Annotated in this window: 51 protein-coding genes and 1 pseudogene (1 of these 52 cut by a window edge); 26 read left to right on the forward strand and 26 right to left on the reverse strand. The window is 71.9% G+C overall.

From position 1 onward, the window contains the following. The first annotated feature begins 82 nt into the window (after nucleotides 1–82). From RWE79_RS20200 to RWE79_RS20210, 3 genes are all read left to right on the forward strand, one after another. Nucleotides 83–763 carry a DUF5819 family protein gene (locus tag RWE79_RS20200; protein ID WP_475941465.1) on the forward strand — a complete coding sequence of 227 codons (681 nt, stop codon included), beginning with the start codon at nucleotides 83–85 and terminating at the stop codon, nucleotides 761–763. Between the two features lie 71 nt (nucleotides 764–834). Further along, nucleotides 835–2,034, forward strand: coding sequence for an HTTM domain-containing protein (locus RWE79_RS20205; RefSeq protein WP_475945958.1), 1,200 nt, complete (start codon nucleotides 835–837; stop codon nucleotides 2,032–2,034). Beyond that, entirely contained in the window at nucleotides 2,031–2,780 is a 750-nt protein-coding gene (locus tag RWE79_RS20210) for a TrmH family RNA methyltransferase (protein ID WP_475941466.1), read from the forward strand. The genes RWE79_RS20205 and RWE79_RS20210 overlap by 4 nt, the downstream gene beginning before the upstream one ends. Here RWE79_RS20210 and paaN read toward each other — a convergent pair. Beyond that, nucleotides 2,743–4,407: a phenylacetic acid degradation protein PaaN gene (gene paaN / locus RWE79_RS20215; RefSeq protein WP_475941467.1), complete on the reverse strand. Its 1,665-nt coding sequence runs from the start codon at nucleotides 4,405–4,407 to the stop codon at nucleotides 2,743–2,745. The genes RWE79_RS20210 and paaN overlap by 38 nt on opposite strands. Nucleotides 4,408–4,574: 167 nt before the next feature. Between paaN and RWE79_RS20220 the strand changes: the two genes are divergently transcribed. Further along, entirely contained in the window at nucleotides 4,575–6,092 is a 1,518-nt protein-coding gene (locus tag RWE79_RS20220) for a 3-hydroxyacyl-CoA dehydrogenase (protein ID WP_475941468.1), read from the forward strand. Between the two features lie 2 nt (nucleotides 6,093–6,094). Further along, nucleotides 6,095–6,688: a TetR/AcrR family transcriptional regulator gene (locus tag RWE79_RS20225; protein ID WP_475941469.1), complete on the forward strand. Its 594-nt coding sequence runs from the start codon at nucleotides 6,095–6,097 to the stop codon at nucleotides 6,686–6,688. 3 nt (nucleotides 6,689–6,691) lie between these two features. On the opposite strand, the gene RWE79_RS20230 is transcribed toward RWE79_RS20225, so the two are convergent. Continuing rightward, nucleotides 6,692–7,156 (reverse strand): Lrp/AsnC family transcriptional regulator, encoded by a 465-nt coding sequence (locus tag RWE79_RS20230; RefSeq protein WP_475945960.1) that lies wholly within the window; start codon nucleotides 7,154–7,156, stop codon nucleotides 6,692–6,694. 202 nt (nucleotides 7,157–7,358) lie between these two features. On the opposite strand from RWE79_RS20230, the gene pdhA (RWE79_RS20235) reads away from it, so the two are divergent. From pdhA (RWE79_RS20235) to RWE79_RS20245, 3 genes are read left to right on the forward strand one after another with little or no spacing between them, the layout of a single operon-like run. Then, nucleotides 7,359–8,459 (forward strand): pyruvate dehydrogenase (acetyl-transferring) E1 component subunit alpha, encoded by a 1,101-nt coding sequence (gene pdhA / locus RWE79_RS20235; protein ID WP_475941470.1) that lies wholly within the window; start codon nucleotides 7,359–7,361, stop codon nucleotides 8,457–8,459. Beyond that, nucleotides 8,456–9,499 (forward strand): alpha-ketoacid dehydrogenase subunit beta, encoded by a 1,044-nt coding sequence (locus RWE79_RS20240; RefSeq protein WP_475941471.1) that lies wholly within the window; start codon nucleotides 8,456–8,458, stop codon nucleotides 9,497–9,499. Before pdhA (RWE79_RS20235) ends, RWE79_RS20240 begins: the two co-directional genes overlap by 4 nt. Then, nucleotides 9,499–10,806: a dihydrolipoamide acetyltransferase family protein gene (locus RWE79_RS20245; protein WP_475941472.1), complete on the forward strand. Its 1,308-nt coding sequence runs from the start codon at nucleotides 9,499–9,501 to the stop codon at nucleotides 10,804–10,806. The genes RWE79_RS20240 and RWE79_RS20245 overlap by 1 nt, the downstream gene beginning before the upstream one ends. Before the next feature lie 73 nt (nucleotides 10,807–10,879). On the opposite strand, the gene RWE79_RS20250 is transcribed toward RWE79_RS20245, so the two are convergent. From RWE79_RS20250 to RWE79_RS20265, 4 genes and pseudogenes are all read right to left on the reverse strand, one after another. After that, nucleotides 10,880–11,851, reverse strand: a complete 972-nt coding sequence (locus RWE79_RS20250; RefSeq protein ID WP_475941473.1) for an NAD(P)H-quinone oxidoreductase — start codon at nucleotides 11,849–11,851, stop codon at nucleotides 10,880–10,882. A 10-nt stretch (nucleotides 11,852–11,861) separates the two neighbouring features. Then, nucleotides 11,862–12,881: pseudogene (locus RWE79_RS20255) on the reverse strand (potassium channel family protein). Next, the gene (locus tag RWE79_RS20260) at nucleotides 12,872–14,215 is read right to left on the reverse strand and encodes a molybdopterin molybdotransferase MoeA (protein WP_475941474.1); all 1,344 of its coding nucleotides are present in this window, start codon (nucleotides 14,213–14,215) and stop codon (nucleotides 12,872–12,874) included. The pseudogene RWE79_RS20255 and the gene RWE79_RS20260 overlap by 10 nt, the downstream one beginning before the upstream one ends. Beyond that, nucleotides 14,212–15,063, reverse strand: a complete 852-nt coding sequence (locus RWE79_RS20265; RefSeq protein WP_475941475.1) for an NTP transferase domain-containing protein — start codon at nucleotides 15,061–15,063, stop codon at nucleotides 14,212–14,214. Before RWE79_RS20265 ends, RWE79_RS20260 begins: the two co-directional genes overlap by 4 nt. A gap of 62 nt (nucleotides 15,064–15,125) precedes the next feature. Here RWE79_RS20265 and RWE79_RS20270 point away from each other — a divergent pair, with 62 nt between their 5' ends. The 5 genes from RWE79_RS20270 (at nucleotide 15,126) to RWE79_RS20290 (ending at nucleotide 20,672) form a co-directional block, all read left to right on the forward strand. Continuing rightward, nucleotides 15,126–15,554, forward strand: coding sequence for a hypothetical protein (locus RWE79_RS20270; protein ID WP_475941476.1), 429 nt, complete (start codon nucleotides 15,126–15,128; stop codon nucleotides 15,552–15,554). A 169-nt stretch (nucleotides 15,555–15,723) separates the two neighbouring features. Beyond that, nucleotides 15,724–16,344 (forward strand): PadR family transcriptional regulator, encoded by a 621-nt coding sequence (locus RWE79_RS20275; protein WP_475941477.1) that lies wholly within the window; start codon nucleotides 15,724–15,726, stop codon nucleotides 16,342–16,344. A 46-nt stretch (nucleotides 16,345–16,390) separates the two neighbouring features. Then, on the forward strand, nucleotides 16,391–17,176 hold the full coding sequence (locus RWE79_RS20280) for an ABC transporter ATP-binding protein (protein ID WP_475941478.1): 786 nt from the start codon (nucleotides 16,391–16,393) through the stop codon (nucleotides 17,174–17,176). Then, a complete protein-coding gene (locus RWE79_RS20285) occupies nucleotides 17,173–20,007 on the forward strand; it encodes an FtsX-like permease family protein (protein WP_475941479.1) in 2,835 nt (944 codons plus the stop codon). The genes RWE79_RS20280 and RWE79_RS20285 overlap by 4 nt, the downstream gene beginning before the upstream one ends. Before the next feature lie 101 nt (nucleotides 20,008–20,108). Continuing rightward, nucleotides 20,109–20,672, forward strand: coding sequence for a bacterial proteasome activator family protein (locus RWE79_RS20290; protein ID WP_475941480.1), 564 nt, complete (start codon nucleotides 20,109–20,111; stop codon nucleotides 20,670–20,672). 87 nt (nucleotides 20,673–20,759) lie between these two features. On the opposite strand, the gene RWE79_RS20295 is transcribed toward RWE79_RS20290, so the two are convergent. Further along, complete coding sequence (locus tag RWE79_RS20295) at nucleotides 20,760–22,625, reverse strand: Stk1 family PASTA domain-containing Ser/Thr kinase (protein ID WP_475941481.1); 1,866 nt, start codon at nucleotides 22,623–22,625, stop codon at nucleotides 20,760–20,762. 192 nt (nucleotides 22,626–22,817) lie between these two features. Here RWE79_RS20295 and RWE79_RS20300 point away from each other — a divergent pair, with 192 nt between their 5' ends. Then, the gene (locus RWE79_RS20300; RefSeq protein WP_475941482.1) at nucleotides 22,818–24,449 is read left to right on the forward strand and encodes a protein kinase domain-containing protein; all 1,632 of its coding nucleotides are present in this window, start codon (nucleotides 22,818–22,820) and stop codon (nucleotides 24,447–24,449) included. A gap of 68 nt (nucleotides 24,450–24,517) precedes the next feature. On the opposite strand, the gene RWE79_RS20305 is transcribed toward RWE79_RS20300, so the two are convergent. The 3 genes from RWE79_RS20305 to RWE79_RS20315 form a co-directional block, all read right to left on the reverse strand. After that, nucleotides 24,518–25,549, reverse strand: a complete 1,032-nt coding sequence (locus RWE79_RS20305) for a phosphotransferase (protein ID WP_475941483.1) — start codon at nucleotides 25,547–25,549, stop codon at nucleotides 24,518–24,520. Between the two features lie 15 nt (nucleotides 25,550–25,564). Further along, nucleotides 25,565–25,981, reverse strand: a complete 417-nt coding sequence (locus RWE79_RS20310) for a pyridoxamine 5'-phosphate oxidase family protein (protein ID WP_475941484.1) — start codon at nucleotides 25,979–25,981, stop codon at nucleotides 25,565–25,567. Between the two features lie 75 nt (nucleotides 25,982–26,056). After that, the gene (locus RWE79_RS20315) at nucleotides 26,057–26,722 is read right to left on the reverse strand and encodes a response regulator (protein WP_475941485.1); all 666 of its coding nucleotides are present in this window, start codon (nucleotides 26,720–26,722) and stop codon (nucleotides 26,057–26,059) included. 333 nt (nucleotides 26,723–27,055) lie between these two features. Here RWE79_RS20315 and pdhA (RWE79_RS20320) point away from each other — a divergent pair, with 333 nt between their 5' ends. From pdhA (RWE79_RS20320) to RWE79_RS20340, 5 genes are all read left to right on the forward strand, one after another. Further along, entirely contained in the window at nucleotides 27,056–28,210 is a 1,155-nt protein-coding gene (gene pdhA / locus RWE79_RS20320; RefSeq protein ID WP_475941486.1) for a pyruvate dehydrogenase (acetyl-transferring) E1 component subunit alpha, read from the forward strand. Nucleotide 28,211: 1 nt separating this feature from the next. Beyond that, nucleotides 28,212–29,192, forward strand: a complete 981-nt coding sequence (locus tag RWE79_RS20325; RefSeq protein WP_475941487.1) for an alpha-ketoacid dehydrogenase subunit beta — start codon at nucleotides 28,212–28,214, stop codon at nucleotides 29,190–29,192. Nucleotides 29,193–29,201: 9 nt separating this feature from the next. Further along, complete coding sequence (locus tag RWE79_RS20330) at nucleotides 29,202–30,584, forward strand: dihydrolipoamide acetyltransferase family protein (RefSeq protein ID WP_475941488.1); 1,383 nt, start codon at nucleotides 29,202–29,204, stop codon at nucleotides 30,582–30,584. Between the two features lie 125 nt (nucleotides 30,585–30,709). Beyond that, a complete protein-coding gene (locus RWE79_RS20335; protein ID WP_475941489.1) occupies nucleotides 30,710–31,792 on the forward strand; it encodes a DNA polymerase III subunit beta family protein in 1,083 nt (360 codons plus the stop codon). 71 nt (nucleotides 31,793–31,863) lie between these two features. Further along, on the forward strand, nucleotides 31,864–32,085 hold the full coding sequence (locus RWE79_RS20340) for a hypothetical protein (protein ID WP_475941490.1): 222 nt from the start codon (nucleotides 31,864–31,866) through the stop codon (nucleotides 32,083–32,085). Nucleotides 32,086–32,137: 52 nt separating this feature from the next. Here RWE79_RS20340 and RWE79_RS20345 read toward each other — a convergent pair whose 3' ends face one another. Beyond that, nucleotides 32,138–33,940 carry an NHL domain-containing thioredoxin family protein gene (locus tag RWE79_RS20345; RefSeq protein ID WP_475941491.1) on the reverse strand — a complete coding sequence of 601 codons (1,803 nt, stop codon included), beginning with the start codon at nucleotides 33,938–33,940 and terminating at the stop codon, nucleotides 32,138–32,140. A 40-nt stretch (nucleotides 33,941–33,980) separates the two neighbouring features. On the opposite strand from RWE79_RS20345, the gene RWE79_RS20350 reads away from it, so the two are divergent. Continuing rightward, the gene (locus RWE79_RS20350) at nucleotides 33,981–34,487 is read left to right on the forward strand and encodes an LURP-one-related/scramblase family protein (protein WP_475941492.1); all 507 of its coding nucleotides are present in this window, start codon (nucleotides 33,981–33,983) and stop codon (nucleotides 34,485–34,487) included. Here RWE79_RS20350 and RWE79_RS20355 read toward each other — a convergent pair. After that, the gene (locus tag RWE79_RS20355) at nucleotides 34,450–35,274 is read right to left on the reverse strand and encodes a carbon-nitrogen family hydrolase (RefSeq protein ID WP_475941493.1); all 825 of its coding nucleotides are present in this window, start codon (nucleotides 35,272–35,274) and stop codon (nucleotides 34,450–34,452) included. The genes RWE79_RS20350 and RWE79_RS20355 overlap by 38 nt on opposite strands. Before the next feature lie 133 nt (nucleotides 35,275–35,407). On the opposite strand from RWE79_RS20355, the gene RWE79_RS20360 reads away from it, so the two are divergent. Next, nucleotides 35,408–36,229: a maleylpyruvate isomerase family mycothiol-dependent enzyme gene (locus tag RWE79_RS20360; protein ID WP_475941494.1), complete on the forward strand. Its 822-nt coding sequence runs from the start codon at nucleotides 35,408–35,410 to the stop codon at nucleotides 36,227–36,229. A 63-nt stretch (nucleotides 36,230–36,292) separates the two neighbouring features. Here the strand turns inward: RWE79_RS20360 and RWE79_RS20365 are convergent, their stop codons facing one another. From RWE79_RS20365 to RWE79_RS20405, 9 genes are all read right to left on the reverse strand, one after another. Next, a complete protein-coding gene (locus tag RWE79_RS20365) occupies nucleotides 36,293–37,597 on the reverse strand; it encodes an MFS transporter (protein WP_475941495.1) in 1,305 nt (434 codons plus the stop codon). Further along, complete coding sequence (locus tag RWE79_RS20370) at nucleotides 37,594–38,271, reverse strand: GntR family transcriptional regulator (protein WP_475941496.1); 678 nt, start codon at nucleotides 38,269–38,271, stop codon at nucleotides 37,594–37,596. Before RWE79_RS20370 ends, RWE79_RS20365 begins: the two co-directional genes overlap by 4 nt. An 82-nt stretch (nucleotides 38,272–38,353) precedes the next feature. Then, on the reverse strand, nucleotides 38,354–40,000 hold the full coding sequence (locus RWE79_RS20375; protein ID WP_475941497.1) for a hypothetical protein: 1,647 nt from the start codon (nucleotides 39,998–40,000) through the stop codon (nucleotides 38,354–38,356). A 158-nt stretch (nucleotides 40,001–40,158) separates the two neighbouring features. Next, nucleotides 40,159–40,815 carry a DUF4232 domain-containing protein gene (locus tag RWE79_RS20380; protein WP_475941498.1) on the reverse strand — a complete coding sequence of 219 codons (657 nt, stop codon included), beginning with the start codon at nucleotides 40,813–40,815 and terminating at the stop codon, nucleotides 40,159–40,161. A 129-nt stretch (nucleotides 40,816–40,944) separates the two neighbouring features. Then, a complete protein-coding gene (locus RWE79_RS20385; protein ID WP_475941499.1) occupies nucleotides 40,945–42,240 on the reverse strand; it encodes a M18 family aminopeptidase in 1,296 nt (431 codons plus the stop codon). 161 nt (nucleotides 42,241–42,401) lie between these two features. After that, entirely contained in the window at nucleotides 42,402–44,231 is a 1,830-nt protein-coding gene (locus tag RWE79_RS20390) for an acyl-CoA dehydrogenase (protein WP_475941500.1), read from the reverse strand. Between the two features lie 169 nt (nucleotides 44,232–44,400). Next, the gene (locus RWE79_RS20395) at nucleotides 44,401–45,351 is read right to left on the reverse strand and encodes a pirin family protein (RefSeq protein ID WP_475941501.1); all 951 of its coding nucleotides are present in this window, start codon (nucleotides 45,349–45,351) and stop codon (nucleotides 44,401–44,403) included. 177 nt (nucleotides 45,352–45,528) lie between these two features. Then, the gene (locus RWE79_RS20400) at nucleotides 45,529–45,975 is read right to left on the reverse strand and encodes an SseB family protein (RefSeq protein WP_475941502.1); all 447 of its coding nucleotides are present in this window, start codon (nucleotides 45,973–45,975) and stop codon (nucleotides 45,529–45,531) included. Between the two features lie 19 nt (nucleotides 45,976–45,994). After that, nucleotides 45,995–48,058, reverse strand: coding sequence for an ATP-binding SpoIIE family protein phosphatase (locus tag RWE79_RS20405; RefSeq protein WP_475941503.1), 2,064 nt, complete (start codon nucleotides 48,056–48,058; stop codon nucleotides 45,995–45,997). A gap of 146 nt (nucleotides 48,059–48,204) precedes the next feature. On the opposite strand from RWE79_RS20405, the gene aspS reads away from it, so the two are divergent. Further along, a complete protein-coding gene (gene aspS, locus RWE79_RS20410) occupies nucleotides 48,205–49,980 on the forward strand; it encodes an aspartate--tRNA ligase (protein ID WP_475941504.1) in 1,776 nt (591 codons plus the stop codon). A 121-nt stretch (nucleotides 49,981–50,101) separates the two neighbouring features. Further along, nucleotides 50,102–50,989, forward strand: a complete 888-nt coding sequence (locus tag RWE79_RS20415) for an intradiol ring-cleavage dioxygenase (protein WP_475941505.1) — start codon at nucleotides 50,102–50,104, stop codon at nucleotides 50,987–50,989. A 23-nt stretch (nucleotides 50,990–51,012) separates the two neighbouring features. Here RWE79_RS20415 and RWE79_RS20420 read toward each other — a convergent pair whose 3' ends face one another. Further along, a complete protein-coding gene (locus RWE79_RS20420) occupies nucleotides 51,013–51,282 on the reverse strand; it encodes a DUF1876 domain-containing protein (RefSeq protein WP_475941506.1) in 270 nt (89 codons plus the stop codon). A gap of 147 nt (nucleotides 51,283–51,429) precedes the next feature. On the opposite strand from RWE79_RS20420, the gene RWE79_RS20425 reads away from it, so the two are divergent. Further along, on the forward strand, nucleotides 51,430–51,894 hold the full coding sequence (locus RWE79_RS20425; protein ID WP_475941507.1) for a CBS domain-containing protein: 465 nt from the start codon (nucleotides 51,430–51,432) through the stop codon (nucleotides 51,892–51,894). Here the strand turns inward: RWE79_RS20425 and RWE79_RS20430 are convergent. From RWE79_RS20430 to RWE79_RS20440, 3 genes are all read right to left on the reverse strand, one after another. Next, a complete protein-coding gene (locus RWE79_RS20430; RefSeq protein ID WP_475941508.1) occupies nucleotides 51,882–52,262 on the reverse strand; it encodes an anti-sigma factor antagonist in 381 nt (126 codons plus the stop codon). The two genes, RWE79_RS20425 and RWE79_RS20430, sit on opposite strands and share 13 nt — an antisense overlap. A 95-nt stretch (nucleotides 52,263–52,357) precedes the next feature. Next, nucleotides 52,358–53,779, reverse strand: a complete 1,422-nt coding sequence (locus tag RWE79_RS20435; RefSeq protein ID WP_475945962.1) for an aldehyde dehydrogenase family protein — start codon at nucleotides 53,777–53,779, stop codon at nucleotides 52,358–52,360. 205 nt (nucleotides 53,780–53,984) lie between these two features. After that, nucleotides 53,985–54,854, reverse strand: a complete 870-nt coding sequence (locus RWE79_RS20440; RefSeq protein WP_475941509.1) for a helix-turn-helix domain-containing protein — start codon at nucleotides 54,852–54,854, stop codon at nucleotides 53,985–53,987. A gap of 191 nt (nucleotides 54,855–55,045) precedes the next feature. On the opposite strand from RWE79_RS20440, the gene RWE79_RS20445 reads away from it, so the two are divergent. Next, nucleotides 55,046–55,528 (forward strand): ATP-binding protein, encoded by a 483-nt coding sequence (locus RWE79_RS20445; protein ID WP_475941510.1) that lies wholly within the window; start codon nucleotides 55,046–55,048, stop codon nucleotides 55,526–55,528. Here RWE79_RS20445 and RWE79_RS20450 read toward each other — a convergent pair. Continuing rightward, nucleotides 55,520–55,753: a DUF397 domain-containing protein gene (locus tag RWE79_RS20450; protein WP_475941511.1), complete on the reverse strand. Its 234-nt coding sequence runs from the start codon at nucleotides 55,751–55,753 to the stop codon at nucleotides 55,520–55,522. The genes RWE79_RS20445 and RWE79_RS20450 overlap by 9 nt on opposite strands. 283 nt (nucleotides 55,754–56,036) lie before the next feature. On the opposite strand from RWE79_RS20450, the gene metG reads away from it, so the two are divergent. After that, nucleotides 56,037–56,380, forward strand: partial view of a methionine--tRNA ligase gene (gene metG / locus RWE79_RS20455; RefSeq protein ID WP_475941512.1) — the 5' portion only. The gene runs 1,381 nt beyond the window's last position; the window shows 344 of its 1,725 coding nt (coding positions 1–344); the start codon lies at nucleotides 56,037–56,039; its stop codon lies beyond the right edge, outside the window.

A 56,380-nucleotide genomic window follows, 5' to 3' on the forward strand; every position in this document is an offset into this window, starting at 1 on the left:
GGGGGATGCCTGTACCGCGGCTGTGTGGCATGAGTACCGTTCCGTGCGGAGAGCAACGCGGGGAACGAGGAGTGCTTAGACCATGGAGTCACCCGAGGACGTTCAGCCACGACCGGGTGGTGACGACGGCGGAACAGCCGGCCTGTCGCTTCCCTCCCGGGTGGCGGTGGCGCTGGGCGTCGCCACGGTTGCCGTGATGGTCGCCGTCCACCTCCTCGCCGTCTTCCTGCACATCGCGCCGGAGAACACGGTCACCCGGCAGCACGGCGACCTGGTGGCCGAGTACATCTATCCCGAGTTCGAACAGAACTGGAAGCTCTTCGCCCCGAATCCGGTCCAGCAGAACACCCATGTCTGGGCTCGCGCCGACGTCCGCAAGGACAACGGCAGTACCGAGACCACCGGCTGGGTCGACCTCACCGCCATGGACATCGCCCTCATCCGGCACAACCCGGCGCCCAGCCACTCCCAGCAGAACGAGCTGCGCCGCGCCTGGTCCTTCTACACCAGCACGCACGGCGAGAAGAACCGGCCGATCGGCATGCGCGGCGAGCTGAGCAGGGCATACGTCCAGCGCATCGTCGAGGACCGGTTCGGGCCGCGTCTCAACGGCGGAACGGTCCAGCGGGTCCAGGTCCGGGCCGGCACGACAGCGGTCGTCGCGCCCGCGTGGAGCAGCGAGAAGACCGACACCTCGACCAGCTTCCAGGTGCTGCCCTGGTGGCCCGTGGACACCGACGACTCGCAGGAGGACGGCTCGTGAGTGAGCGCAGCGGGGTCCCGTCCCCCTTCGCCGATCTGCCGGAGGCCCTCGGCAGGGGGATCTCCCGGGGCATGGCGCGGCTCACCGGCACGGTCATAGGCCGCTATCAGACGGCGGTCGTCCGGATCGGTTTCTCGCTGACCTGGCTGCTGTTCCTTTTGCGCGAGTGGCCGTACCGCCAGGAGCTGTACGGGCCCGACGGTGTGTGGAGCTGGGACATGGCCCACCAGCTCATCGCCGAGAACCACGCCTTCTCGGTGCTGATGTGGACCCGCAGCCAGCTGTGGTTCGACGTGGTCTACGCGGGCGCCGTGGTCGCCGCGGCCATGCTGCTGCTCGGCTGGCGGACCCGCACCGCGTCACTGCTGTTCATGATCGGTGTGCTGTCGCTGCAGAACCGCAGTGTCTTCCTCGGCGACGGCGGCGACAACGTCATGCACCTCATGGCGATCTACCTCGTCCTCACCCGTTGCGGCCGGGTCTGGTCCCTCGACGCGCGCCGCCGGGCCAGGACCGACCAGGACCGCCCGGACCAGGACCGCCCGGCGCGGGACGCCGTCGGTGTGGTGCTGTGGGCGCTGCTGGGTGCCGCGCTGGCGCTCGTCACCGTGCTGGGGCTGCTCAGCTGGGGCTGGGCCGTCGTCTTCTGGGGATTCTGGCTCGCGCAGGCCGCCTGGTGGGCGGTGAACCGTCACGCGCCCGGCGGTGAGCCCCGCGCCGTGCTGGACATCTTCGCCAACCTCGCGCACAACGGCACCCTGCTGGTGATCATCGTCGAGGTCTGCCTGATCTACTCCACGGCCGGCTGGTACAAGATCCAGGGCAGCCGGTGGCAGGACGGCACGGCGCTGTACTACCCGCTGCACCTCGACGACTTCAGCCCGTGGCCCGGGCTGTCCCACGCCATGGCGAGCAGCGGCATCATGGTCATGGCGATCACCTACGGCACGGTGATCGTGCAGGTCGCCTTCCCGTTCACGCTGTTCAACCGCCGGGTGAAGAACGTGCTGCTGGCGGTCATGATGCTCGAACACGCGTCGATCGCGGTCGTGCTGGGCCTGCCGTTCTTCTCGCTCGCGATGATCACCGCCGACGCGGTGTTCCTGCCGACCGGCTTCCTGGTCTGGGTCGGCGACCGCGTCTCACGTCGGGTGCGCGGGCTCGGCCGCCGTACGGAGACGGAGCCGCAGTCGCGGTCGCAGTCGGAGACTCAGCCGGAGGCCGAGGCGGAGCCGTCGGGTGATCCGGCGCCGTCTAACCTCGTGGGGTGACCAGCAGCGACAATCCGGCCCGGCAGTGGCGTGAGAACGCCCCGGGGGCCGTTCTCCTCGACGGCTTCCACGCGTTGAAGCACGCGCTGCGCTTCGGCGCCGACGTACGGCTGGTGGTCGCCGCCGACAAGGCCGCGGTGCTCGCCCTGGCCGCCGAGCTGGCGGACGACCTCACCGGCGTGCTGGCCACGTCCGTGGTCGAGGTGCCGCCGGCCGTGCTGCGGGAACTGGTGCCCCGGGTGCATCCCACCGGCGTTGCCGCGCTGGCGGTCCGGCCCGGGGAGCGGCAGAACCGGGAGACCCTGGCGCGGCGTCCCCGGCAGGCGCCGGTCGTGGTCCTGGACAACCCGCGCAACCTCGGCAACGTCGGCGCCGTGGTGCGGCTGGCCGCCGGGTTCGGCGCCACGGGCGTGGTGACCACCGGTGATCTGGACCCCTGGCACTCCAATGTCGTACGGGCCGGGGCCGGGCTGCACTACGCCACCGCCGTGGAACGACTCGGCCCCGACGAGCTGCCGCCCGGGCCGCTGTACGCGCTGGACCCCGAGGGCGAGGACATCAAGACCCTCACCGTCCCCGACGACGCGCTGATCGTCTTCGGTTCGGAGCGGCACGGTATCTCGCCGGAGCTGCGCGGCCGGGCCGACCGCCTCGTCTCACTGCCCATGCGCCCCCAGGTGTCCAGTTACAACCTCGCCACCAGCGTGGCTATGACGCTGTTCCACTGGGACGCCGGACCTCGATGACCCGGAAGCGGCCGGCCACGAACGCGCCGTCGCACAGCGCCGCGTTCGCCGCCGGGTTGCCTCCGGAGCCGTGGAAGTCGGAGAAGGCGGCTGTCTGGTTGACGTAGACCCCGCCCGTCAGATTCAGCGACAGCTGTGCCGACTCGTCCAGGCAGGCCTCCTCGATGAGCCGTTCCACCTCGGGGGAGGTCGTGTAGGCGCCGACCGTCATGGCGCCCTTGTCGCGCACCGTGCGGCGCAGCAGTTCGACCGCGGCCTCGGCCGAGTCCACCGCGACCGCGAAGGACACCGGGCCGAAGCACTCGGTCATGTACGCCGCTTCGGCGTCGGGTTTGGCACCGTCGAGCTTGACGATCACCGGGGTGCGGACGGTGGCGTCGGGGAAGTCGGCGTTGGGCACGGACCGTGAGGCCAGGGCGACTTCGCCGATCGACGGGGCGGCCTCCAGACGGGCCGTCACCTCCGGGTTGACCAGGGCGCCGAGGAGGGCGTTGGCCCGGGCGTCGTCGCCCAGGAGCCCGCCGACGGCCGAGGCGAGGTCGCCGACCACCTGGTCGTAGGACTTGTGGCCGGTGTCGGTGGTGATGCCGTCCCGGGGGATCAGCAGATTCTGCGGGGTGGTGCACATCTGGCCGCTGTAGAGCGACAGGGAGAAGGCGAGGTTGGAGAGCAGGCCCCGGTAGTCGTCGGTGGATTCGATGATCACCGTGTTGACGCCGGCCTTCTCCGTGAAGACCTGTGCCTGGCGGGCGTTGGTCTCCAGCCAGTCGCCGAAGGAGGTCGAGCCGGTGTAGTCGATGATCCGGATCTCGGGGCGCAGGGCCAGTGTCGCGGCCAGGCCCTCGCCGGGCCGTTCGGCGGCCAGGGCCACCAGGTTGGGGTCGAAGCCGGTCTCGGCCAGCACCTCGCGGGCCACCCTGACGGTGAGCGCGAGCGGGAGCACGGCCCGCGGATGCGGCTTGACCAGTACGGGATTGCCGGTGGCCAGGGAGGCGAACAGGCCGGGATAGCCGTTCCAGGTCGGGAAGGTGTTGCAGCCGACGACCAGGGCGATGCCGCGCGGTGCGGCCTTGAACTCCTTGCGCAGGCTCAGGGGTTCCCGCTTGCCCTGCGGCTTGACCCACTCCGCGGTGCCCGGGGTGCGGACCTGTTCCGCGTACGCGTAGGTGACCGCTTCGAGGCCGCGGTCCTGTGCGTGGGGGCCGCCTGCCTGGAAGGCCATCATGAAGGCCTGGCCGGAGGTGTGCATGACCGCGTGCGCGAACTCGTTGGTCCGGGCGTTGATCCGGGACAGGATCTCCAGGCAGACCGCGGCCCGCATGCCGGGGCCCGCGTCCCGCCAGGCGGGCAGGGCGGCGCGCATGGCGGGGAGCAGCACATCGGGATCCGGGTGCGGGTACTCCACGCCGAGCTCGATGCCGTACGGCGACACCTCGCCGCCCGTCCAGCCGTCGGTGCCGGGCTGGTCGAGCTCGAAGCGGCCGTGCAGCAGGCCGTCGAAGGCGGCCTTGCCGGTCTCGGCGTCTCCGTACGCCTTGGGGTGTTCGGGGTACGGGGACCAGTACTCGCGAGTACGGATCGCTTCGAGGGCCTTGTCCAGGGTCTCGCGATGCCGTTCGATCAACATGTGCCAACTCCTCGTCGAGCTGGTGCGGGCGGATGGGCCGCGCGGACGGCATGGGCGGTCCGCCGGCGACACCGCTAGATTAACCGAATGTTCGGTCGGGGCAAGAGGGCCCGGCCGGGCCTGTGGACAACTCGTTCGCACCACTCTCGCCGAGGAGCAGGACGCTCATGACCGCACTTGACCTGGGCAGCACCGTCGCCGTCGTCGGCACCGGCACCATGGGGCAGGGGATCGCCCAGGTCGCACTGGCCGCAGGGCACCATGTGCGGCTCTTCGACGCCGCTCCCGGGCGGGCCGAGCAGGCCGAGCGGGCCATACTCGAACGGTTCGACCGGCTGGTGGCCAAGGGCCGGCTGGACGCCGCAGAGCGGGACGGCGCCCGCGCCCGGCTGGCCCCGGCCGACGGGCTCGGCGACCTCGCCGGCGCGGCGCTGGTGATCGAGGCGATCCTTGAGGACCTGGGGGCCAAGCAGCAGCTCTTCGGCGCCCTGGAGACCGTCGTCGCCGACGACTGCCTGCTCGCCACCAACACCTCGTCCCTGTCCGTCACCGCCGTCGCCGGCGCCCTGCGCGTACCGGGCCGGTTCCTCGGCCTGCACTTCTTCAATCCCGCGCCGCTGCTCCCGCTGGTGGAGGTGGTCTCCGGCGCCGCCACCGACGAGGCGGCCGCCGCGGCCGCGTACGCGACGGCCGCGGCCTGGGGCAAGACGCCGGTGCGCAGCACCGACACCCCGGGCTTCATCGTCAACCGTGTCGCCCGCCCGTTCTACGCGGAGGGGTTCCGCCTCCATGAGGAGGGCGCGGCCGACCCCGCCACCATCGACGCCGTGCTGCGCGAGTGCGGCGGCTTCCGGATGGGGCCGTTCGAGCTGACCGATCTGATCGGCCAGGACGTCAACGAGGCCGTGACCCGGTCGGTGTGGGAGTCCTTCTTCCACGACCCGAAGTTCACGCCCTCGCTCGCGCAGCGGCGGCTGGTGGAGTCCGGGCGGCTCGGCCGCAAGACGGGGCGGGGCTGGTACGTCCATGGGGAGGGCCAGGAGCGCCCGGCACCGCACACGGCCGCCGCCTGCGAGCCGCCGGCGGCGGTGGCGGTGCACGCCGATCTGGGACCGGCGGCGGCGTTGTGCGAGCTGATCGAGGAGGCCGGTATCAAGGTCGCGCGGGACCGGACAGCGGGGGTGGGGCAGGGGTTCGTCGCGCTGCCCGACGGCACGAGGCTGACGCTGACGGACGGCACGGTCGGCGCCACCGATCCCGGTGACGCCTCCGTCCGCTTCGATCTGGCGCTGGACTACCGCAGCGCGACCCGGATCGCCCTGGCCGCGCCGGACGGGGTGGCCGAGGGCTCGCTGCGCACCGCGATCGGCCTCTTCCAGGCGCTGGGCAAGCAGGTCAGTGTCGTCGACGACACCCCGGGCCTGATCGTCGCGCGCACCGTCGCCATGCTCGTGGACCTTGCCGTGGACGCCGTCGCCAAGGGGGTGGCCTCGCCGCAGGACGTGGACACCGCGATGAGGCTCGGCGTGAACTATCCGCTCGGCCCGGTGGAATGGGGCGACCGGCTGGGCGCGGTCTGGGTGCGCGACCTGCTGTGGAACCTCGGGAAGAGCTACCCGGCCGGACGGTACGCACCCTCGCTTCCGCTACTCCGCCGCGCAGCCTCCGGCGGGAGGCTGCTGTAATCATGACCATGGCCCAGCGCGACACGTACACCCCCGAGACCCTCCTCGCCGTCGCCGTCGAGGTGTTCATCGAGCGCGGCTACGACGGCACCTCCATGGAGCACCTGTCCCGGGCGGCCGGGATCTCCAAGTCGTCGATCTACCACCATGTGCGGGGCAAGGAGGAGCTGCTGCAGCGCGCCGTGGGCCGGGCCCTGGACGGGCTGTTCGGCATCCTGGAGGAGCCCGGCGCGCAGGGCGGACGGGCGGTGGAGCGGCTTGAGTACGTCACGCGGCGAACGGCCGAGGTGCTGATGGCGGAGCTGCCGTACGTCACGCTGCTGCTGCGCGTGCGGGGGAACACCCGGACCGAGCGATGGGCCATGGAGCGGCGCAGGGAGTTCGACCACCGGGTGACGGAGCTGCTGAGGGCCGCGGCGGCGGAGGGCGACCTGCGCGAGGACGTCGACCTGCGGCTGGCCACCCGGCTGCTCTTCGGGATGATCAACTCCATAGCCGAGTGGTACCGCCCCAAGGACGACGGCGGCGGGCTCGGTATCGACCAGGTCGCGGACGCCGTGGTGCGGCTGGCCTTCGAAGGGCTGCGCAGGGCCTGAGGCTCAGCCGAGCACCTGGTCGGTCTCCTCGAAGACCAGCAGGGTGCGGCTGCTCAGCACCTCGGGGACGGCCTGGATGCGGGTGAGGACCAGCTCGCGCAGGCTGCGGTTGTCGGGGGTGTGGACCAGCATCAGAACATCGAAGTCGCCGCTCACCAGCGCGATGTGCGCGACCCCGGGAAGCGCGAGCAGCTTCTCGCGGACGGTGCGCCAGGAGTTCTGCACGATCTTGAGAGTGATATAGGCGGAAGCGCCCTGACCTGCGCGTTCGTGGTCGACGCGGGCGGTGAAGCCCCGTATCACGCCGTCGTCGAGAAGCCGGTTGATACGGGCGTAGGCATTGGCCCGCGACACATGGACGCGTTCGGCGACGGAGCGTATGGAGGCACGTCCGTCCTCCTGGAGGTAGCGCAGGATCGCTCGGTCGATCGCGTCCAGGGGGCGCCCCCCGGGCGCGCTGTCGGCCATCTGTTCATCGGTCACGCCCCCGAGCCTCCCAACGATGGACGTACTGGCTCCATCACAAGCTGTGGAGAACCGTTTGTCCACAGGCAGAACTCACCTGTAGCCAAAATGCCTCCGACGACCGAACAATCGGTAGGGGAGCGATACCCGCTCCTCCGACCGGTAGACCCGGTCATTCGAACACGCCCACGAGGAGGTGCTCGCGATGACAGTCCTGGACCAGCCCGTCTGGCACCCCCGCACCGAGCCCGCGCCGCTGCTGCCCGACGCGGAGCCGTACCGCGTGCTCGGGACCCCGCAGGCCCGGGAGACCGACGCCGGACTACTGACCGGGCTGTACGGACAACTGGTGCGCGGACGCCGCTACAACCGGCAGGCCACCGCCCTGACCAAACAGGGCCGGCTCGCCGTCTACCCGTCCAGCACCGGCCAGGAGGCCTGCCAGATCGGCGCCGCACTCGCGCTCCGCCCGCAGGACTGGCTCTTTCCCAGTTACCGCGACACCCTCGCCGTGATCGCCCGGGGCGTCGACCCGGTCCAGACCCTCACCCTGCTCCGCGGTGACTGGCACAGCGGCTACGACTGCGCCGAGCACCACGTCGCGCCGCTCAGCACCCCGCTCGCCACCCAGCTGCCGCACGCCGTCGGACTGGCGCACGCCGCCCGGCTCAAGGGTGACGACGTGGTCGCCCTCGCCATGGTCGGCGACGGCGGCACGAGCGAGGGCGACTTCCACGAGGCCCTGAACTTCGCGGCGGTCTGGCGGGCCCCGGTCGTGTTCTTCGTACAGAACAACGGCTTCGCCATCTCCGTGCCGCTGGCCAAGCAGACCGCCGCGCCCTCCCTCGCCCACAAGGCCGTCGGCTACGGCATGCCGGGCCGGCTGGTCGACGGCAACGACGCCCTCGCGGTGCACGCGGTGCTCACCGAAGCCGTGCGGCGGGCCGCGGCGGGCGGCGGACCCACGCTGGTCGAGGCCGTCACCTACCGGATGGACGCCCACACCAACGCCGACGACGCCGGCCGCTACCGGGACGACGCCGAGGTCGAGGCATGGCGCGAACGCGACCCGATCACCCTGCTCGAAAGAGAGCTGCGGGCGCGCGGGCTCCTCGACGAGACCCTGATCAGCGCCACCGAGGCCGAAGCCGAACGGATGGCCTCGGATCTGCGCGACGGGATGAACACCGACCCGGTCCTGGACCCGATGGACCTGTTCGCCCATGTCTACGCCGAACCCACCGCCCAACTGCGGGACCAGGCCGCGATGCTGCGCGCCGAGCTGGAAGCCGAGGACCCGTCATGACCACGGTGGTGGCGACCGGCGCGAGGCCCGCCACCATGGCGCAGGCACTCAACCGCGCCCTGCGCGACGCCCTCGCCGACGACCCGTCCGTGCACCTGCTCGGCGAGGACATCGGCACCCTGGGCGGGGTCTTCCGCATCACCGACGGCCTGGCGAAGGAGTTCGGCGACAGCCGCTGCACGGACACCCCGCTGGCGGAGGCCGGCATCCTCGGCGCGGCCGTCGGCATGGCGATGTACGGCCTGAGGCCCGTCGTCGAGATGCAGTTCGACGCCTTCGCCTATCCCGCCTTCGAGCAACTGGTCAGCCATGTCTCGCGGATGCGCAACCGCACCCGCGGCAAGCTCCCGCTGCCGCTCACCATCCGCGTCCCGTACGGAGGCGGGATCGGCGGCGTCGAGCACCACAGCGACTCCTCGGAGGCGTACTACCTCCACACACCAGGGCTGCATGTCGTCACCCCGGCGACGGTCGCGGACGCCTACGGGCTGCTGCGCGCCGCCATCGCCTCCGACGACCCGGTGATCTTCCTGGAGCCCAAGCGGCTCTACTGGTCCAAGGCCGCATGGTCCGCGGACGAGCCGGACGAGGTCCCCGGAGCCGGCCGCGCGGTGGTCCGGCGCGCGGGCCGCTCCGCGACGCTCATCACCTACGGACCGTCCCTGCCGGTGTGCCTGGAAGCGGCGGAGGCGGCCGTGACGGAGGGCTGGGACCTGGAGGTGCTGGACCTGCGCAGCCTCGTTCCCTTCGACGAGGACACCGTCGCCCGGTCGGTACGGCGGACCGGGCGGGCGGTCGTCGTCCACGAGTCGGCCGGCTTCGGCGGGGCCGGGGCGGAGATCGCGGCCCGGGTGACCGAACGCTGCTTCCACCACCTGGAGGCACCGGTGCTCCGGGTCACCGGCTTCGACATCCCCTATCCGCCGCCCATGCTCGAACGGCACCATCTGCCGAGCGTCGACCGGATCCTGGACGCGGTCGGACGGCTGCAGTGGGACGAGAACGAGAACACCACCGGTACCGCCGGAGGTGGTGCGTGATGGCCGGCGTCCGTGAATTCCTCCTCCCCGACCTGGGAGAAGGGCTGACCGAGGCCGAGGTCGTGCGCTGGCTCGTGCAGGTCGGCGACGTCGTCGGCGTCGACCAGCCCGTCGTCGAGGTCGAGACGGCCAAGGCGGTGGTGGAGGTGCCCTGCCCCTACCGGGGCGTGGTGACGGCGCGTTTCGGGGAGGAGGGCGAGTTCCTCGATGTCGGGCGGCCGCTGCTCACGATCGCCACCGGCGACGCCCCCGGTGCGGGTGCCGCCGCTCCTTCGGGCGAGGCCTCCGGGGACGGCTCAGGCAATGTGCTGGTCGGCTACGGCACGGCGTCACCGGCCGCGCGACGCCGGCGGGTGCGGGTACGGGCCACGGCGCCGGACGGAGGAGGAGCGGGCGGGGCCCGTTCCAACGGCGGTCCCGTGGCGGTCATCTCGCCGCTCGTACGGCGTATCGCACGCGAGCACGGGGTGGATCTGCGGGCACTGGCCGGGAGCGGTCCCGAGGGGCTGATCCTGCGGGCCGATGTCGAGCGGGCCATCGCGCCGGCCGCGCCGCACGCCCCCGCTCCCGCCCCCGCGCCCGTGGCGGTCCACGCGGCCGCGCCGGCCGCCGACGGAAGCCGTATACCGCTGCGCGGCATGCGGGGCGCCGTCGCGGACAAGCTCGGCCGCAGCCGGCGGGAGATCCCGGACGCCACCTGCTGGGTGGACGCCGACGCCACCGAACTGCTCGCGATGCGGGCCGCGATGAACACCGGGGCGGCGTCCTCCTCGAAGGTGTCGCTGCTCGCGCTGCTGGCGAGGATCTGCGCCGCGGCCCTGGCCCGCCACCCCGAGCTCAACTCGACCGTGGACACCGGGCGGAACGAGATCGTACAACTGCCTGCGGTCCACCTGGGCTTCGCGGCGCAGACCGAACGGGGGCTGGTCGTGCCCGTGGTCCGGGACGCCCAGAACCGGACGGTCGAGGGGCTGTCGGAGGAGATCGGCCGGCTCACCGAGGCCGCCCGGGCGGGCCGGATCACCCCGGCGGAGCTGACCGGCGGGACGTTCACCCTCAACAACTACGGGGTGTTCGGGGTCGACGGATCCACGCCGATCATCAACCATCCCGAGGCGGCGATGCTGGGAGTCGGCCGTATAGCGCCGAAGCCCTGGGTGCACGAAGGGGAGTTGGCGGTGCGGCAGGTGGTGCAGCTGTCCTTCACCTTCGACCACCGGGTCTGTGACGGGGGCGTGGCCGGGGGCTTTTTGCGGTTCGTCGCGGACTGCGTGGAGCGGCCGGCGCTGCTGCTGAGGGGCGTGTAGCGGACGGACCGGTGGCGTGCCGTCGCGCCCGGCCCCGGGACCGGACCGACGGCGCACCACCACACGGGCGCTGTCACACCGTCAGCAACACCTTGCCGACGTGGTCGCTCGCCTCGACCACGCGGTGGGCCTGCGCGGCCTCGGGCATCGGGAGGGCCCGGTCCACGACCGGGCGGACGGTGCCGGCCTCCAGAAGGGGCCACACGTGTTCGCGGACGGCGGCGACGATGGCCGTCTTCTCCTCCAGGGGGCGGCCGCGCAGCGAGGTCGCGGCGACCGCGGCACGCTTGGCGAGGAGCTTGCCGAGGTTGAGCTCCGCCTTGACTCCGCCCTGGAGGCCGATGACGACCAGGCGGCCGTTGGTGGCGAGGGCGTCGACATTACGGTCGAGGTACTTGGCGCCCATGATGTCGAGGATCACGTTGGCGCCGCCGTAGGCATCGCGCACGGCGGTCAGGAAGTCGTCCTCGCGGTAGTTGACCGTCAGGTCGGCTCCCAGTTCGCGGCAGCGGGCGAGCTTGGCCTCGGAGCCGGCGGTGACGGCGACCCGGGCGCCGACGGCCTTGGCGAGCTGGATGGCCATGGTGCCGATGCCGCTGGATCCGCCGTGCACCAGCAGCGTCTCGCCGGGGCGCAGATGGGCCAGCATGAAGACATTGGACCAGACGGTGCAGACGACCTCGGGCAGGGCGGCCGCCGTCACCAGGCCGACGCCCCCGGGGACGGGGAGCAGCTGGCCGACGGGGACGGCGACGCGCTGCGCGTAGCCGCCGCCCGTGAGCAGGGCGCAGACCTCGTCGCCGACGGCCCAGCCGGTCACACCCGGGCCCAGCGCCGCCACCCGCCCCGAGCACTCCAGGCCGGGGTAGGGCGAGGCGCCGGGCGGCGGGTCGTAGAAGCCCTGGCGCTGGAGCAGGTCGGCGCGGTTGACGGCGGTCGCGGCGACGTCGACGAGGACCTCGCCCTCGGCGGCCACCGGGTCGGGGACCTCGGCCCACACGAGTGCTTCGGGGCCGCCGGGCTGGGGGATGGTGATCGCATGCATGGCACCGACGCTATGCGCTCGCGCGGCGGATCGCGATGACGCGGTCCGTGAGCTGCAGCGGTGCCGCCTCGGGGTGGTCGTGGTCGAGCAGCCGGTGGCCGCGCTTGACCGACACCACCAGGTCCCCCAGGTCGCGCGGGGCGCGGCCGGCCTCGGCCTTGGTGACGGGACGTTCCGAGGTCCAGGCCGGAGCCGTAGGTGATCAGGTCCTCCATCACCTCGCCCGCGCTGGGGCTGAGCATCGACATGCCCAGGATGCGGCCGGCCGCGCTGGAGCTGGTGACGACGGAGTCGGCGCCGGACTGGCGCAGCAGGGGGGCGTTCTCCTCCTCGCGTACGGAGGCGACGACACCGTGGCGTGCTTGTTGAGCTGGCGGGCGGTCAGGGCCACCAGCACGGCGGTGTCGTCGCGCTGGGTGGCGATGACGATGTCCTTGGCGCGCTGTGTCTCGGCCCGGAGCAGGACGTCGTTGCGGGTCGCGTCGCCCGTCACGCCCGCGAAGCCGGCGGTGACGGCGGCCTCGACGGCCTTGGGGTCGGGGTCGACGACCACGATCTGCGTGGCCCTGATGCCGTGGGCGAGCAGGGTCCGCGCGGCGGAGCGCCCCTTCGTGCCGTATCCGATGATGACGACGTGGTCGCGCACGGTGGTCCTCCAGCGCTGCTGCCGGTACTGCTCGCGGGTGTGTTCGGTGAGCGCTTCGAGGGTGGTGCCGACCGCGATGATCAGGAAGAGCACCCGCAGCGGCGTCACGAGCAGCACATTGCTGAGCCGGGCGCCGGAGCTGTACGGGACGATGTCGCCGTAGCCGGTGGTGGAGAGGGTGACGGTGGCGTAGTAGACGCTGTCGAGCAGCGAGACGGAGCCGTCCGCGTTGTCGTGGTAGCCGTCCCGGTCGGCGTAGACGATCAGGACGGTCGCGACCAGGCAGAGCAGGGCGTAGGCCAGCCGGCGCGCGACCTGGCGGCCCGGCGGTCCGGCGGCGCGCCGGGGAAGCCGCACCTGCGCGGAGTGGAGGCTCAACGCCAGGCCCCCCAGGCGGTGTCGAGCACGGCGGTGCGGGCGCCCCGCGCGGCGCCGCCGGGCGGGACGACGGCCATGCCGTCGGCGGCGGCGATGCCGCGCAGCATGGCGGGGCCGTTGAAGTGCAGGGCGGTGACGCGCGACTCCTCGTCGAAGATCACCGGGACGAGGCGGGTGTCCGTCGGGTGGCCGGGGACGGCGCCGGTGAGCCGGGCGGCGTACGGGACGGTGCCGGGGCGGCCGCCGAGGACGGTGAGCAGCGGCGCGGCCAGGGTCAGGACGCCGGAGACGGCGGCGAGGGGGTTGCCGGGCAGGCCCACCAGGTGCCGGCCGGCGGGCAGTTCGGCGAGCAGCATGGGGTGGCCGGGGCGTACGGCGACACCGTCGACCAGCAGCCTGGCGCCGATGCGTCGCAGCACGGGGTGGACGAAGTCGACGGGGCCGCCGGCGGTGCCGCCGGTGGTGACGATCACGTCGGCGGTGGAGCCGGTGATGGCGTCGTACAGGACGTCGGCGTCGTCGACCAGGCGGCGGGGCGCGCCCACTTCGGCGCCGAGCGAGCGCAGCCAGGCCGGCAGCAGCGGGCCGAGCGCGTCCCGTACGCGACCGCCGTGCGGCAGGCCACGGTCCAGCAACTCGTCGCCCAGGACGAGGATGTCGACCCGGGGCCGGGCGGTCACCGCCAGCAGGTCGTAGCCGGCGGCGGCCGCCAGCCCGAGGACGGCGGGGGTGATCCGGGCGCCGGTGGCGAGGAGTTCGTCGCCGGCGCGGCATTCCTGGCCGCGCGGGCGTACGTCCTGGCCGGGCTGCGGGGTGCCCCGGCCCCGGTCGGCGTGCAGGATCCCGCCCGCGTCGCCGCCGGCCGTCGGGTCCCCGGCGCCGCTGTGCGGGACCGTACGGCCGTGTTCGTGCCGCAGTACGGCGGTGGCGCCGGGCGGCAGGGCGGCGCCGGTCGCGATGCCGACCGCGTGGCCGTCCGGCAGGGGGTCGCCCGGCCGCTGGCCGGCCAGCAGCCGGCCGGTGAGGCGCCACGGTCCGGGGCCGGCCACCGCCCAGCCGTCCATGGCCGAGGTGTCGAAGGACGGCAGGTCGGTCAGCGCGGTCAGGGGCTCGGCCAGGGCGTGCCCGAGTGCGTCGGCGAGCGGCAGGGTGGTGCGGGCGAGGGGTGATGCGGCGCCGCGGGCGATCCGGCGGGCCTCGGGCCAGGGGGTGGCGGCGGGGTGCTTCGGGGGTGCGGCCGGCGGCTGCTTGCCGTTGGCGACGGCCAGCGCTTCGTCCAGCGCGCGAAGTTCGTCCAGCGCCCGCAGTTCGGCCTCGTCCGCGCCCTGGGTGCCGTTCATCCGGCCGGGTTCTCCTTGGCCCAGCGGTCGGCCAGTGCGACGGCCTTGCGAGTGGCCTCGGCCACCGCCTCCGGGCCGCCGCCGGCCTGGGCTGCCGCGTAGCCGACCAGGAAGGTGGTCAGCGGGGCCGCGGGGCGGGCGACGCCGTGCGCGGCGTCGCGGGCCAGGTCGAGCAGGAGGGAGATGTCGACGTCGAGTTCGATCCCGAGGTCGGCCTTGGCAGCGTTGATCCATTCGTCCAGCACATGACCATGCTCCCTGATGCGCGCCCGTGCTGTGGAGAGGTCTTCCCAGGTGTCGCAGTCGAAGGACGTGTCGCCGGTCGGGTCCGGGAGCCGGTGCAGGGCCAGTTCGTGGGTCAGCAGCCGCAGCGGCAGCCCGGCGACGGTCCCGTGCTCGGTGGCGATCAGGGCCAGTTCGCGGCGCAGCGCTTCGGTGCGGTAGGCGGCGGCGAGCGGCTGGTCCCGGCCGCCGGGGTCGGTGAGGACGACGCCCTCGCGGCCGGGGCCGGCGGTGAGGGCGCCGAGCAGCGCGGCGGCCGTCGTACGGGTCAGGAAGGGCAGGTCGGCGGCGAACAGCAGCAGGTGCTCGGCGGTGACCTGGCGCAGTCCGGCCGCCAGTGCCGCGAGCGGGCCGCCGCCGGGCGGGTCCTCGCGTGCCCAGGTCACCGGTCGCGCGGTGGCCCGGCGCGGGCCCACCACGACCGTGGTCCCGGCGCCGGAGCAGGCGTCCAGGACGCGGTCGACCAGGGCCCGGCCCGCCACGGACAGGCCCGGCTTGTCGGCCCCGTCCAGGCGCCGGGCGGCGCCGCCGGCGAGGACGACGGCGTCGTACGTTGCGCGCTTCATGCCGTGAGTGTGCCTGGCGCCGCCGTGGGGCGGGAACGCCGGGGGTGTGTGAGGCTGCCGCCATGAACTGGTGCATACCGGTCTATGTCGTACGCGGGGCCGTGGCGGGGCTGGCCGTGGCGGCGGTGCTGGCCGCCGGGCCGTGGAGCAGGGCCCAGGGCACCACGCGCGCCGCCTTCCCGGCCGCCGTTCCGCCGGGCGTGGCCCGGGCCCTCGTGCCCGGTGGCCCGGGCGGGACTGCGGGGAGCCGGGCCGGGGTGGGGCGGCGTCATCCGGGCCGGGGCTGGGACGGCACGGTGCCGGTGCTGGTCACGCCCGGGGTGTCGGTTCCGGTGCTGGTCACCCCGGACGCCGGAGCGGCCGTCGGCGGGCGGGCGGAGACGGCGTCGGGCAGCGAGGCGGTGCTTGAGGTGCTGCCGATGGGGCTGGGGCTCACCCTGATGGGCGCGGGGCTGGGGTACATCGGCTGGCGGCTGAGGTGCGGCGCCTGAGGTGCGGCGCCTGAGGTGCGGCGCCTGAGGTGCGGCGCCTGAGCGGCAGCCGCTGAGTCGGCGGCTGAGTCGCGGCGGCTGAGTCGCGACGGCCGCGCCGCTCCGCCGCGCGCCCGCCTCGGCCTGCGGTGCTTGCCGATGCCTTGCATACTCGGTATACATACGCGGTATGTCGATCCGTCACGGGCTGCTGGCCCTCCTAGACCGAGGTCCGCGCTACGGCTATCAGCTGCGGACCGAGTTCGAGTCGCGCACCGGCGCGACCTGGCCGCTGAACGTCGGGCAGGTCTACACCACGCTGGGCCGGCTGGAGCGGGACGGCCTGGTGGTGCCGGCCGGAGAGGACGACGGCGGCCACGCGCTCTACGCGATCACCGACGAGGGCCGTGGCGAGCTGCGGGAGTGGTTCGCGAGGCCGGTGGACCGCAAGAGCCCGCCGCGCGACGAGCTGGCGATCAAGCTGGCGATGGCGGTGGGGTCGCCGGGGGTGGACATCCGGGCGGTGATCCAGGCGCAGCGGCTGCACACCATCCGGGCGATGCAGGACTACACGCGGCTGAAGGCCCAGGCCGTCGAGTCGGGGCCGGCCACCCGCGACGAGGTCGCGTGGCTGCTGGTCCTGGAGCAGCTGATCTTCTCCGCCGAGGCGGAGGCCCGTTGGCTGGACCACTGCGAGGCGCGGCTCGTACGGCTCGCCGAGTCGCTCGGCGACGCCACCGGGCCCACCGCCTCCGCCCCCGCCCCCGCCACCGCCCGTACCGCCAAGACCAGCCGCCAGGCACGCCGGTGACACCGGCCGCCCAGGTGGCAAGCACACTTCTGTAGGGGGAAAGACCATGCACGAGGCCACACAAGAGGCCAGGCACGAGGCCGGCCCGGTTCTGCGGCTGGAGGAGCTGACCCGGGTGCACGGCACCGGGGCCACCGAGGTGCACGCGCTGCGGGGGATCGATCTGGATGTGTTCCCCGGCGAGCTGGTGGCCGTCATGGGCCCGTCCGGCTCGGGCAAGTCGACGCTGCTCACCATCGCCGGGGGGCTGGACATGCCCACGTCCGGCAGGGTCCTGGTCGAGGGCACCGACATCACCACCGCGTCCCGCAGGCAACTGGCCGCGCTGCGCCGCCGCAGCATCGGCTACGTCTTCCAGGACTACAACCTGATACCCGCGCTCACCGCCGCCGAGAACGTGGCGCTCCCCCGTGAGCTGGACGGAGTCCCGGCCCGCCGGGCCCGGCGTGAGGCGATCGCGGCGCTGGAGGAGATGGATCTGGTCCATCTCGCCGACCGTTTCCCGGACGAGATGTCGGGCGGCCAGCAGCAGCGGGTGGCCATCGCCCGGGCGCTGGTCGGGGACCGCCGGCTGGTGCTGGCGGACGAGCCGACCGGGGCGCTGGACTCCGAGACCGGGGAGTCGGTGCTCGCCCTGCTGCGGGCGCGGTGCGACGCGGGGGCGGCCGGGGTGCTGGTCACCCATGAGCCGAGGTTCGCGGCGTGGGCGGACCGGGTGGTGTTCCTCCGGGACGGCTCGGTGACCGACATGACGCTGCGCTCCGAGGTGGAGACGCTTCTGCCCGGCGGGGTCGGCGGGGTCGGCGGAGCCGGCGGGGTGGCCACGAAGTGAACAAGCTCTTCCACTCCTGGCGGGCGGCGATCCGTATCGCCCGCCGCGACGCCTGGCGCTTCAAGGGCCGCAGTGCCCTGGTCCTCAGCATGATCGCGCTGCCGATCGTCGGGGTGAGCGCCCTCGACATCACCGTCCGCAGTTCGGAGCTGTCCAAGGAGCAGCAGCTGACCCGGGACATCGGTGCCGCCGATGCCCGCCTGGAGGGCACCGGCAACGGCAACACGCCGATCTACCAGGGCCTGAGCGACCACGGTTACACCCAGGTCGACGAGGACGACCCCTATCTGTCCGAGCCCACCGACGTCAGCCGGGCCTTCCCGGCCGGGGCCCGGATGGTCAGCGACACGACCGGCTCGGCCAAGTCCCTCACCGAACACGGCCTGCTGGATGTCGACGTACGCGAGCTGAAGGCCACCGACCCCATGACGGCCGGGGTCCTCTCGCTCACCCGCGGGCACTTCCCGGCGAAGACGGACGAACTGGCCGCGAGCACCGAGTTCCTCAAGCAGAGCGGGCTGAAGGTCGGCTCCAGGGTCTCCTTCCGGGACTTCGACCGGGCCTACACCGTCAGCGGGGCCTACGAACTCCCCGACGAGCTCGACGCCCTGCAGCTCAACGCCCTTCCCGGGGCGTTCCTCAAGCCCTACGGCAAGGCCCTGACAGCCAAGGGCCTGTCGGTGCCGGACAATGCCACGGACTATCTCGTCGACCTCAAGGGCGGCGGCGGTTTCACGTGGAACATGGTGAAGCAGGCGAACGCCAAGGGCGTCTACGTCGATTCGCGCGCCGTCACGCTCGACCCGCCCGCCGAGGCCGACGTGCCGCTGTTCACCAAGTTCCCGTCCTGGGCGCCCAGCTCCGGATCGGACCTCGCCGAGAACACCGAGGCCCTCACCGCCGCGGCGACCGTCGGCGGACTGGCCATGCTGGAGATCTGCCTGCTGGCCGGGCCCGCCTTCGCGGTGGGCGCCCGCCGCTCACGCCGGCAGCTCGGCCTGGTCGGCGCCAACGGCGGCGACCGGCGGCACATCCGGGCGATCGTGCTGGCCGGCGGCGGCGTCATCGGCGCCGTGGCGGCGGTCAGCGGCACCGTGCTCGGCTTCGGCCTGACCGTGCTGTTGCGGCCTGTCCTGGAGGACTATGCGGACAAGCGCTTCGGCGGTATCGAACTGCGCCCGCTGGAACTGCTCGGTATCGCGGCGCTGGCCCTGGTCACCGGGCTCGCGGCGGCGATCGTGCCGGCCGTGGTCGCCTCCCGGCAGAGCGTGCTGGCCTCCCTCACCGGACGGCGCGGGGTGCGCCGGGCCAACCGGGTGCTGCCGGTCCTCGGTCTGGCCGCGGTGTGCCTGGGCTCCGGCATCGTCGTCTTCGGCGCCGCCCAGAGCGACAACGTGGCCGTGGTGGGCGGCGGTTCGGCCATCGCCGAGCTGGGTGTGGTCGCGCTGACCCCGACCCTGGTCGGCCTGTTCGGACGGCTGGGCCGCTGGCTGCCGCTGTCGCCCCGGCTCGCCCTGCGCGACGCCGTACGCAACCGGGGCCGTACGGCGCCCGCCGTCGCCGCGGTGCTCGCCGCCGTCGCCGGTACGGTCGCCATCGCGACGTACACCGCCAGCGCGGACCGGGCCGGCAGTGACGCCTACACCGCCTACCTGCCGCACGGCTCGGCCAGCCTGACCGTGGACACCGCGGGCAGCCGGGACCTGACCTCGGTCAGGTCCGCGGTGCGCAGGGACTTCCCCACCACGGCCACCGCGGACATCAGCCGGATCGTCGTCGGTGAGCGCACCTGCGACACCTGGTCCAGCGACAAGGGCTGCGGTACCAGCCAGCTGATCACACCGGTGCAGAACCGGTGCGCGCTGTACGACGACCGCGCCGACGGGCTGTCCGCGGCGCAGCGACGCAAGTGGAGCAAGGACTGGCGCTGCGTCTCCGACGACCAGCCGGTGGCCGTCGACACCAATGACGGGATCCTGGTCGGCGGCGCGGGCGTCCTCACCGGTCTGGGCATCAACGACACGGCCGCGGGGAAGGCGCTCGACCAGGGCAAGGCCGTGGTCTTCGACAAGCGGCAGGTCGGCAAGGACGGCAGGATCACGCTCGCGCTGATCCAGAACTACGCCACCAGCGACAGCGACACCGCCGCCAAGTCCCCGCACCGGACGTTCGCCGCCTACCAGCCCGGCGCCGGGACCAACAGCTACGGCGTCACCGCAGTGCTGTCGCCGGCCGCCGCGAAGGCCGCCGGGCTGCGCACCGTTCCGCTGGGGCTGCTGATCAGCAACGGACGGCTGCCCACCAGCGAGGAGCGGCAGGCCCTGGACGGCGCGCTGGACAAGCTGGGTGTGCAGGCCGACATCCGGGTCGAGGAGGGCTACGTCAGCAAGAACAACCTGGTCATGCTGGCTCTGGCGATCTTCGCCGGCCTGATCACCGTCGGCGCGGCCGGCATCGCCACCGGGCTCGCCCAGGCCGACGCCGAAGCCGATCTGCGGACCCTGGCCGCCGTCGGCGCCGCCCCGCGGGTCCGCCGTACGCTGTCCGGCTTCCAGTGCGGCGTGGTGGCCGTCATGGGAGTCCTGCTCGGCTCGGCGGCCGGTGTGCTGCCCGCCGTGGGGCTCCTCAAGGCCGAGGAACGGCAGGAGTGGAAGTCCTACCGCGAGGCCCTCTCCCAGGGCTGGGGCTCGGCGTCCGTGCCCCATGTGCCGATCGTGGTCCCCTGGACCACGCTGGCCGCCCTGGTCGTGGCCGTCCCGCTGGGCGCCGCGCTGCTCGCCGCGCTCGTCACCCGCTCGCGGGCCGGGATGGCCCGGCGCACGGCGGGATAGCGCCCGCCGCAGCCCCGGCCCCCACCGGAGGCCCGGCTGCCCGCCGGAGGCCGGGCCCCCGGTGGGGCCGGGTCTCCGGCGGATCGGCAACAATGGAGTGCATGGAGATGCCGATGAACGAACGGTCGCAGGAGAACCCCAATGTCCTGGTCGTCGGCCCGGACGGAATGGCTCTCGGCGGCGTCAACCCTGGCGGTGGCGGCGACGGGCAGCGCGAGGTTCCGGTGACGGAGATGGTCGAACAGCCGGCGAAGGTCATGCGGATCGGCAGCATGATCAAGCAGCTCCTGGAGGAGGTACGCGCGGCACCTCTCGACGAGGCCAGCCGCGTGCGGCTCAAGGAGATCCACCGCAGCTCCGTGAAGGAGCTGGAGGACGGTCTGGCGCCCGAGCTGGTCGACGAACTGGAGCGGCTGTCGCTCCCGTTCACCGACGAGACCATCCCCACCGAGGCGGAACTGCGCATCGCACAGGCGCAGCTGGTCGGATGGCTGGAGGGTCTCTTCCACGGGATCCAGACCGCCCTGTTCGCCCAGCAGATGGCCGCCCGCGCCCAGTTGGAGCAGATGCGCCGGGCGCTGCCCCCGGGGGTCGGCGGCCACGAGGGCATGGAGGACGACGGCACCGGCGGCCACCAGGGCGCCCGTTCGGGCCCCTATCTGTGAGACGCCGTCCGTGACATGCGAGGGGCCCGGTACGCACGACGCGTACCGGGCCGCTCGCATGTCGCAGGTGATCAGGTGATCGGGTGCTCAGCCGCTCCGGCCGGTGGAGACCCATATGGTGACGGTGTCCTTGTCCGGGTCGAAGTCGCTGATGGCCTCGGGCTTCTGCGCGACCACCGCGCCCTTGCCCCACAGCGACTCGTCCTGGTACTTGACCGTGTACTTCCAACCGGCCTCGTCCAGGCAGCTCTTCACCGAGTCGACGTACTTGGTGTAGAAGTCCGGCATGTAGACCGAGCCCGCGTCGCTGTAGCTGGTCGTGGCGCTGGTGCAGCGCGAGGTGTCGATGGTGCGGGTCTGGTCGCCCTGGCTGACGTCCGGGTCCGGCGCCGCGGTGTCGGTGGAGTCCGAGGTGCCGGAGCTGCCGGACCGGTCGGTGGAGTCCGAGGACGAGCTGGTGGACGCTGTGGCGGTGGCCCGGTCCGCGCCGTCGTCGGAGGTGTCGGTGCCACCGCTGCCCGCCTTCACGGCCAGGATGATCACCACGACCACCGCGATCACCGCGACCGCGGCGCCGATCGCGATCACCGCGGTGGAACCGCTGCCACCGGAGCTGCCGCCCCCGGGGCGCTGCGGCTGCTGCGGTCCGTTGGGCCGCATCGCGTAGGGCGGCGGGGTCGCGGCGCCCTGCTGCGGATATCCGTACGTCGGACCGGGCGGCGGAGTGCCCGCCCAGCCGCCCTGCGGGTGCGCGTAGGGCGGCGGGGTGTGCTGCTGGAGCGGCTGGGGCTGATGCGGCGGCTGGGGCTGATGCGGCGGCTGGTGCCGGAGCGGCGCCTGCGGCTGCGGGGTGTGCGGCTGCGGGGTGTGCGTCTGGGGGGCGTGTGGCGGCGGCGTCGCGGGAGCCTGCGGTGCCTGAGGGGCCTGATACGGGGTCTGGATCTGCGGCGGCGGGGTGTGCAGCTCCCCCTGGACCGGCGGGAAGACCGCGGCCGCGACATCCGGCCCGCTCCGGCCCCGGGCCCGCGGTCCCTCGCCGATGACCAGCGGGGTCGCGGGCGCGCCGCTCACCTGCTCGCCCCGGGCGACCCGGTCCGACTCGTCCCGCATGGCGTCCGCCGTCGGGAAGCGGTCCGCCGGGTTCTTCTTCAGCGCCCGCGCCACCAGGGCGTCGACCGCCGGCAGCACCGCCCGGTTGAACTGCGACGGCGTCGGCGGGGCCTCCTGGACGTGCTGGTAGGCGATCGCCAGCGGCGAGTCACCGTCGAAGGGCAGCCGTCCCGTCAACAGCTCGAAGAGCAGGCACCCGACCGAATACAGATCGGAACGCTCGTCCACGCCGCGCCCGAGCGCCTGCTCCGGCGACAGGTACTGCGGGGTGCCGACGACCATGCCGGTCTGCGTCATCGAGGTGATGCCCGACTGCATCGCACGGGCAATGCCGAAGTCCATCACCTTGACCACACCGCGCTTGGTCAGCATCACGTTGCCGGGCTTGATGTCCCGGTGCACCAGGCCCATGCTGTGGCTCTCCGCGAGCGCCGCCAGCACATCCCCGGTGATCTTCAGTGCCTTCTCGGTCGGCATCGCGCCGAACTGGGCGACGTCCTCGTCGAGCACCGTGCGCAGCGGCTTGCCCTCGACGTACTCCATGACGATGTACGGCACGAGGGCGCCGTCGATCGTGTCCTCACCGGAGTCGAAGACCGAGACGATGTTGCTGTGGTTGAGCTTGGCCACCGCCTGGGCCTCACGCCGGAACCGCTCGCGGAACGACTCTTCCCGGCCGAGTTCGGTATGCAGCGTCTTGACGGCGACCGGCCGGTCGAGCACAGTGTCGTGCGCCAGGTGCACGGCGGCCATGCCGCCCTGTCCGAGCAGGTCGCGCAGCACATAGCGGCCGCCGCCGACCGAGCGTCCCGCGTAATTCCCCCGCGCGCCGTCCCCGCTCATCAGTACCGCTTCCCCCTAGGGATCCAAGTCTGCCCGCCAAGTCTGCCCTAGCTTCTACCGGGGTCAAGTTCGTTGACCTGTTCGTCACCGGATGCGTATGAATCCCTCCACAACTTGGTCCGCCACATCACGGGCACAGCGGAACGCGGTAGCGTGGCGGATCGGACGAGTCGAAAGCGACGGCGAGGACTGATGGCACAGACGACAGCCGCCGGGGGCCCCAACGAGCCCTCCGCAGCCGGCCAGGGCGTGCCCGATTCGCCGGAACTGTGGGGTGCCGGGGGCCTCGTCGGCGAGGGCCGGTACCGGCTGACCCACCGCCTCGGGCGCGGCGGCATGGCCGAGGTCTTCGCGGCCGAGGACGTGAGGCTCGGCCGGATAGTCGCTGTGAAGCTGCTGCGCTCCGACCTCGCCGAGGACCCGGTCTCCAAGGCCCGCTTCACGCGTGAGGCCCAGTCCGTCGCCGGGCTCAACCACCACGCGGTCGTCGCCGTCTACGACTCCGGTGAGGACGTCACGCCCACCGGCGGCGCCGTCCCGTACATCGTGATGGAACTGGTCGAGGGCCGCACGATCCGCGAACTGCTCGTCGACTCCGACGAGCCGCCGCCGGTCGAGCAGGCGCTCGCGATCGTCTCCGGGGTGCTGGAGGCGCTGGCCTACAGCCACCAGCACGGCATCGTCCACCGTGACATCAAGCCGGCCAACGTCATCATCACCGACAGCGGTGCCGTGAAGGTCATGGACTTCGGCATCGCGCGGGCCCTGCACGGCGCGGCCCAGACCATGACCCAGACCGGCATGGTCATGGGCACGCCGCAGTACCTGTCGCCCGAGCAGGCGCTCGGCAAGACCGTCGACGCCCGCTCCGACCTCTACGCGACCGGTTGCCTGCTGTACGAACTGCTGGCGCTGCGGCCGCCGTTCATCGGTGAGACCCCGCTGGCCGTGGTCTACCAGCACGTCCAGGACGACGCCCGGCCGCCGTCCACGATCACCGACCGGGTGCCGCCCGAGCTGGACGGCCTGGTCATGCGGGCCCTGGCCAAGCACCCCGACGACCGTTTCCAGACCGCCGAGGAGATGCGCGGCCTGGTGCAGTACGCCCTCGGCATGCTGCGTCAGCAGGGCGGCCACACCGGCACCTGGGACACCGGCTACGTGGCGCACTCCGGCGCGGCCACGCCCGCCATGGGCGTGCCCGGCCAGAACACCGGCGTCAACACCCGGGGCGGCCACCCCGACCACGGCACCGCCGAGTTCGGCGCCCCGCTGCTGCTGGGCGCGCCCGGCGGCCTGGTCGACCACGACACCCTCCCGCCGGGCTACGGCGGCGGCCACGGCGGCCCCGGCCACGGCGGCCCGGGCGACCGGCGCTGGGTCAAGCCGGTGCTCTTCGTAGTGGCCGCCGCGCTCGCCATCTCGCTCGGCATCTATCTGGCGGTCGCCGGCATGGGCGGCGGGGGCGGTGGGACTCCCGACGTCAAGCCCACCCAGTCCCGGACCCACGACCAGCAGACCACCGAGCCCACGCAGCAGGACACCTCGACCGAGGACAGCACCACCGGCGAGCCCTCACAGTCGTACAGCTACTCGCCCTCGCCCACGGCGTCCGCCTCGCCGACGGCCAAGCCGACCACGGCCGCGCCCACCACCGCGGCGCCCACGACGGCCGCGCCGACCACGCCGGAGCCCAGCGACACGGCGTCCGGCGAGGCCTCCAGCGGCGGGAGCACCGACCAGGGCACCACCGGTGAGACGACCGGTCAGGCCGCCGGAACGACGGGCGAGACGTCCGACGCGGGCACCGAAGGGGCGGGTTGACTGCCGAGCCCCCTGACGGGCTGAACGGGCTGGCGGGCTGAACCGCTCGACGGCTGAACGGCCGCCGCTCAGCCCGTGAACGCGTCCCGCACCGTCCCGTACGCCGCCGTCCACCACACGGCGAGCGCCGACGAGGCGGGGAACTGCGGATCGGCGCGGCGGTCGCGGCGCTCGTAGCGCCAGCGCAGCATCCAGAAGTCGTTGAGCCGCTCCCACCAGACGCGGTGGACGGCGGCGGCCAGCTCGTCGGGCGGGGCTCCGGCGGCCAGCCGGTAGGCCCGCGCGTAGGCCCGCACCTTGCCGAGGTCGAGGGTGCCGGCGGGCTGGACGAAGAAGATCACTGCGGCCCGGACGGCCTCCTCGGCGCGGGGCTGGACGCCGAGCCGGTCCCAGTCGACGATCGCGACCGGCTCGTCCTCGCGGTAGAGCAGGTTGAGCGGGTGGAAGTCGCCGTGCACCCAGCCGGTGACCGGCTCGCCGGCGTCCGGCGGGCGGCAGCGGGCGTGCCGTTCCAGCAGGGTCCGCCGTTCCAGCAGCCGGTGCTCGGCCAGTTCGTCGAAGGCCTCCCGGGGGCGGTGGCCGCGTACCTGCTCCAGCAGGTCGCCGATGAGCGCGAAGGTGCGTTCCGGGTCGGCGCTGGCGTGCAGCCCGGGGCCGGCGGGGGCCGGCTGCACCTGTTCCAGCCGGGTGTGCACGAGCCCGAGCAGCGCGCCCAGCCGCCGCGACTGGCCGGTGGTCAGCTCGGCCCCGTCCCGGTGCCGGCCGTCGACCCACGGGTACAGGGCGAAGCAGCGGCCGCCCAGCACCGCGACCGTGCCGCCGTCGGTGCCGGGGAGCGGGGGCGCGACCGGCAGGCCCAGGTCGCCCAGGCGCTGGGTGGCCCGGTGCTGGCGGACGATGACGGCGCGGTCCGCGGTGGCGGAGTCCACGTACTGCTTGAGGAAGAACCGGCCGCGGGTGGTGGCCAGGCGGTAGCCCCGGTTGAGCAGGCCCTCGGCGACGGGTTCACAGGACAGCGGGGCCCCGGCGTTGTCGTAGCGGCGTAGCAGCGCGGTCAGCGTCTCACCGCAGGGCGGCGCCGTCGCCGTGCTCCCGATCACCCGGTTGATGGTAGATCACAGCGGGTCACCGGACTCGTGGAATACCCGATACGCCGTCGCGTACCTCGGTTCGATCCGCAGGTACACCGGCTCGAACGGGTCCCCGTCCACCGACAGCGGGAGCGCGCCGAACAGCGCGCGCTGGGCCGCGCCCGGCGTGCACGCCCGCGCGGTGCCGGTGATGTGCGCGATCCAGGCGTCCGGCTGAGCGGTGCCGGTGCCGGTGCTGTCGGCCTGGTAGGCCACGACCGTGCCGTCGCCCGCGCCGTGGACGCCCCAGCCCCGGTGGGTACGCAGCACGACCTGGCCGTCGGCGACGATGTGCCGGGCCACGGCCAGGTACGGCAGCGCCTGCCGGGTGAGCGCGATCCGGCCGTACGGCACGGCCGCGAGCATGGCGAGGACGGTCTCGCGTTCCTTCTCGGGGGACATGGAGCCAGGCTGCGGGATCGGGCGGGGCGCCCGGCAGGGGCTCCGGGCCCCTGGTGTGCGGGGTCTTTGGGCCCCTCAGCGGCCGCGTTCGGCCCGGGTGCGGGCGACGTACGCGGCGGCCTGGGTGCGGCGTGCCATGCCGAGCTTGGACAGCAGGGAGGAGACGTAGTTCTTGACGGTCTTCTCGGCGAGGTGGAGGCGTTCGCCGATCTGGCGGTTGGTGAGGCCCTCGCCGATGAGGTCGAGGATGCGGGCCTCCTGGTCGGTGAGGCCGGCGACGGCGGGCTCGGGTTCGGGGCCTGAGCGCAGGCGTTCCAGGACCCGGGCGGTGGCGACCGGGTCCAGGAGGGACCTGCCGGCGGCGACTTCGCGGACCGCGCCGACCAGGTCGCTGGCCCGGATGTCCTTGAGGACGTAGCCGGCGGCGCCCGCGATGATGGCGTCGAAGAGCGCCTCGTCGTCGGCGTACGAGGTGAGCATCAGGCAGCGGACGGGCGGTTCGCCGGAGCGCAGGTCGCGGCAGACCTCGACGCCGCTGCCGTCGGGTAGCCGTACGTCGAGGACGGCGACATCGGGCCGGACCGCCGGGACCCGGGCCAGGGCCTCGGCCGCGGTGCCGGCCTCACCCACCACGGTGATGTCGGGCTCGGAGGAGAGCAGCTCGTTGACCCCGCGCCGGACGACCTCGTGATCGTCGAGCAGGAATACTCTAATAGAGCCGTTTTGTACGTTTTCGCTCACCATCTCAGCGTCGCACAGGATGAGATCTCCCGACCCCCCTAACCTCTTCCCCAGTTTCAAGTCCTCGGGATAACGTGCGGATGTCCCGGCGACCTGCGGTTGGCCTGCGAGAACTTCGATTTACTAGGAAATCCAAGCAAAACCGCAGGTTAGACACCCTTCGCGGGAATGCGCGAGGTGTGGGTAACGTTCGTTTTGCACGGGCTGCCTGCCGGGGCGCACACCACTCCCGGCTCGACCGTGCCGCACACACCCCGTGCGCCGAGCGAGGCGGGCAGGAGCCGCACTGGCCACCGGCGGATCCCGGGGGCCGGACAGACGGAGGAGCGAAGCGTGAGCGTGAAGAGCACTGCCGCGAAGCCCCGTACGCCCCGTACGGGCACGGGTTCCCGCGGTGGCGCGAAGCGCCGAGGGGCCGCTGGCGAGCCGGAGCTCGTCCAGTTGCTGACCCCCGAGGGCGAGCGCGTCCAGCACAGTGAGTACTCCATCGACCTGAGCCCTGACGAGCTGCGTGGCCTGTACCGCGACATGGTGCTGACCCGCCGCTTCGACGCCGAGGCGACCTCGTTGCAGCGCCAGGGCGAGCTGGGCCTGTGGGCCTCGCTGCTCGGCCAGGAGGCCGCCCAGATCGGCTCCGCCCGGGCGACACGCCCCGACGACTACGTCTTCCCGACCTACCGGGAGCACGGCGTCGCCTGGTGCCGGGGGGTGGACCCGGCGAACCTGCTGGGCATGTTCCGCGGGGTCAACCACGGAGGCTGGGACCCCAACGAGAACAACTTCCACCTCTACACGATCGTGATCGGCTCCCAGACGCTGCACGCGACCGGCTACGCGATGGGCATCGCCAAGGACGGCGCGGACGCCGCCGTCATCGCCTACTTCGGCGACGGGGCCAGCAGCCAGGGCGATGTCGCCGAGGCCTTCACCTTCGCCGCCGTCTACAACGCGCCGGTGGTCTTCTTCTGCCAGAACAACCAGTGGGCGATCTCCGAGCCCACCGAGAAGCAGAGCCGCGTGCCGATCTACCAGCGCTCGGCCGGCTACGGCTTCCCGGGCGTGCGGGTCGACGGCAACGACGTGCTGGCGGTGCTCGCGGTCACCAAGGCCGCCCTGGAGCACGCCCGCAGCGGCCAGGGCCCGATGCTGGTGGAGGCCTTCACCTACCGCATGGGCGCCCACACCACCTCCGACGACCCGACCCGCTACCGCCTGGACGAGGAGCGGGAGCAGTGGGAGCGCAAGGACCCGATCATCCGGCTGCGGACCTACCTGGAGAAGGAAGGGCTGGCCGACGAGGCCTACCTGGCCGGGATCGAGGCCGAGAGCGAGACCCTGGGCAAGCGGGTCCGCGAGGCCGTACGGAGCATGCCCGACCCCGACACCATGGCGATCTTCGAGAACGTCTACGCGGACGGGCACGCGCTCGTCGACGAGGAGCGCGCGCAGTTCGCCGGCTACCTCGCGTCCTTCGAGGAGGGCCACTGACATGGCAGCCGTGACCATGACCATCGCCAAGGCCCTCAACGAGGCGCTGCGCAAGTCCCTGGAGACCGACCCCAAGGTCGTGCTCATGGGCGAGGACATCGGAAAGCTCGGCGGTGTCTTCCGCATCACCGACGGCCTGCAGAAGGACTTCGGGGAGGGGCGGGTCATCGACACCCCGCTCGCCGAGTCCGGCATCGTCGGCACCGCGATCGGTCTCGCCCTGCGCGGCTACCGGCCGGTGGTGGAGATCCAGTTCGACGGTTTCGTCTTCCCCGCGTACGACCAGATCGTCACGCAGCTCGCCAAGATGCACGCCCGCGCCCTCGGCAAGATCAAGCTGCCGGTCGTCATCCGCATCCCGTACGCGGGCGGCATCGGCGCCGTCGAGCACCACTCGGAGTCCCCCGAGGCGCTGTTCGCGCACGTGGCGGGCCTGAAGGTGGTCTCGCCGTCGAACGCGCAGGACGCGTACCGGATGCTCCAGCAGGCCATCGACTGCGACGACCCCGTCATCTTCTTCGAGCCCAAGCGGCGCTACTGGGACAAGGGCGAGGTCGACACCGAGGCCATCCCGGCCCCGCTGCACACCGCCCGTACGGTGCTGGAGGGCACCGACCTGACGCTGGCGGCGTACGGTCCGATGGTGAAGGTCTGCCTGGAGTCCGCCGCGGCCGCCGCCGAGGAGGGCCGTAGCCTTGAGGTCGTGGACCTGCGGTCGCTGTCGCCGGTGGACTTCGACACCCTCCAGGCGTCGGTCGAGAAGACCGGACGGCTGGTGGTCGTGCACGAGGCCCCGGTCTTCCTCGGCACGGGCGCGGAGATCGCGGCCCGGATCACCGAGCGGTGCTTCTACCGGCTGGAGGCCCCGGTGCTGCGCGTGGGCGGTTTCCACGCGCCGTACCCCCCGGCCCGGCTGGAGGACGAGTACCTGCCCGGACTGGACCGCGTACTCGATGCCGTCGACCGCGCGCTGGCGTTCTAGGAGAGGGTTGTGACGACAGTGACTGCACAGCGCTTCCGTGAGTTCAAGATGCCCGACGTGGGCGAGGGACTCACCGAGGCCGAGATCCTCAAGTGGTACGTCAAGCCGGGTGACCCCGTCACCGACGGGCAGGTGGTGTGCGAGGTCGAGACCGCCAAGGCGGCCGTCGAACTGCCCATCCCCTTCGACGGTGTGGTGCACGAGCTGCACTTCGGCGAGGGCGAGACGGTGGACGTCGGCAGCGTGATCATCGCCGTGGACACCGACCCGGGCTCGGACGCCGCCGCCGGGGCACCGGTACCCGCACTTGCGGTGCCCGAGCCCGAACCGGCACCCGCGCCCGAACCGGTGAAGGCGACCGAACCGGAGGCCCCCAAGCGGCAGCCGGTGCTGGTCGGTTACGGCGTCTCCGCGTCCTCGACCAAGCGCCGCCCGCGCAGGAAGCCGTCCCTGCCCGCGCAGCCCGGGCCCCGGCCCGAGGTGAACGGTCATGGCGGTGTCCCGCCGCTGGCCAAGCCACCGGTGCGCAAGTTCGCCAAGGACCTGGGCGTGGACCTGACCACGGTCACCCCGACCGGCCCCGGCGGCGTCATCACCCGCGAGGACGTCCAGGCGGCGGTGGCGCCCGCCCCGGCCGCCCCTGCCGCAGCCCCCGCCCCGGTGGCGGCGGAGCGGGCCGTCGCGGCCCAGCCGCTGGAGACCCGGGTGCCCATCAAGGGCGTCCGCAAGGCCACCGCCTCCGCGATGGTCGCCAGCGCCTTCACCGCCCCGCACGTCACGGAGTTCGTGACCTTCGACATCACGCGGTCGATGCGGCTGGTCCAGGAGCTGAAGACCGACCCGGCCTTCTCCGGGCTCAAGGTCAGTCCGCTGCTGCTGGTCGCCAAGGCGCTGCTGGTGGCGATCCGCCGCAACCCCGAGATCAACGCCGCCTGGGACGAGGCCGCCCAGGAGATCGTCCACAAGGGGTACGTCAACCTCGGTATCGCCGCCGCCACCCCACGCGGCCTCATCGTCCCCAACATCAAGGACGCCCACAGCAGGACACTGCCCGAACTGGCCGCCGCTCTCGGCGAACTGGTCGCCACCGCCCGTGACGGCCGGACCTCGCCGGCCGACATGCAGGGCGGCACGGTGACCATCACCAACGTCGGCGTCTTCGGCATCGACACCGGCACCCCGATCCTCAATCCCGGGGAGTCGGCGATCCTCGCCTTCGGGGCGGTCAGGGAACAGCCCTGGGTGCACAAGGGCAAGGTCAGGCCGCGCCAGGTCACCACCCTGGCGCTCTCCTTCGACCACCGCCTCGTCGACGGCGAACTGGGCTCCAAGGTGCTGGCCGACACCGCCGCCATCCTCGAATACCCCCGGCGTCTGATGACCTGGGCCTGACCCCTGACCCCTGACCACGACAGGCGGGGCCCGGACATCCGTGTCCGGGCCCCGCCCGCGTGTGCGGGGGCGGGCTTGACCCTCCACCTGGTCGAGGCCCCACCGTCATCCGTGTGGAGAGCGACATGCGCAGCATCGGCGAGATGGCCCGGGACAGCGGCCTCAGCGTCAGCGCGCTGCGGTTCTACGACGGCGCCGGGGTACTGACGCCTGCCAGGACCGATGCCCGGACCGGGTACCGCTGGTACGGCGAACGGCAGTTGCCGGACGCCCGGCTGGTCGCCCGGCTGCGCCGGGTGGGGATGCCGCTGCCGGAGATCCGCCGTGTCCTGTCGGACCGGGCGGACCGTCCGGACGCCGTGCACGCCCTTCTCGACGCGCATCTGCGGCGCCTTGAGGACGGTCTGGCCGACGCGCGCCGCGAACTCTCCCGCGTACGAGCCCTCATCGAACCGGAGGAACAGCCGATGACCCGTATCACTGTCCCCGCCCAGGAACTGGCGGCGGCCCTGGACGCCGTGCGCTTCGCCGCGAGCAGCGATCCGGAACGGCCGTCGCTGTGCGGCGTGCTGCTCGACCTGGACGGCGGGGTGCTGACCCTCGTCGCCACCGACCGGTACCGGCTGGCGGTGGCCCCGGTGCGGCTGCCGCCTCCGCCGGCGGCGGGCGAGGAGGCCCCCGAGCGGTTGAGCGTCATTGTGCCGACCGCCCTCGCCGACGAGATCCGGGCCCTCCTCGACGGTGCCGCCGACGCCGAACTCCGTCTCGACGGCGACCGGATCACCGTCACCGCCGCCGGACGCCGGGCCGCCGGCGTGCGCCTGGACCACGACTATCCCGACTTCCGCAGCCTCACCCGGCTCGACGACCCGGCCCACCGCCTCACGGTCCGCTCCGACGTGCTCCGCGACTCCCTCGCGGCCGGCCCCGCCGGCCTCCGCGTGCTGGCCGTCGGCCCCGACGGCGACCTCCGCGTCTCCGAGGCGCCCGGCGACGGCATCGCCGTCAACCGCGACTACCTCCTCGACGCGACCGTCGCCCTCGCCGGTGCCGGTGCCGGTGCCGATGCGGGTGCCGATGCGGGTGCCGGTCCGGGGGCAGGGGGCCAACTCGTTCTCGAACTCGGCGGCCCCGTCAGCCCGCTGGCCATCCGTTCACCCGAACGGGAGGACGCCTTCTGCCTCGTGATGCCGGTCCGTCAGGCGTAGCCCCCCGGAGCCGGGGTACCCGCAGTCCGACAGCAGCCCGGCAGAGTCAACCCGCGACGGAGGCGGACATCATGGGCATCGGTGGTTGCATAGGCCTGATCGCGATCGGGGCCATTCTCACCTTCGCGGTCGACTGGCACATGGCCGGAGTCAACCTCGACCTCGTTGGCCTGATCATGATGGCGGTCGGCGCGATCGGACTGGCGTCGTACGTCAGCATCTTCAAGAAGCGCAAGGTCGTCGAGGCCATGCCGGTGATGGAGGAGCGCGCCCGGCACTACCCGCACGTGTAGCAGTCGCCGCTCGCGCGGCCCAGGGCGCCCGGAGACGGGTCCTGGGCCGCCCTCACGGCATGTCCTGGCCGTCCAGTCCGGCCAGGACCAGGGCCAGGCGGGCTTCGCCGCCCTCGACGACCCGGACCGGGACGCCCCAGTCCTGCTGGTGGACATGGCAGGCGGGGTACTCGTTGGCCGGGTCGTCGTCGCAGGAGGCGGCCATGGCGGACACATGGAGGACGCCCTCGCGGAACTCCTCGCCCAGGACGAGATCGCGCGACAGATCCGTGCCCTTGCCCGCGCCCGCCGAGAGGAGGCCGGGCGGGGTGGAGCTGACGAGGAGACGGGTCGAGGGTCCGTAACGCTCGTCGAGTTTCTGGCCGGCGGGGGCGTGGAAGACGACGTCGAGGCGGACGGCGCCCGGGGCGATGTCGGTCGCGGGACGCCGGGTGCGGTGCGCGGACTCGGCGACCCGGACGGCCGACTCGGGGAGCCGCAGCCGGGTCAGGCGGTGCCCCGCCGACTCGACCACCACGATCACATCGCCGTCGCCCTCGCCCTCACCGGCGAGCACGGCACCCGACGGCTCGCGCAGATCCGTGGCGAGGGTCGTGACCTCGCCGCTGACCGGGTCGTACCGCCGCAGCGCGTGGTTGTACGTGTCGCTGACGGCGACCGAGCCGTCCGGCAGCGCGGTGACGCCGAGCGGATGCTGGAGCAGCGCCTGGTCGGCGGGGCCGTCGCGGTGGCCGAAGTCGAACAGGCCGGTGCCGACGGCGGTGTGGACGACCAGATCGCGGTCCAGCCAGCGCAGCGCGCTGGTCTCGGAGTCCGCCACCCACAGCCGGTCCTCGGTGGCCGCCAGCCCGGACGGCTGGGCGAACCAGGCCTCGGCGGCGGGCCCGTCGACCAGGCCCTCGTTGGTGGTGCCGGCGGCGGCCCGGACGGTCCCGGTGGCCGGGTCGTACGTCCAGAGCTGGTGGACGCCGGCCATGGCGATCCACACCAGCCCGTTCCACCAGGCCACGTCCCAGGGCGAGGAGAGGTCGACCTCCAGGGCCGGGCCCGACGTGGCCGATCCCTGCCACCACTGGTGCCCGGTGCCGGCCACCCGTTCCACGGCGCCGGTCTCCAGGTCGACCGACCGCAGCGCGTGGTTGACGGTGTCGGCGACGATCACCCGGCCGTCGGGCAGCAGGGCCAGCCCCTGCGGCTCGTTGAACACCCCGGGACCGCCGATCCGCCGCACCACGGTCTCGCCGTCGGCCGCCATCTCCACCAGCTGGTGGCGGGTGGTGTCGGACACCAGGAAGCCGCCGCCGGGCAACCGGACCGCCTTGCCGGGGAAGCGCAGGTCCGTGGCGACCGGCTCCGGGGGCACATACGGCCCGTCGCCGCGTCGCAGCGTGCCCTTCGCGGTGTGCTCGGCCTCCAGCTCGCCGATCAGCGTCTCCAGCGCGTGCGCGTGGCCCTCCCCCGAGTGCTGGGCCACGACATACCCCTCCGGGTCGATCACCGTGAGGGTGGGCCAGGCCCGTACCGCGTACTGCTTCCAGGTCGCCAGCTCCGGGTCGTCCAGGACGGGGTGCTCGACCCCGTACCGCTCGACGGCGTCGGTGACGGCGGTGTGGTCGGCCTCGTGCACGAACTTCGGCGAGTGGACGCCGACGATGACCAGCGTGTCGCGGTGCTTCTCCTCCAGCTCGCGCAGTTCGTCGAGGACATGCAGGCAGTTCACACAGCAGAAGGTCCAGAAATCCAGAATGACGATGGATCCTCGCAGGTCGGCGAGGGTGAGGGGCTTTCCGCCGGTGTTCAGCCAGCCGCCCTTGCCGGTCAGCTCGGGGGCCCGGACGCGTGCACGTGCAGTCATGTCCTGATCCAACACCACAGGTCCGGGTAGGCATTCCGGCATGAGGTATCCGGTCAGGGAGAAGATCTTCGCGATCGGCGACGACTACTGGATCGAGGACGAGAACGGCGACCGTGCCTTCTACGTCGACGGCAAGGTGCTCGGCCTGCGCGGCAGGCTGGAGCTGCGGGACCCGGGCGGCGCCGTGCTCGCGGTCATCCGCAAGAAGCTGGTGAGCCTGCGGGACACCATGACCGTCGAGGACGGCGACGGCGCCGAGCTGTGCACCGTACGCAGGAAGGCGCTGACGCCGCTGCGGGACAGCTGCCGGGTGAGGCCGGAGAGCGGTGAGGAGCTGGAGGTGCGCGGCGACCTGGTCGGCAAGGAGTTCGACATCGATTACGAGGGCGAGAGGCTGGCCCGGATCAGCCGGAAGTGGTTCCGGCCGCGGGACACCTACGCCGTGGAGATCGAGCGGGAGGACGCCGACGCGGGCGTGCTCGTCGCGGTCGCGGTGTGCGTGGACCGGCTCACCGGGCGGGATGACGAGGAGGAGCGGGAGGGGTAGGGATTCCGAGCAGCCGGTCGCGCAGGACCGGGAAGTCGGCCCGGGTCTTGGCGACCAGGGCCGGGTCGATGTCGACGGTGAGGACCTGCTCGTCCGGTCCGGCCTCGGCCAGGACGGCGCCCCACGGGTCGACGGCGATGCTGTGGCCGGCCAGCCGCACGCCCGCGTGCGTGCCGGCGGTGCCGACCGCCAGGACGTAGGCCTGGGACTCCACGGCCCGGGCCCGGGCCAGCAGGGTCCAGTGCTCGCGGCGCCGCTCGGGCCAGCCGGCCGGGACGACGAGGATGCCCGCGCCGGCGTCGACCAGGAGCCGGAAGAGCTCGGGGAAGCGCAGGTCGTAGCAGGTGGCGAGGCCGAGGACGGCGGGGCCGGGGAGTTCGGCGGTGACCAGGTCGCGCCCCGCCGCCATCAGGACGGCCTCGCCCTGGTCGAAGCCGAAGCGGTGGATCTTGCGATAGGTGTGCCGGAGTTCACCGTCGGGCGACAGCAGCAGCGAGGTGTTGTAGAGCGAACCGTCGGACGCCCGCTCGGGAATCGAACCCGCGTGCAGCCAGACGCCCGCGTCCAGCGCGGCCGCGGACATCGCCCGCACGGTGCGTCCGGCGGCGTCCGCGGTCTCCGCCTCGGCCTCGAAAAGCTCCGCCGCGAAGGCGCCGACGGTCCACAGTTCGGGAAGAACGACCAGGTCAGAGCCTGCTTGGGCGCGCACGAGCTCGGCGACCCGCTCGCGTCGGGCTTCGACCGTTTCGGCCGGGTCCACGTCGATCTGGAGCAGAGAAACGCGCACGGTACCACCGTCCATGAGTTCCGGACATCAATACAGGCCTACGATCGTCACACGAAAGCACTCCCGTGGTGTCACTGCGCAGCGTAATTTAGGCGCACACCACTACGACCGCGCCCGACCGTCGAGGGGTCCCGTGACCGACAGCAAGCTCCAGCCGTTCATCGATGCCTGGACCCACTCCGTAGAATCCATAGCCGAGCTGGTCGGTCCCCTCGCCGAGGGCGAGTGGAGCCGGGCCACCGAGTGCCCCTACTGGTCCGTGCGCGACGTCGTGTCGCATGTCATCGGCTACGAGTGCGAGCTGCTCGGCGATCCGCGCCCCATCCACACGCTCCCGATGGACCTGCGGCACATCCACAGCGAGTTCGCCCGCTACATGGAGGTGCCGGTCGACAAGCGGCGTCACCACACCGCGCCGGAGATGACCTCGGAGCTGGAGTACACGATCATCCGCCGCTCCCGTCAGCTGCGGAACGAGGCACGTGCCGCCGGTACGACCGTGCGCAACCCCGGTTTCGGCGAGGCGACCCTGGAGGACCAGCTCAGGCAGCGGGCGTTCGACGTCTGGGCGCACGAGCAGGATCTGCGCCGCGCCCTGCGCTCTCCGGGCAACCTGGACTCCCCGGGTGCCCTGATCGCGCGGGACTGGCTGCTCGCCGCGATGCCGAAGGTGATCGCCAAGGACGCGGGCGCCAAGCCCGGTTCCGCGGTGGTCCTCGATGTCCACGGGCAGGTGGAGTTCCTGCGCACGGTCCGGGTCGACGACCAGGGCCGCGGCACCGTGGACGGCAGTGTCTCGCTCGGTCCCGCGGTGACGCTGACCATGGACTGGGAGACGTTCGTCCGGCTGGCCTGCGGCCGGGTGCGCCCGCAGGGGGTGGCCGACCGGGTCAAGGTCGAGGGCGACGACGCGCTGGCCGACCGGATACTGGCTCACATCGCGGTCACGCCGTAGCCGGTGGCCGGGCGTTCGCGGCGTTCACGTCCCTGAGGGTCCGTCAGGAACCCCGAGGTGCCGTCAGGTTCCCGCGGGGACGTGGACGCTTTCCACCCGGCTGACGGCGACCCGCTGCCGCTCCAGCCGGGCGGCCCGGCCGCGCAGCCGCAGGATCTGGCTCAACCCCACGGCCTGCAGGACGAAGACGCTGCACCAGGCGACACGGTAGTTGTCGCCGGTGGCGTCCAGCAGCACGCCGATGGCGAAGAGGGCGACCATCGAGGCGGCGAAGCCACCGATGTTGACGATGCCGCTGGCGGTGCCGAAGCGCTCGGGCGGGTTGGCGGGGCGGGCGAAGTCGAAGCCGACCATCGAGGCGGGGCCGCAGGACCCCAGGACCACGCAGAGCACGATCAGCAGCCACAGCGAGGCGTGGGACTGCGGCCAGGCCAGGACGACCGCCCAGATGGTTCCCGTCGCCGCGATCACACCGAGGACCAGTGGCATCCGCGCGCCGTGGTGGCGTCCGACGATCTGGCCGAAGAGCATGCCGAAGACCATGTTGGCGATCACGACGAGGGTCAGCAGCGAGCCGGCCGCCTCCCGGGACAGGCCCTGCGCCTGGACCAGGTACGGCAGTCCCCACAGCAGCAGGAACACCATGCCGGAGAACTGCGTCGTGAAGTGGACCCACATGCCCAGCCGGGTCCCCGGCTCCCGCCAGGACGCCGCGATCTGCCGCTTCACATAGCCCGCCCCGTGGTGCTCGGCGGGCGCCGGCTCGAAGCCCTGGGGGTGGTCCTTCATGAACAGCAGGACCAGTACGAGGACGAGCGCGCCGCCGAGCGCCGTGCCGGTGAAGGTCGCGGTCCAGCCGGCGCTGTGCAGGAGGCGGGCCAGCAGCACCGTGCTCATCAGGTTGCCCGCGACCCCGAACAGCGCGGCGCCCTGGGCGACCATCGGGCCGCGCCGGGCCGGGAACCAGCGGGAGCCGAGCCGCAGCACGCTCACGAACGTCATCGCGTCGCCGCAGCCCAGCACGGCCCGGGAGGCCAGCGCCGGTCCGTAGCCGTGGGACAGGGCGAAGCCCAGCTGGCCCACGGTGAACAGCACGATGCCGATGGTCAGTACCCGCTTGGTGCCGAGCCGGTCGACCATCAGGCCCACGGGTATCTGCATACCGGCGTAGACCAGCACCTGGAGGATGGAGAAGGTCGACAGGGCGGAGGCGCCGATGTGGAAGCGCGCGGCGGCGTCGATGCCGGCCACGCCGAGGCTGGTGCGGTGGACCACCGCGACCATGTAGACCAGGGTGCCGATCGACCAGACCGCGACGGCCTGCCGGCCGCCGGGCGGTTCGGCGGTCACGTCGTACGTGCGGTTCACGAATCGCCCCTGGCGATGAACTTCACCCAGGTGACGTGCCGTTCGACCAGGGCCCGCGCGGAGGCGGTGTCCCCCGCGCGGAGGGCTTCGAGGATCTCGGTGTGTTCCGCGATGTTCTTGGCTATGCGCCCCGGATCGGCGTGCATCGTCGCCACCCCCATCCGCAGCTGACGGTCCCTCAACTGATCGTACAGCTGGGCCAGGATGCGGTTCCCGGCCGCCCGGACGATCTCCGCGTGGAAGCAGCGGTCCGCGGCGGCGAAGGCGCTCAGGTCGCCGGTGGCGGCGTGGCCCCGCTGTTCCTCCAGCAGCTCTTCGAGCCGGGCGAGCAGGCGCGGTGCGGCCGGGGCGACCTTGGCCGCCGCGTGCAGCTCCACCAGCAGCCGGGTCTCGACGACATCCGCGATCTCCTGTGCGGAGACCGGCAGGACCAGGGCGCCCTTCTTCGGGTAGAGCTTCAGCAGGCCTTCGGCCTCCAGCCGCAGCAGGGCCTCGCGCACGGGGGTGCGCGACACCCCGACCGCCTCGGCGAGTTCGCCCTCGCTGAGCAGGGTGCCGCCCTCGTAACGGCGGTCCAGGACCGCCTGCTTGACGTGGGTGTAGACCCGCTCCGCGGCGGGCGGCGGCTTGGGGATCGTGCTGACCGGGCTGACCGTACTGCCTGCGGCATTCATGATGACCACATCATAGATACAACACGTATGCCGAAGGGAGCCCCGTCCGCATCGCGGACGGGGCTCCCTTCGGCATACGGGGTCACCGCACGTCGACGTAGTCCTCGCGGCCGGAGGAGGCGAGGTGCTTGCTGTCGGGGGCGCCGAAGGAGGCCACCCAGGTGCCGTCCTTCTTCGCGGTGAAGCCCCGGCCGAAGGTGCCGTCGGACTTGGTGGTCACGGTGCCCATCACCTGCCAGGCGGACGCGCCCTTGGCCCGGAACAGGACGGTGACCTGCCGGCCGGCGTACGCCTTCCAGCTGCCGGAGGGGTCACGCTGGAGGGTGCCGGTGACCGTGATGGTCCGGCCCTTGCGGACCGGCTCCGGCGAGGCGTTGCCGCCGGTGATCCGGGTGGGCGTACGCCGGACGGAGAGCGGGCCGCCGACGGATCCGGCGAAGTCCGGGGTACCCGTGTAGCGGGCGCGCCAGTAGCCCTGCGAGGGGGCGTCGAAGGTGCCCTTGAAGTCACCGACGCCCGCGTCGACGCCGGTCGTCAGGGTCTTGACGAGCTTCCAGCCGGTGCGGCCGTCCTTGGAGTACTCGATGCCGACCAGCGAGGAGTCCGGCTGCCGCTCGCCGGTGTCCAGGGTGCCGCTCACGGTGAGCTGCGAGTGCTTGTCCAGCGTGGCGACGAAGCCGGTGATCGCGGTCGGTCCCGCGACATGGATCCGGGCGACCTCCACCGGGCTGCCGGCCACGAAGCCCTCGTAGTCGCTGCCGACGGTCACATTGACGGCGCTGGTGCCGCGCGGGCTCAGACCGGCGCTGAACCGGCCGTCGGTGCCGGTCCGCGCGGTGGCGGTGGCACCGCCGTCCTCGCCCTGCGGGTCGAGGGTGACGGTCTGGCCGGCCAGCGGCTGCCAGGTGCCGTCGGCGCGCAGGACCTGGGCGCGGCCGCTGACGGTCGCGGTCCGGCCGGGCGTGGTGTTCACGTTCTTGGCGTCGAGGGTGACGCGGGTGGCGGACTGGGCGATGGTGACCCGAGCCGCCGGACCGGTGGCGGTGCTGATCGCGTAGGGCGAGCCGTCCCAGGAGTTGTAGTAGCCGCTCACCCCGCCGTCCCGCTGCGGCAGGTACGTCCGCGTGAAGCGGCCGTCGGCGTCGGTGGTCGCGGTGACCGCGGCGCCGGAGTCGTCGAGGCCGAGCAGGTGCACCGGGACGCCGCCCATCGGCAGCCGCTCGCGGGTGCCCGGGTGACGGCGGACCAGCCGGCCGCTGACGGTGACCTCCTGGTGGAACCAGTCCGGCCGCGCCGGGGTGGCGGTGAAGGACTCGAAGACCGCCGCCCAGTTGTAGTCGAGGGAGCCGTCGGCGGTCTCCGTCGAGTCGCCGTCGGCGTCGGTCAGCTCGATGACGGTGCGGTAGTCGCCGGGTTCGGCCAGCTGGACCGGCTGCGAGCTGTGCCAGACGCCGTTGTCGGCGGTACCGGACTCCAGGGTGAAGTCCTGCGTCGTCCCGGCCTCGGTGCCGGTGTCCTCGCCCCAACGGGGGAAGAAGTGCGCGGTGATGTGCCGGATCGCGCTGTCCGAGGACGCCGTCACCGCCAGTACGCCGTTGTCGCCCTGCACGCTGCCGGCCTCCAGCAGCACCGGCGCCACGCCGGGCGCGGCCGACGCGGCCGGGGCGAGCCCCACCACCAGCGTCACGGCCGTCGACGCGCAGGCGAGCGCGGCATATCTGAGTCTCATGCGGCTCATCAAGGTCCCCCCACAGGACTGGAGTTCAGTCAGAACCGGTCCCATGGCCGTCCGCGGTGATACCTGCGCGCCTGCTGTTACCGGTGGGTTCGATCATAGGCCCATCTTCACAGCAGGCACACAGTCGGGTGGCCGGGGCGGCCGGGGGCTCAGCCGCCGACCGGCCCGGTGTAGCTGCCCGGGTGGGTGGCGCCGTCCTGCAGCAGCACGCTGCCGCCGGGCCAGGCCAGGGTGGTGGACGTGGTCTCGTTCGGCGGGGTGACGATCACCGACGTCGCCTTGAACTCGGTGCCGCCGTCCTTCGTCCACGGCAGGAACGTGATGGTGAACGTCGTGCTCGCGCCCGGCGCCAGGGTGACCTTCTTCGGCGTCACGCTGCTCCGGGACAGCGACCAGCTACCGCCCGAGGACTTCAGGTCCACCCCCGGGAAGCCCTGGAGGGTGCAGGCGGCGGCGCCCTTGTTCTTGAGCACCACCGCCAGGTGCTGCTGGTCGTCGGAGCTGCTGACCGTGCCGTCACCGTCGCCGAAGCCGAAGGCCAGCCCGGCGGTCCGGCACCGGTCGGCGCCCGCGGCCTTCGTGGCCCCGGCGTTGTCCGCCGTACCGTCACCGGTCCCGCCGGAGGCCGAAGCCGGTGAGGAGGCCGGTGAGGAGGCCGCCGGCGCGGAGGACGACCCGGCCCCCGACGGCGAGCCGCTCGCGGTGCCGGCGCCGGCGCTGTCGTCGCCGTTCCCCCCGCAGGCGGTGAGCGTCAGGGCGAGGGCCGACGTGGCGGTGACGGCGGCAAAGGCGTGGAGCAGTCGCATGGTGGTGATCCCCCGTGAAGCGGTTCGCTGTGTGATGATCACCATTATCTGAGAGGTTTCTTAACGGTTCCGTGACGACACGATCCTGACCTCGTGACGGTTCCGCCCCGGGGCGCGGCGGGCCGGACCTCAGCCCTCCAGGAAGGCCTTCAGGGAGCTGGCCAACAGGAACGGGTCGTCGGCGCCGCACAGTTCGCGGGCGGAGTGCATGGACAGGATCGCCACGCCGACGTCGACCGTGGTGATGCCGTGCCGGGCGGCGGTGATCGGGCCGATGGTGGTGCCGCAGGGCATGGCGTTGTTGGAGACGAAGGCCTGCCACGGGACGCCCGCCTTGTCGCAGGCGGCGGCGAAGATACCGCGGCCGGTGCCGTCGGTGGCGTAACGCTGGTTGACGTTGACCTTGAGGATGGGGCCGCCGTTGGGGAGCGGGCGGTGGGTGGGGTCGTGCTTCTCGGCGTAGTTGGGGTGGACGGCGTGGCCGGTGTCGGCGGAGACGCAGACGCTGCCGGCCAGGGCGCGGGCCCGGTGGTCGTAGGAGCCGCCGCGGGCGAAGACCGAGCGTTCCAGGACGTTGCCGAGGAGCGGGCCGCCGGCGCCGGTGTCGGACTCGCTGCCGTTCTCCTCGTGGTCGAAGGCGGCGAGGACCGGGATGTACGGCAGCTCCGTACCGCTGGTGGCGACGGCGCTGAGGGCGGCGGTGCCGGCGTGGACGGACAGCAGGTTGTCCAGGCGGCCGACGGCCAGGAACTCGCGGTCGCGGCCGAGGTAGGCCGCGGGCTGGACGTCGTGCGTCATGAGGTCCCAGCCGACGACCTCACCGGGTTCGACGCCGGCCTCGTCGGCGACCAGCCGGACCAGGGCGCCCTCGTCGAGGGCGCCGAGGCCCCAGACGGGCTGCATGTGCCGCTGCTTGTCGAGGCTGAGGCCGTTCTCGTTGACGCCCCGGTCGAGGTGGACGGCGAGCTGCGGGACGCGCAGCAGTGGCCGGTCGGCGTTGACCAGGCGGGTGCTGCCGTCCCGCAGCACGATCCGGCCGGACAGGCCCAGATCGCGGTCGAGCCAGGAGTTGAGCAGCGCCCCTCCGTAGATCTCGACGGCGATCTGCCGCCACCCGTACGAGGCGGTGTCGGGCACCGGTTTGATCCGCAGGTTGGTGGAGTCGGTGTGCGCCCCCACGATCCGGAACGGTGTCTCGGGCCGGGCGTCGGCGGGGACGTACCAGGCGATGATGGCGCCACCGCGCAGCACGTACTTCCCGCCGGTCTCGCCGTCCCAGGCCTCGGTCTCGCCGACCTGCCGGAATCCGGCCTTCTCCAGGCGGGCGGCGGCGCCGGCGACCGCGTGGTACTGCGACGGGCTGGCGGCGATGAAGGCCGCGAGGTCGTCGGTATGGCTGCGGTCGAAGTGGGGGTGCGCGCTCATGGGTCCAGGATAGGTAGCCGCCCGGCCGGGTGCCGCCCGCATGAACCTCTGAGTACGCTCTGAGAACCTTGTCAGGACGTGGTGGAACACGCGCGGTCCGGCCGCCGGACGGGCGGAAGTCCAGCCCGTCCGGCGATCGAGGACAAACGCGGCCCAGATGCTTAGAAGGCCTCCTCCGGGAGGTCCATCACGTCGAGCGTGACGGTCTCGGCGATGGACCGCTGCACGGCCACCTGCGGCAGCACGTTCGCGGCGAAGAACTTCGCGGCGGCGATCTTGCCGGTGTAGAACGGCACGTCCTTGGCGGAGGCGCCGGCGGCCAGCTTCTCGGCGGCCACGGCGGCGCCCTTGAGCAGCAGGTAGCCGACCACGACGTCGCCGGAGGCGAGCAGCAGGCGGGTGCCGTTGAGGCCGACCTTGTAGATGTTCCTGACGTCCTGCTCGGTGCCGGCCAGGTCGGTCAGCATGGTGCCGACGATGGCCTCCAGGTCGACGGCGGACTTGGCGAGCTGCTCGCGGGCGCCGGCCAGTTCCTCGCCGCCGACGGCCTCGGCGAGGAACTTCTTGATCTCCTCGGAGAGGGTGGTCAGCGCGGCGCCCTGGTTACGGACGATCTTCCGGAAGAAGTAGTCCTGGCCCTGGATCGCGGTGGTGCCCTCGTAGAGGGTGTCGATCTTGGCGTCCCGGATGTACTGCTCGATCGGGTACTCCTGCAGGTAGCCGGAGCCGCCGAAGGTCTGCAGGGACTGGGCCAGCTGCTCGTAGGACTTCTCGGATCCGTAGCCCTTGACGATGGGCAGCAGCAGGTCGTTGAGCGCGTGCAGCGCGGTGGCCTCCTCGCCGGCCGTCTCGGCGGCGGCGATCGCGTCCTGGACGGAGGCGGTGTAGAGGACGAGGGCGCGCATGCCCTCGGCGTACGCCTTCTGGGTGATCAGCGAGCGGCGCACGTCGGGGTGGTGCGTGATGGTGACCTTGGGCGCGGTCTTGTCCATGAACTGCGACAGGTCGGTGCCCTGGACGCGCTCCTTGGCGTACTCCAGCGCGTTGAGGTAGCCGGTGGAGAGGGTGGCGATGGCCTTCGTGCCGACCATCATCCGGGCGAACTCGATGATCCGGAACATCTGGCGGATGCCGTCGTGCTTGTCGCCGATCAGCCAGCCCCTGGCGGGGTGCTGGTCGCCGAAGGTCATCTCGCAGGTGTTGGAGGCCTTCAGGCCCATCTTGTGCTCGACATTGGTCGCGTAGACGCCGTTGCGCTCGCCCAGCTCACCGGTGGAGAAGTCGAACTCGTACTTCGGCACCATGAACAGGGACAGGCCCTTGGTGCCGGGGCCGGCGCCCTCGGGGCGGGCCAGCACGTAGTGGATGATGTTCTCGGACATGTCGTGCTCGCCCGAGGTGATGAAGCGCTTGACGCCCTCGATGTGCCAGGAGCCGTCCTCCTGCTCGACGGCCTTCGTGCGGCCCGCGCCCACGTCCGAGCCGGCGTCCGGCTCGGTGAGGACCATGGTGGAGCCCCACTGCTTGTCCACCGCGAGCTTGGCGATGTGCTTCTGGGTCTCGTTGCCCTCGGAGTAGAGGATGCCGGCGAAGGCCGGGCCGGAGGAATACATCCAGATCGCCGGGTTCGAGCCGAGGATCAGCTCCGCGTACGACCAGATGAGGGTGGCCGGCGCGGTGGTGCCGCCGATCTCCTCGGGCAGTCCCAGGCGCCAGTACTCGGAGTCCATGAAGGCCTGGTAGCTCTTCTTGAAGGTGTCCGGGACCGGCGCGGTGTTGGTCTCCGGGTCGAAGACCGGCGGGTTGCGGTCGGTGTCCGCGAAGGACTCGGCCAGCTCGTTCTCGGCGAGGCGGGCCAGCTCGGACAGGATGTCCTTGGCGGTCTCCACGTCCATCTCGGCGAAGGGGCCGGTGCCGTAGAGCTTGTCGCGGCCGAGGACCTCGAAGAGGTTGAACTCGATGTCGCGGAGGTTTGACTTGTAGTGGCCCATGGCGACGGCTCCGTCGGGGTCGGGAGGGGCGTGAACGTGTGGGTACGCAGTCCTCGCAGCTTTGTCACTTACCGGTAAGTCATGATGCTACCGGTCGGTAATAAGTTGCAACCCCTACCCGGCCAACTGTGACGGAACTCCCGTGACGGGGTCACGGGAGTCCGACGGGTCAGGCGCCGGCCGGGATCGTCCCGAGGCGGCCGGCCTGGAAGTCCTCGAAGGCCTGGGCCAGTTCGGCGTGGGTGTTCATCACGAACGGGCCGTACTGCATCATCGGCTCGCGGATCGGCAGCCCGCCGAGCAGGACGACCTCGAAGTTGGGGCTGCGGGACTCCTGGGTCTCGTCCGCCCGGATGGTGAGGGAGTCGCCGCGGCCGAAGACCACGGACTGGCCCATCCGGAACGGGCGGCCCTCCGGGCCCGCGAAGCCGCGGCCGGCCAGGCCGTACGCGAGGGCGTTGAAGTCCTCGCGCCAGGGCAGGGTCAGCTCGGCGCCGGGGTTCACGGAGGCGTGGATCATGGTGATCGGGGTGTGGGTGGCACCGGGGCCCGCGTGGCCGCCGACCTCGCCGGCGATGACGCGGATGAGGGCGCCGCCGTCCTGGGAGGCGAGCAGCTTGATGTTGCCGCTGCCGATGTCCTGGTACTTCGGCGGGATCATCTTGTCGCGCTTGGGCAGGTTGACCCAGAGCTGGAGGCCGTGGAAGAGGCCGCCGCTCATGACCAGGGACTCCGGCGGGGTCTCGATGTGCAGCAGGCCGCTGCCCGCCGTCATCCACTGGGTGTCGCCGTTGGTGATGGTGCCGCCACCGCCGTGCGAGTCCTGGTGGACGAAGGTGCCGTCCATGATGTAGGTGACGGTCTCGAAGCCGCGGTGCGGGTGCCAGGGGGTGCCCTTGGGCTCGCCCGGGGCGTACTCCACCTCGCCCATCTGGTCCATCATGATGAACGGGTCGAGGTTCTTGTAGTCGATGCCCGCGAACGCGCGGCGGACGGGGAAGCCCTCGCCCTCGAAGCCGCTGGGGGCGGTGGTCACCTGGAGCGCGCGGCGCGCGGTGCCCTCCGCGGGGGCCGGGACGCGCGGCAGGCTGAGCGGGTTCTCTACGGTCACGGCGGGCATGGTGGGCCTTCCTGGTCCGGGATGGTCAGATGTTCAACTTTCAATTTAGTTGAATGGTGAACATCTGCAAAGTATTCCCAGCCGTCCGCGGAGCAATGACGTCCAGCCACCTGCGAAGCAACGGCGTTTAGCCGTCCGCGAAGCAATGGCGTCCAGCCGTCTGCGAAGCAATGGCGTCTAGCCATACATACGACGCATCGTGAAGTCGACCATCTGCTCCACGGCCTTGGCGTCGAAGACCATCCGGTGCTGGCCCTCCATGTCCAGCACGAAGCCGTAGCCGGTCGGGAGGAGGTCCAGGACCTCGGCGCCCGTGATCACGAAGTACTTGGAGTCCTTGCCCGCGTAGCGGCGCAGCTCCTTGAGCGAGGTGAACATCGGGATCACCGGCTGCTGCGTGTCGTGCAGCGCCAGGAAGCCGGGGTTGTCACCGCGCGGGCAGTAGACCTTGGACGAGGCGAAGACCGCCTGGAAGTCCTCGGCCGACATGGAGCCGGTGGTGAAGGCGCGGACGGCGTCGGCCAGGGACGGCGGTGAGGGCTCGGGGTAACCGGCCCCCGGCATGCCCCCGGCCATCGGTGGTGCGGCGCCCTGCGGGTTCACGTTCTGGTCGTAGCCGTACACACGGCCAGCGTACCGCTGCCTACCGCTCGTACAGCTCGAACCAGATGGACTTGCCGTCCCCGCGGGGTTCGACGCCCCACGTGTCGGCGAGGCTCTCGATCAGCAGCAGCCCGCGCCCCGACGAGGCCATCTCGCCGGGGGTGCGGCGGTGCGGCATGTCGTCGTTGCCGTCGGTCACGTCGATCCGCAGCCGCCGGCCGCCGGGCATGCCGAGCAGGCGGGCGGTCAGGGCGGCGTTCTCGTCGGTGTGCACCAGGACGTTGGTGACCAGCTCGGAGACGAGCAGCACCGCCGCGTCCACGTGGTCCGGCACCTGCCAGTCGTGCAGCAGGGCGCGGATCTCGTGCCGGGCCTCGCTGATCTGCCGGGGCTCGGACTGCGAGACGGTGAGGAAGATCCGCCGGGAGGGCAGGTCGCAGGTCGCGCCCTCCACCTCGCGGCGCATCAGCAGCAGTGCGATGTCGTCCTCGCGGCGGTCGGAGAGCGGGCCGGTGGTGCGGTGGGAGAGGGGGCCGTGGACCGCCTCGACCAGGGTGTCGGCGAGGGTCTCCAGGCTCCCGTCGACCAGACCGGTGCTCAGGACGGCGCCCAGCCGCTTGAGGCCGGTCTCCATGTCGTGGCCGCCGGTCTCGATCAGCCCGTCGGTGCACAGCAGCAGGATCTCGCCGGGGGACAGCTCCAGCCGGGTCGTGGGGTAGTCGCTGTCGGGGAGGATGCCCAGCGGCAGCCCGCCCCGGGTGTGCCGGGGCAGGGTGGTGCCGTCGGTCAGCCGGATCACCGGATCGGGATGGCCGGCCCGTACGACGTCGAGCGTGCCGGCGTCGGGGTCGACCTCCATATAGAGGCAGGTGGCGAACCGCTCCTGGGTGAGCCCGGCCAGAAACCGGGAGGTCCGCGACATCACCGCGTCCGGGTGGTGCCCCTCGGCGGCGTAGGCGCGCAGCGCGATCCGGAGCTGGCCCATCAGCCCGGCCGCCTGTATGTCATGGCCCTGGACGTCGCCGATGACCACGGCGGTACGCCCGGTGGGCAGGTCGATCACGTCGTACCAGTCGCCGCCGACCTGGAGGCCGCCGCCGGTGGGCACGTAGCGGGCGGCCAGCGACAGCCCCTCGACGCCGGGGGGACCGGCCGGGAGCATGGTGCGCTGGAGGCCGTCGGACAGCTCGCGCTCGGACTCGTGGAGGTTGGTACGGGACAGGGCCTGGGCGAGCATGCGGGCGACGGTGGTCAGCACCGACCGCTCGTCCGGGGTGAAGGCCACCTGGTCCCCGAAGGCGGCCAGCCAGGCGCCGATCGGCCGGCCGGCCACGATCAGCGGCAGAAAGGCCCAGGACTGCCGGCCGAACCTGCCGGCCAGCGGCCAGGTCGTCGGATACCGCTCCTCGTACGCCTTCGCGCCGGACAGGTACACCGCGTGGCCGGTACGGACCACCTCGGCGGCCGGATAGTCGGTGGCCAGGGGCATCTCCACGAACGGCACCTCGTCGCCGGGCCGCTGGCCCTGGTGCCCTATGACCGACAGGCGGTCGCCCTCCACCCCGAACACGGCGAAACCCTCCGGGGAGAACCCGGGCATGGACAGCCCCGCGGCCACCCGCAGCACCGCCTCCGTGCTGCCCGCCTCGGCCAGTGCCCGTCCGGCGTCCAGCAGGAACGCCTCCCGGGAGCGCCGCCAGTCGCCGGGGTGACCGGGCGTGCCCGGGGCGTCCGCCGCGGTGCCGGCGGAGGTGCGCACCTCGTGCACCGTGCCGACCATCTCGGCCGGCCAGCCGTCGGGCCGGGTCACCGCCCAGGTGCGCATCATGACGGTGCGCAGCACGGTGTGGTCGGGGTTCACCACCCGCAGCACCGTCTCGGCCACCTGGCGCTCGACGATGGCCAGCGCGACCGCCGAGAGCATCTCCACGTAGTCCGAGGCGTGGTAGCAGGAGCGCACGGCGCCCACGTGTACGGTGACCGCTTCGCCGCCGTCGTTGATGCCGAGAAGGCGGGCGGTCACGGCGTCGAGGTACACGTCGTCGTCATTGGTCCACCGCCAGACTCCGGTGTCCACGGCGGCGAGCACGTCCTCGGTGCGCATTGCTCCACTTTATTGCGATATGGCCGGATCATACGAATGCGGGCGGGGGCCCTGTCGCCGGTAGGCTATTAGGGCCCTGCTGCGAAATCCACGTAATCGACGTACATCCACGTACTTCAACGAATCCGACGACTTGGACGAACGAGATGCATCGGTACCGGTCCCACACCTGCGGTGAACTGCGCGCCACTGACGTAGACGCCGACGTGCGCCTGAGCGGCTGGCTGCACAATCGTCGCGATCTGGGCGGCATCCTCTTCGTCGACCTGCGGGACCACTACGGCCTCGTCCAGCTGGTCGTCCGGCCGGGCTCGCCCGCGTACGACGCGCTGAGCGGCCAGTCCAAGGAGTCCGTGATCCGGATCGACGGCCGGGTCGTCGCGCGCAGCGCGGAAAACGTCAACCCCGACCTGCCGACCGGTGAGGTCGAGGTCGAGGTCTCCTCCTTCGAGGTGCTCGGCGCCGCCGACCCGCTGCCCTTCCCGGTCTTCCCGGAGGACAACGCCAACGAGGAGGCCCGGCTCACCAACCGCTTCCTCGACCTGCGCAGGCAGCGCATGCACCGCAACATCATGCTGCGCACGCAGGTCATCTCCTTCCTGCGCAGGGAGATGACGGCGCTCGGCTTCAACGAGCTGGCCACCCCGATCCTGTCGGCGACCTCCCCCGAGGGTGCCCGCGACTTCCTGGTGCCCTCGCGCGTCCACGCCGGCAGGTTCTACGCGCTGCCGCAGGCGCCGCAGCAGTTCAAGCAGCTGCTGATGATCGCCGGTTTCGACCGCTACTTCCAGATCGCGCCCTGCTTCCGCGACGAGGACTCCCGCGCCGACCGCTCGCCCGGCGAGTTCTACCAGCTCGACGTCGAGATGAGCTTCGTCGAGCAGGAGGATGTCTTCGGCGTCATCGAGAAGGTCATGACGGACGTCTTCGAGGAGTTCGGCGGCGGGCGGCACGTCACCTCCCCCTTCCCGCGCATCCCCTTCCGGGAGTCGCTGGTCAAGTACGGCAACGACAAGCCCGACCTGCGGGCCAAGCTGGAGCTGGTCGACGTCTCGTCGGTCTTCGCCGACAGCGGCTTCAAGGCCTTCGCCGGCAAGCACGTCCGGGCGCTTCCGGTGCCGGACACGGCGGGACAGTCGCGCAAGTTCTTCGACGGGCTCGGTGAGTACGCGGTCGAGCACGGCGCCAAGGGTCTGGCCTGGGTCCGGGTCGGCGAGGACCTGACGCTGACCGGCCCGATCGCCAAGTTCCTCACCGAGGACGACACCAAGGCGCTGCTGGCGGCCGTGGACGCCAGGCCGGGGCACGCGGTCTTCTTCGGCGCGGGCGAGTTCGACGAGGTCTCCAGGATCATGGCCCCGGTCCGGGTCGAGGCCGCGCGCCGGGCCGGCCACTTCGAGGAGAACGTCTTCCGGTTCTGCTGGATCGTCGACTTCCCGATGTTCGAGAAGAACGAGGACACCGGGCGGATCGAGTTCTCCCACAACCCGTTCTCCATGCCGCAGGGCGGCCTGGAGGCGCTGGAGACCAAGGACCCGCTGTCCATCCTGGCCTGGCAGTACGACATCGTGTGCAACGGTGTGGAGCTGTCGTCCGGCGCCATCCGTAACCACGAACCCGACGTCATGTACAAGGCCTTCGAGATCGCGGGCTACGACCGCGACACCGTGGAGGCCGAGTTCGGCGGCATGCTGCGCGCCTTCCACTTCGGCGCCCCGCCGCACGGCGGCATCGCCCCGGGTGTCGACCGCATCGTCATGCTGCTCGCCGACGAGCCCAACATCCGCGAGACCATCGCCTTCCCGCTCAACCAGAACGCCCAGGACCTGCTGATGGGTGCCCCGAGCGAGGTCGACGAGACACGGCTGCGCGAACTGCACATCCAGCTGCGCAAGCCGCAGGCGGCCAAGCCCGCGAAGTAGCCGGCGAAGTAGCCTGCTACGAAAGGATTCCGCCCCCGGAGGCCACCGCCTCCGGGGGCGAATCCGTTTTCACAGCTCGCGCACAGTCTCCACGCGGCACGTTCCTTATAGCCTCATGTACATGACAGACATTCAATTCCCCCCACAGAGCAGTGAACTGACCAGGCGTCGGGTCCTGGCCGCCGGTGGTGCCGGTGTCGGTGTCGCGGCCCTGGGCATCGGCGGCGCCGCGGCCGCCGCGGCCTCCTCCCCCACGGAGGCCCCGGCGGCGGCGACGGCCGACTCGTCGGCGGACGCGTGCTACGCGCTCACCGCCGAGACCACCGAGGGCCCGTACTACCTCGACTACGACCTGTTCCGTCGTGACATCACCGAGGACCGTGCCGGCATCCCGCTGGACCTGCGCCTGAAGGTGATCGACGCCGAGACGTGCAGGCCGCTCAGGCACGCCGCCGTCGACATCTGGCACTGCGACGCGTCCGGCGTCTACTCCGGCTACGACGCCGCGGGCCCCGGCGGCGGCGGTCCGCCTCCGACCGACGCCCCCACCGGCCCACCGCCCAGCGGCGGCCCCGGCGGCGGTGGCGGCGGACACGCGGAGCCGACCAACGACCTGACGTTCCTGCGCGGTTCGCAGTTCACCGACCGGCACGGCATCGCCCACTTCCGGACCGTCTTCCCCGGCTGGTACCCGGGCCGCTGTGTGCACATCCACGTCAAGGTCCACGTCGGCGGCACCCTCACCGACGACGGCTACGAGGGCGGCAACACCGCCCACACCGGCCAGCTGTTCTTCGCCGAGGAGGCGGTGCTCGCATCGGCCGAGGTCGAGCCGTACGTCTCCAACACCGCGCGGCGCGTCACGCTCGACGAGGACGGCATCTACCCGGGCGGCGGCGCCCAGGGCGGCCTGCTGCACCTGCACTACCGTCCCGGGCACATCGCCAGGGGCGTCCGGGGCCACCTCACCCTCGGCGTCGACCCCGAGGCCGACAGCACCGGCGAGTAGTACCGCCTCCCCGGCGCGCGGAATCACATGCGCGGATGCGCCGGCATGTGCGTGACGTCCTCGATCTCGTGGGCGGCCTTCCCCAGCAGCTGCCGGGCGAGGTCGTTGAGGGCGCGGGCCGCCGCCAGTTCCTCACCGACGCGCTCCTGGCCGGGGTCGGAGGGGTGGCGGTTGGCGTGCCCGTGGGAACGGATTTCCGTGCCGTCCGGGAGGCGGACGAGGGCGGCGGCCCGGGTGCGGGCGCCGTCCTCCCGGAAGTCCATCTCGATGTGCCATCCGACGAGGGTCTGCATGGCGACCGCCTCCGCTCTCTCGGGACTCTCCGGTCCGGTCACTGCCATTCCAGGGTGCGCCCGTACCGGCGCGATGGCGAAACACCCGGGGGAGGACCACGATGGAGGAGGAGCGCGGCGGCCGGACGGCTCGACAGGAGGCCCATCATGACCAAGGCTCTGGACATCATGCACACGGGCGCCCTGTGCGTCGGGGAGCGGGAGTCGCTGGCCGACGCCGCGCGGGTCATGCGGGAGGAGCACGTCGGGGCGCTGCCCATCTGCGGTGACGACGACGTGCTGATCGGCATCATCACCGACCGGGACATCGTGCTCCGGTGCGTCGCGGAGGGCCGGGACCCCGAGACGGTGACGGCCGGCGAACTGGCCCGGGGCCGCCCGCTGATCGTCGAGGGCGACGACGACATCGACGAGGTGCTCCAGCTGATGGAGGAGCACCAGGTCCGCCGGCTGCCGGTGATCGACCACCCGGCGCACCGGCTGATCGGCATGATCAGCGAGGCCGACGTGGCCCGCAACCTGCCGCAGGAGCGGGTCGCGGAGTTCGTCTCCGCGGTCTGTGCGCCGGGCGGCCGGACGGCGGCCGGGGCGGCTTCGGATCAGGTGTCGTAGCCGGCCAGTGCCTGCTCCAGGGTCGCGACGGGCCGGAAGGCGGGGAGCAGACCGGTGGCCCGCATGATCCGCAGGGTCATCGGGTGGTCGCAGACCAGCCGCAGCCGCCGGCCGTGCCGGTGCGCCCGGCGGCGTACGCGGCAGAGCACGGACAGGCCGGAGCAGTCCAGGAAGTCGACGGCCCCGAGGTCGATCACCACGTCGGGCCCCGGACCACTGGTGAGCGCGTCCAGGGCCGGCGTGATGACGACCGCTGCCTCGACATCGATGTCACCACGCAGCTCCACCACCACGCACCCGGCTCTCGGGTGCGTGCGCAGGTACCTGCCGAGTGGCCGGTCACCAGGGCTGATCGAAGAATGCGGCACCGGCGCATGAGATCACCGGATGGGGCGTGAGGACGGGATGTCAAGCGCCCCTTCACTCGATCGAGTGAAAATACGCTCGTTCTTCTTGTGGTTCTTCAGGTTCCGCGCCGGACGGAGATCCACTGGGTGGTGGTGAAGACCTCCACGGCCCGGTCACCGTTCAGCGGGCCGGGAGCGGGCCGTCCGTCGGCGTCGGCGTCGGCGTCGGCAGCGTCGGCGGCGGTGCTGCCGCCGCTGCCGCCGTGGACCTGGATCACGCCGGTCCCGATGCGCCGGGCCAGCCGTACGCCCCGCTCCACGTCGGCGGTGTGCACCGCGCCGCTCAGCCCGAACGGGGTGTCCCCGGCGATCGCCACGGCCTCGTCGTCGCTGTCGAAGGGCACGATCACCACGACCGGACCCAGGAGTTCGTGCCGCAGGACCGGGGCGTCGGGCGGCAGGCCGGTCAGGACCGTCGGGGAGACCAGGGTGCCGTCGGCGCTGCCGCGCAGCAGGACCACCGCGCCGTCGGCGACGGCCCGGCCGACCTGGGCGGTGACGGCGTCGGCCTGTGACTGGTCGATGAGCGGGCCGATCCGGGTGTCCGGGTCGGCCGGGTCGCCGACCCGCAGGGCGGCCACCCGCGCGGTGAAGCGTTCGCCGAACCCGGTCAGCACCGAGCGGTGGACCAGGACGCGGCCGGCCGCGGTGCAGAGCTGGCCCCGGCCGGTGAACCGGCTGCGGACGGCGGCGTCGGCCGCGCGGTCCAGGTCGGCGTCGTCCAGGACGACGACCGTGCTGGTGTCGCCGAGCTCCAGCACCGTGCGCTTGAAGTGTCGGGCCGCGACCGAGGCCACATGGCCGCCGGCCCGGTCGGAGCCGGTGAAGGTGATGACCCGTGGCACCGGGTGCTCGATGAAGGCGTCGCCGATCTCCGCTATGTCGGTGACCACGACATTGAGCAGCCCGGCCGGCAGCCCGGCCTCCTCGAAGATCCTGGCGACCAGGGTGCCGCCGGTGACCGGGGTGTTCTGGTGCGGCTTGAGCACCACCGCGTTGCCCAGTGCCAGTGCGGGCGCCACCGAGGTGAGGGCGTGCAGCAGCGGGAAGTTGAAGGGGCCGATCACCCCGACCACGCCGACCGGCAGCCGGTGGGCGTGGTTCTCCTCGCCCTCCACCGGGGACGGCCCGATCCGGCCCTCGACCCGGGCGGTGCTCCGCGCGGCCTCGTGCAGCACCTCCCCGGCGAGCGCGATCTCCAGGGTGGCCCGCGGCTGCGTACTGCCGAGTTCGCCGGTCATGATCCGGGCGATCTCGCTCCCGCGCTTGTCCAGCACGTGTGCCGCCCGCTCCAGGACACCGCGCCGCTCGTGCGGTCCGAGCGCCGCCCAGAGCCGCTGGGCGCGTTCGGCGGCGCGGTAGGCCCGGTCGATCTCCTCCACGGTCGCCGCCGTGATGGAGGCGATCTTGTCCCCGTTGTACGGATCGAAGTCGACGACGTCCCACGAGCCGCCACCGGGCAGCCACTCTCCGTCGATGTACTGGTAGGCGAGCCCCGAGAAGTTCGAGTAGTCCGAGTGGTCCGAGGAGTCCGGGAAACCAGAGAAACCAGAAGAACCAGAAGAACCAGAAGAACCAGAAGAACCAGAAGAACCGGCCACAGCGTCCCTTTCACGAACCCCCGTAACCCCTTGCCGAACACAGGAGTTGATCCCCGCTCATGCTACGGGTGAAGCCCGAGGGTCACATATCGCGGAGAATATTCCGCAGCCGGGCCGCCGTCTTCTCAGGAGACAGGCTGTTCGCACACAGGATCTCCATGGCTTTTCCGTACTGGTCGACCTCGTCGCGCTTGTCGATATACATGGCGCCGGTGAGCTGTTCGACGTAAACCACGTCCGCGACATCGGACTCGGGGAAGCGCAGCATCGTGAAGGGCCGGCCGCCCGCCGCCGGATATCCCTCGTACTCCAGGGGCAGTACCTGGATCGACACGTTCGGCCGCTCGCCGATCTCCAGCAGGTACTCGATCTGGGCCCGCATCACCGGCGGCCCGGCGACCCGGCGCCGGATGGCGAGTTCGTCCATGACCGCCACGATGCGCGGCGCCCGCTCGGAGACCAGCAACTTCTGCCGTTCCAGGCGCAGATCGACCCGGCGCCCGATCTCGTCCCTGGTCGCCCCGGGGTGGCCGAGCGAGTAGACCTGACGGGTGTAGTCCTCGGTCTGCAGCAGTCCGTGCACGAACTGCACCTCGAAGGTGCGGATCTCGGAGGCGGACTCCTCCAGTCCGACGTACGTCTGGAACCAGGAGGGCAGTACGTCGCCGTAGCCGTGCCACCAGCCGGCGATGTTCGCCTCGCGGACCAGCGACAGGAGCGCGTCGCGCTCGGACGCCTCGGTGATGCCGTACAGGGTGAGCAGGTCGGCGACATCGCGCTCCTTGAAGCTGACCCTGCCCAGCTCCATCCTGCTGATCTTCGACTCCGACGCGCGGATCGAGTAGCCCGCCGCCTCACGGGTGATGCCCTTGGACTCCCGCAACCTGCGCAGCTGGGAGCCCAGGAGGATGCGGCGCACCATTGATCCGCTTCCGGGCTGAACTGTCGCCATATACGCCCACCTTCTCCCCGTGGCACCAGCAGTGTGCCACTAAGCGGCTGCGTTGCGTATGTGAACCGTCACCCTCGATCGCCACGGAAGCATCACATGCATCGAGTCTTGCAAATGCACGTGCATCCGCCCTTGCATCGTCGCCGGGGGATCAGAGACGATGTTGCACGTGCCGATACCGGGTGGTGCGCATGTGGACTGAGGGCGCGACCGCGTCGAAGCCGTTATGGAATGGGCTGGTCCCTGAGCGGCTGTCACCGTCGAGCGCCATCTCCTGCGCGCTCCCGCCCCGCTACGAGGCCGTGCGCGACGCGCGCCGCTTCACCCGCGCCACACTGCGGCACTGGGAACTCGAAGCGCTGCTGGACGGCGTGGAGTTGGTCGCCTCGGAGCTGGTCACCAACGCGCTGCGCTACGCGCTGCCGGAGGATGCCCCGGACGGCTCTGTCCGGCTCAGCCTGGTGCGTTGGTCGACGCGGGTGGTGTGCGCCGTCCGTGACCCCAGCTGCTACGGGCCGGTCACCAAGGTGGCCGACTTCGTCGCGGAGTCGGGGCGCGGGCTGCACCTGGTGCAGTCGTTCAGCGAGACCTGGGGCTGGCACCCCATCAGTGGCACCGGAAAGGTCGTCTGGGCTCTCTTCCGGCTGCCCGAATCGGAAGAAAACTCACATTAGGTGATCGAACTCGCCGTCCTTGACGCCGAGTATCAACGACTCGATCTCGGCCCGCGTGTATATCAGCGCCGGCCCGTCGGGGAAGCGTGAATTCCGTACCGCGACATCGCCGTCGGGCAATGCGGCCATTTCCACGCAAGTGCCATTCGCGTCGCTGTGCCGGCTCTTCTGCCACGCCGCGCCCCGGAGCTCGGTCGCTGCCATGCCGTTATACGTGTGGCGCATGTGACTCTCCAGGGAGCGTTTGAACGGGTGAACCGTGAACTGCCTTGTCAGATGGGGGAGATGATAACCACGAAAAAAATCCTGTGCATGTGCACGTGCATGTGCACGTGCAGTCACTGAGGGTGAGTGGGGCCCGTTATCCCCTCAACGCGCCGACCGGCGCGGATTCTCCCGCTCCGCGTATGCCCTGCGGGCGGCCGGTCAGTCCCTCGCGGTCCGATACGATATTGACGGTCCGTAGAGGAAAATCTCACCCACAGTAACGACCTGGGAGCAGCCGGCAATGGCTCGACACCTCATCACCAGCGCCCTTCCGTACATCAACGGGATCAAGCACCTGGGCAACATGGTGGGGTCCATGCTCCCGGCCGACGTCTACTCCCGTTATCTGCGCCAGCGCGGCCACGACGTCCTCTACATCTGCGCCACCGACGAGCACGGCACCCCCGCCGAGCTCGCCGCCCAGGAGGCCGGTCTGCCGGTCGCCGAGTTCTGCGCCCAGCAGCACGAGGCCCAGAAGGCCATCTACGACGGCTTCGCCCTGGCCTTCGACCACTTCGGCCGCAGCTCCTCGCAGCAGAACATCGAGATCACCCAGACCATCGCGCGCGAGCTGAAGAGCAACGG

It is taken from the genome of Streptomyces sp. RLA131, from assembly GCF_056270125.1.

Coding starts and splice junctions, on each gene's coding strand:
- RWE79_RS20200 (WP_475941465.1), top strand. CDS start 83: ATGGAGTCACCCGAGGACGTTCAGCCACGACCGGGTGGTGACGACGGC.
- RWE79_RS20205 (WP_475945958.1), top strand. CDS start 835: ATGGCGCGGCTCACCGGCACGGTCATAGGCCGCTATCAGACGGCGGTC.
- paaN (WP_475941467.1), bottom strand. CDS start 4,407: ATGTTGATCGAACGGCATCGCGAGACCCTGGACAAGGCCCTCGAAGCG.
- RWE79_RS20220 (WP_475941468.1), top strand. CDS start 4,575: ATGACCGCACTTGACCTGGGCAGCACCGTCGCCGTCGTCGGCACCGGC.
- RWE79_RS20225 (WP_475941469.1), top strand. CDS start 6,095: ATGACCATGGCCCAGCGCGACACGTACACCCCCGAGACCCTCCTCGCC.
- RWE79_RS20230 (WP_475945960.1), bottom strand. CDS start 7,156: ATGGCCGACAGCGCGCCCGGGGGGCGCCCCCTGGACGCGATCGACCGA.
- pdhA (WP_475941470.1), top strand. CDS start 7,359: ATGACAGTCCTGGACCAGCCCGTCTGGCACCCCCGCACCGAGCCCGCG.
- RWE79_RS20240 (WP_475941471.1), top strand. CDS start 8,456: ATGACCACGGTGGTGGCGACCGGCGCGAGGCCCGCCACCATGGCGCAG.
- RWE79_RS20245 (WP_475941472.1), top strand. CDS start 9,499: ATGGCCGGCGTCCGTGAATTCCTCCTCCCCGACCTGGGAGAAGGGCTG.
- RWE79_RS20250 (WP_475941473.1), bottom strand. CDS start 11,851: ATGCATGCGATCACCATCCCCCAGCCCGGCGGCCCCGAAGCACTCGTG.
- RWE79_RS20260 (WP_475941474.1), bottom strand. CDS start 14,215: ATGAACGGCACCCAGGGCGCGGACGAGGCCGAACTGCGGGCGCTGGAC.
- RWE79_RS20265 (WP_475941475.1), bottom strand. CDS start 15,063: ATGAAGCGCGCAACGTACGACGCCGTCGTCCTCGCCGGCGGCGCCGCC.
- RWE79_RS20270 (WP_475941476.1), top strand. CDS start 15,126: ATGAACTGGTGCATACCGGTCTATGTCGTACGCGGGGCCGTGGCGGGG.
- RWE79_RS20275 (WP_475941477.1), top strand. CDS start 15,724: ATGTCGATCCGTCACGGGCTGCTGGCCCTCCTAGACCGAGGTCCGCGC.
- RWE79_RS20280 (WP_475941478.1), top strand. CDS start 16,391: ATGCACGAGGCCACACAAGAGGCCAGGCACGAGGCCGGCCCGGTTCTG.
- RWE79_RS20290 (WP_475941480.1), top strand. CDS start 20,109: ATGGAGATGCCGATGAACGAACGGTCGCAGGAGAACCCCAATGTCCTG.
- RWE79_RS20295 (WP_475941481.1), bottom strand. CDS start 22,625: ATGAGCGGGGACGGCGCGCGGGGGAATTACGCGGGACGCTCGGTCGGC.
- RWE79_RS20300 (WP_475941482.1), top strand. CDS start 22,818: ATGGCACAGACGACAGCCGCCGGGGGCCCCAACGAGCCCTCCGCAGCC.
- RWE79_RS20310 (WP_475941484.1), bottom strand. CDS start 25,981: ATGTCCCCCGAGAAGGAACGCGAGACCGTCCTCGCCATGCTCGCGGCC.
- RWE79_RS20325 (WP_475941487.1), top strand. CDS start 28,212: ATGGCAGCCGTGACCATGACCATCGCCAAGGCCCTCAACGAGGCGCTG.
- RWE79_RS20335 (WP_475941489.1), top strand. CDS start 30,710: ATGCGCAGCATCGGCGAGATGGCCCGGGACAGCGGCCTCAGCGTCAGC.
- RWE79_RS20340 (WP_475941490.1), top strand. CDS start 31,864: ATGGGCATCGGTGGTTGCATAGGCCTGATCGCGATCGGGGCCATTCTC.
- RWE79_RS20345 (WP_475941491.1), bottom strand. CDS start 33,940: ATGACTGCACGTGCACGCGTCCGGGCCCCCGAGCTGACCGGCAAGGGC.
- RWE79_RS20350 (WP_475941492.1), top strand. CDS start 33,981: ATGAGGTATCCGGTCAGGGAGAAGATCTTCGCGATCGGCGACGACTAC.
- RWE79_RS20370 (WP_475941496.1), bottom strand. CDS start 38,271: ATGAATGCCGCAGGCAGTACGGTCAGCCCGGTCAGCACGATCCCCAAG.
- RWE79_RS20375 (WP_475941497.1), bottom strand. CDS start 40,000: ATGAGACTCAGATATGCCGCGCTCGCCTGCGCGTCGACGGCCGTGACG.
- RWE79_RS20380 (WP_475941498.1), bottom strand. CDS start 40,815: ATGCGACTGCTCCACGCCTTTGCCGCCGTCACCGCCACGTCGGCCCTC.
- RWE79_RS20385 (WP_475941499.1), bottom strand. CDS start 42,240: ATGAGCGCGCACCCCCACTTCGACCGCAGCCATACCGACGACCTCGCG.
- RWE79_RS20390 (WP_475941500.1), bottom strand. CDS start 44,231: ATGGGCCACTACAAGTCAAACCTCCGCGACATCGAGTTCAACCTCTTC.
- RWE79_RS20395 (WP_475941501.1), bottom strand. CDS start 45,351: ATGCCCGCCGTGACCGTAGAGAACCCGCTCAGCCTGCCGCGCGTCCCG.
- RWE79_RS20405 (WP_475941503.1), bottom strand. CDS start 48,058: ATGCGCACCGAGGACGTGCTCGCCGCCGTGGACACCGGAGTCTGGCGG.
- aspS (WP_475941504.1), top strand. CDS start 48,205: ATGCATCGGTACCGGTCCCACACCTGCGGTGAACTGCGCGCCACTGAC.
- RWE79_RS20415 (WP_475941505.1), top strand. CDS start 50,102: ATGACAGACATTCAATTCCCCCCACAGAGCAGTGAACTGACCAGGCGT.
- RWE79_RS20420 (WP_475941506.1), bottom strand. CDS start 51,282: ATGCAGACCCTCGTCGGATGGCACATCGAGATGGACTTCCGGGAGGAC.
- RWE79_RS20425 (WP_475941507.1), top strand. CDS start 51,430: ATGACCAAGGCTCTGGACATCATGCACACGGGCGCCCTGTGCGTCGGG.
- RWE79_RS20440 (WP_475941509.1), bottom strand. CDS start 54,854: ATGGCGACAGTTCAGCCCGGAAGCGGATCAATGGTGCGCCGCATCCTC.
- RWE79_RS20445 (WP_475941510.1), top strand. CDS start 55,046: ATGTGGACTGAGGGCGCGACCGCGTCGAAGCCGTTATGGAATGGGCTG.
- RWE79_RS20450 (WP_475941511.1), bottom strand. CDS start 55,753: ATGCGCCACACGTATAACGGCATGGCAGCGACCGAGCTCCGGGGCGCG.